59 protein-coding genes, 8 tRNA genes and 1 rRNA gene (1 of these 68 running past the window's edge) are annotated in these 57,671 nt (G+C 35.6%); 24 read left to right on the top strand and 44 right to left on the bottom strand.

Features of this window, described 5'->3' with window-relative positions; translation table 11 throughout:
• From JM172_RS18975 to JM172_RS18950, 6 genes are all read right to left on the bottom strand, one after another.
• Positions 1 to 597, bottom strand: partial view of a quinone oxidoreductase family protein gene (locus tag JM172_RS18975; RefSeq protein WP_214483939.1) — the 5' portion only. Its footprint begins 378 nt before the window's first position; only the first 597 of its 975 coding nucleotides appear in the window; the start codon lies at positions 595 to 597; its stop codon lies beyond the left edge, outside the window.
• Between the two features lie 356 nt (positions 598 to 953).
• Positions 954 to 1,919, bottom strand: coding sequence for a Gfo/Idh/MocA family protein (locus JM172_RS18970; protein WP_352223826.1), 966 nt, complete (start codon positions 1,917 to 1,919; stop codon positions 954 to 956).
• Between the two features lie 342 nt (positions 1,920 to 2,261).
• Entirely contained in the window at positions 2,262 to 2,915 is a 654-nt protein-coding gene (locus tag JM172_RS18965) for a FusB/FusC family EF-G-binding protein (protein WP_214483938.1), read from the bottom strand.
• Positions 2,916 to 3,813: 898 nt separating this feature from the next.
• The gene (locus tag JM172_RS18960) at positions 3,814 to 4,326 is read right to left on the bottom strand and encodes a GNAT family N-acetyltransferase (protein ID WP_214483937.1); all 513 of its coding nucleotides are present in this window, start codon (positions 4,324 to 4,326) and stop codon (positions 3,814 to 3,816) included.
• Positions 4,316 to 4,813, bottom strand: a complete 498-nt coding sequence (locus tag JM172_RS18955) for a GNAT family N-acetyltransferase (protein WP_214483936.1) — start codon at positions 4,811 to 4,813, stop codon at positions 4,316 to 4,318. The genes JM172_RS18960 and JM172_RS18955 overlap by 11 nt, the downstream gene beginning before the upstream one ends.
• Before the next feature lie 50 nt (positions 4,814 to 4,863).
• Entirely contained in the window at positions 4,864 to 6,624 is a 1,761-nt protein-coding gene (locus tag JM172_RS18950) for an ABC transporter substrate-binding protein (RefSeq protein ID WP_214483935.1), read from the bottom strand.
• A 166-nt stretch (positions 6,625 to 6,790) separates the two neighbouring features.
• On the opposite strand from JM172_RS18950, the gene JM172_RS18945 reads away from it, so the two are divergent.
• On the top strand, positions 6,791 to 8,020 hold the full coding sequence (locus JM172_RS18945; RefSeq protein ID WP_214483934.1) for an MFS transporter: 1,230 nt from the start codon (positions 6,791 to 6,793) through the stop codon (positions 8,018 to 8,020).
• 207 nt (positions 8,021 to 8,227) lie between these two features.
• Complete coding sequence (locus tag JM172_RS18940) at positions 8,228 to 9,031, top strand: EcsC family protein (protein WP_214483933.1); 804 nt, start codon at positions 8,228 to 8,230, stop codon at positions 9,029 to 9,031.
• Positions 9,032 to 9,174: 143 nt separating this feature from the next.
• Here the strand turns inward: JM172_RS18940 and JM172_RS18935 are convergent, their stop codons facing one another.
• From JM172_RS18935 to JM172_RS18925, 3 genes are all read right to left on the bottom strand, one after another.
• Complete coding sequence (locus tag JM172_RS18935; RefSeq protein ID WP_214483932.1) at positions 9,175 to 9,585, bottom strand: FtsW/RodA/SpoVE family cell cycle protein; 411 nt, start codon at positions 9,583 to 9,585, stop codon at positions 9,175 to 9,177.
• Positions 9,586 to 9,650: 65 nt separating this feature from the next.
• On the bottom strand, positions 9,651 to 10,121 hold the full coding sequence (locus JM172_RS18930; RefSeq protein WP_214483931.1) for a DinB family protein: 471 nt from the start codon (positions 10,119 to 10,121) through the stop codon (positions 9,651 to 9,653).
• A 55-nt stretch (positions 10,122 to 10,176) separates the two neighbouring features.
• Entirely contained in the window at positions 10,177 to 10,818 is a 642-nt protein-coding gene (locus tag JM172_RS18925) for a class I SAM-dependent methyltransferase (RefSeq protein WP_214483930.1), read from the bottom strand.
• Between the two features lie 521 nt (positions 10,819 to 11,339).
• Between JM172_RS18925 and JM172_RS18920 the strand changes: the two genes are divergently transcribed.
• A complete protein-coding gene (locus JM172_RS18920) occupies positions 11,340 to 11,912 on the top strand; it encodes a hypothetical protein (protein WP_214483929.1) in 573 nt (190 codons plus the stop codon).
• Positions 11,913 to 12,014: 102 nt separating this feature from the next.
• Positions 12,015 to 12,578, top strand: coding sequence for a hypothetical protein (locus JM172_RS18915; protein ID WP_214483928.1), 564 nt, complete (start codon positions 12,015 to 12,017; stop codon positions 12,576 to 12,578).
• 266 nt (positions 12,579 to 12,844) lie between these two features.
• Here JM172_RS18915 and JM172_RS18910 read toward each other — a convergent pair whose 3' ends face one another.
• The 7 genes from JM172_RS18910 to JM172_RS18880 all read right to left on the bottom strand — a co-directional run bounded on the left by JM172_RS18910 (position 12,845) and on the right by JM172_RS18880 (position 18,619).
• Entirely contained in the window at positions 12,845 to 13,333 is a 489-nt protein-coding gene (locus JM172_RS18910) for an SRPBCC family protein (RefSeq protein ID WP_250886768.1), read from the bottom strand.
• A 224-nt stretch (positions 13,334 to 13,557) separates the two neighbouring features.
• Positions 13,558 to 13,920 carry a VOC family protein gene (locus JM172_RS18905; RefSeq protein WP_214483927.1) on the bottom strand — a complete coding sequence of 121 codons (363 nt, stop codon included), beginning with the start codon at positions 13,918 to 13,920 and terminating at the stop codon, positions 13,558 to 13,560.
• A gap of 200 nt (positions 13,921 to 14,120) precedes the next feature.
• Entirely contained in the window at positions 14,121 to 14,918 is a 798-nt protein-coding gene (locus JM172_RS18900; protein ID WP_320259230.1) for an AraC family transcriptional regulator, read from the bottom strand.
• 61 nt (positions 14,919 to 14,979) lie between these two features.
• A complete protein-coding gene (locus tag JM172_RS18895; protein WP_214483926.1) occupies positions 14,980 to 15,738 on the bottom strand; it encodes a helix-turn-helix domain-containing protein in 759 nt (252 codons plus the stop codon).
• Positions 15,739 to 15,761: 23 nt separating this feature from the next.
• Complete coding sequence (locus tag JM172_RS18890; RefSeq protein WP_214483925.1) at positions 15,762 to 16,598, bottom strand: VOC family protein; 837 nt, start codon at positions 16,596 to 16,598, stop codon at positions 15,762 to 15,764.
• Positions 16,599 to 17,027: 429 nt separating this feature from the next.
• A complete protein-coding gene (locus JM172_RS18885; protein ID WP_214483924.1) occupies positions 17,028 to 17,456 on the bottom strand; it encodes a YhfM domain-containing protein in 429 nt (142 codons plus the stop codon).
• Between the two features lie 122 nt (positions 17,457 to 17,578).
• A complete protein-coding gene (locus tag JM172_RS18880; protein ID WP_250886766.1) occupies positions 17,579 to 18,619 on the bottom strand; it encodes a DUF1835 domain-containing protein in 1,041 nt (346 codons plus the stop codon).
• Between the two features lie 300 nt (positions 18,620 to 18,919).
• On the opposite strand from JM172_RS18880, the gene JM172_RS18875 reads away from it, so the two are divergent.
• Both JM172_RS18875 and JM172_RS18870 read left to right on the top strand, forming a co-directional pair.
• Complete coding sequence (locus tag JM172_RS18875) at positions 18,920 to 19,909, top strand: helix-turn-helix transcriptional regulator (RefSeq protein WP_214483922.1); 990 nt, start codon at positions 18,920 to 18,922, stop codon at positions 19,907 to 19,909.
• On the top strand, positions 19,909 to 20,334 hold the full coding sequence (locus JM172_RS18870) for a VOC family protein (protein WP_214483921.1): 426 nt from the start codon (positions 19,909 to 19,911) through the stop codon (positions 20,332 to 20,334). The genes JM172_RS18875 and JM172_RS18870 overlap by 1 nt, the downstream gene beginning before the upstream one ends.
• Before the next feature lie 415 nt (positions 20,335 to 20,749).
• On the opposite strand, the gene JM172_RS18865 is transcribed toward JM172_RS18870, so the two are convergent.
• On the bottom strand, positions 20,750 to 21,772 hold the full coding sequence (locus JM172_RS18865) for a serine hydrolase domain-containing protein (RefSeq protein WP_214483920.1): 1,023 nt from the start codon (positions 21,770 to 21,772) through the stop codon (positions 20,750 to 20,752).
• A gap of 347 nt (positions 21,773 to 22,119) precedes the next feature.
• Between JM172_RS18865 and putP the strand changes: the two genes are divergently transcribed.
• The gene (putP, locus tag JM172_RS18860) at positions 22,120 to 23,568 is read left to right on the top strand and encodes a sodium/proline symporter PutP (RefSeq protein ID WP_214483919.1); all 1,449 of its coding nucleotides are present in this window, start codon (positions 22,120 to 22,122) and stop codon (positions 23,566 to 23,568) included.
• Positions 23,569 to 23,653: 85 nt separating this feature from the next.
• Here putP and JM172_RS18855 read toward each other — a convergent pair whose 3' ends face one another.
• The 4 genes from JM172_RS18855 to JM172_RS18840 form a co-directional block, all read right to left on the bottom strand.
• Positions 23,654 to 24,007 carry a VOC family protein gene (locus tag JM172_RS18855; RefSeq protein ID WP_214483918.1) on the bottom strand — a complete coding sequence of 118 codons (354 nt, stop codon included), beginning with the start codon at positions 24,005 to 24,007 and terminating at the stop codon, positions 23,654 to 23,656.
• Positions 24,008 to 24,558: 551 nt separating this feature from the next.
• On the bottom strand, positions 24,559 to 24,777 hold the full coding sequence (locus JM172_RS18850) for a hypothetical protein (protein WP_214483917.1): 219 nt from the start codon (positions 24,775 to 24,777) through the stop codon (positions 24,559 to 24,561).
• A gap of 242 nt (positions 24,778 to 25,019) precedes the next feature.
• Positions 25,020 to 26,126 carry a flavin monoamine oxidase family protein gene (locus JM172_RS18845; RefSeq protein ID WP_214483916.1) on the bottom strand — a complete coding sequence of 369 codons (1,107 nt, stop codon included), beginning with the start codon at positions 26,124 to 26,126 and terminating at the stop codon, positions 25,020 to 25,022.
• Between the two features lie 476 nt (positions 26,127 to 26,602).
• A complete protein-coding gene (locus JM172_RS18840; protein ID WP_214483915.1) occupies positions 26,603 to 27,367 on the bottom strand; it encodes a polysaccharide deacetylase family protein in 765 nt (254 codons plus the stop codon).
• Between the two features lie 399 nt (positions 27,368 to 27,766).
• Between JM172_RS18840 and JM172_RS18835 the strand changes: the two genes are divergently transcribed.
• Positions 27,767 to 28,078 carry a YesK family protein gene (locus tag JM172_RS18835; RefSeq protein WP_214483914.1) on the top strand — a complete coding sequence of 104 codons (312 nt, stop codon included), beginning with the start codon at positions 27,767 to 27,769 and terminating at the stop codon, positions 28,076 to 28,078.
• Between the two features lie 339 nt (positions 28,079 to 28,417).
• Here JM172_RS18835 and JM172_RS18830 read toward each other — a convergent pair whose 3' ends face one another.
• Positions 28,418 to 28,711: a hypothetical protein gene (locus JM172_RS18830; RefSeq protein WP_214483913.1), complete on the bottom strand. Its 294-nt coding sequence runs from the start codon at positions 28,709 to 28,711 to the stop codon at positions 28,418 to 28,420.
• A 616-nt stretch (positions 28,712 to 29,327) separates the two neighbouring features.
• On the opposite strand from JM172_RS18830, the gene JM172_RS18825 reads away from it, so the two are divergent.
• From JM172_RS18825 to JM172_RS18770, 12 genes are all read left to right on the top strand, one after another.
• A complete protein-coding gene (locus tag JM172_RS18825) occupies positions 29,328 to 30,410 on the top strand; it encodes a hypothetical protein (RefSeq protein WP_214483912.1) in 1,083 nt (360 codons plus the stop codon).
• Positions 30,397 to 32,565 (top strand): molybdopterin oxidoreductase family protein, encoded by a 2,169-nt coding sequence (locus tag JM172_RS18820; protein WP_214483911.1) that lies wholly within the window; start codon positions 30,397 to 30,399, stop codon positions 32,563 to 32,565. The genes JM172_RS18825 and JM172_RS18820 overlap by 14 nt, the downstream gene beginning before the upstream one ends.
• A complete protein-coding gene (locus JM172_RS18815; RefSeq protein ID WP_214483910.1) occupies positions 32,566 to 33,126 on the top strand; it encodes a 4Fe-4S dicluster domain-containing protein in 561 nt (186 codons plus the stop codon).
• A gap of 12 nt (positions 33,127 to 33,138) precedes the next feature.
• The gene (locus tag JM172_RS18810; RefSeq protein ID WP_214483909.1) at positions 33,139 to 33,660 is read left to right on the top strand and encodes a Rieske (2Fe-2S) protein; all 522 of its coding nucleotides are present in this window, start codon (positions 33,139 to 33,141) and stop codon (positions 33,658 to 33,660) included.
• Positions 33,650 to 33,856, top strand: a complete 207-nt coding sequence (locus JM172_RS18805; RefSeq protein ID WP_214483908.1) for a hypothetical protein — start codon at positions 33,650 to 33,652, stop codon at positions 33,854 to 33,856. The genes JM172_RS18810 and JM172_RS18805 overlap by 11 nt, the downstream gene beginning before the upstream one ends.
• The gene (locus JM172_RS18800; RefSeq protein WP_214483944.1) at positions 33,846 to 34,157 is read left to right on the top strand and encodes a hypothetical protein; all 312 of its coding nucleotides are present in this window, start codon (positions 33,846 to 33,848) and stop codon (positions 34,155 to 34,157) included. Before JM172_RS18805 ends, JM172_RS18800 begins: the two co-directional genes overlap by 11 nt.
• Positions 34,144 to 34,422 carry a hypothetical protein gene (locus JM172_RS18795; protein WP_214483907.1) on the top strand — a complete coding sequence of 93 codons (279 nt, stop codon included), beginning with the start codon at positions 34,144 to 34,146 and terminating at the stop codon, positions 34,420 to 34,422. Before JM172_RS18800 ends, JM172_RS18795 begins: the two co-directional genes overlap by 14 nt.
• 1 nt (position 34,423) lies before the next feature.
• Positions 34,424 to 35,734, top strand: coding sequence for an MFS transporter (locus JM172_RS18790; protein ID WP_214483906.1), 1,311 nt, complete (start codon positions 34,424 to 34,426; stop codon positions 35,732 to 35,734).
• Positions 35,735 to 35,799: 65 nt separating this feature from the next.
• Positions 35,800 to 36,441, top strand: a complete 642-nt coding sequence (locus JM172_RS18785) for a sensor histidine kinase (protein ID WP_250886764.1) — start codon at positions 35,800 to 35,802, stop codon at positions 36,439 to 36,441.
• A gap of 100 nt (positions 36,442 to 36,541) precedes the next feature.
• Positions 36,542 to 37,195 carry a response regulator transcription factor gene (locus JM172_RS18780; RefSeq protein WP_284730479.1) on the top strand — a complete coding sequence of 218 codons (654 nt, stop codon included), beginning with the start codon at positions 36,542 to 36,544 and terminating at the stop codon, positions 37,193 to 37,195.
• Positions 37,185 to 37,646 (top strand): GAF domain-containing protein, encoded by a 462-nt coding sequence (locus JM172_RS18775; RefSeq protein ID WP_214483904.1) that lies wholly within the window; start codon positions 37,185 to 37,187, stop codon positions 37,644 to 37,646. Before JM172_RS18780 ends, JM172_RS18775 begins: the two co-directional genes overlap by 11 nt.
• A gap of 20 nt (positions 37,647 to 37,666) precedes the next feature.
• The gene (locus tag JM172_RS18770; protein WP_214483903.1) at positions 37,667 to 39,016 is read left to right on the top strand and encodes a sensor histidine kinase; all 1,350 of its coding nucleotides are present in this window, start codon (positions 37,667 to 37,669) and stop codon (positions 39,014 to 39,016) included.
• A gap of 337 nt (positions 39,017 to 39,353) precedes the next feature.
• Here the strand turns inward: JM172_RS18770 and JM172_RS18765 are convergent, their stop codons facing one another.
• The 5 genes from JM172_RS18765 to JM172_RS18745 all read right to left on the bottom strand — a co-directional run bounded on the left by JM172_RS18765 (position 39,354) and on the right by JM172_RS18745 (position 43,693).
• Positions 39,354 to 39,776 carry a DUF3995 domain-containing protein gene (locus JM172_RS18765; protein ID WP_214483902.1) on the bottom strand — a complete coding sequence of 141 codons (423 nt, stop codon included), beginning with the start codon at positions 39,774 to 39,776 and terminating at the stop codon, positions 39,354 to 39,356.
• A gap of 11 nt (positions 39,777 to 39,787) precedes the next feature.
• The gene (locus JM172_RS18760; RefSeq protein ID WP_214483901.1) at positions 39,788 to 40,390 is read right to left on the bottom strand and encodes a TetR/AcrR family transcriptional regulator; all 603 of its coding nucleotides are present in this window, start codon (positions 40,388 to 40,390) and stop codon (positions 39,788 to 39,790) included.
• A 641-nt stretch (positions 40,391 to 41,031) separates the two neighbouring features.
• Positions 41,032 to 41,538: a GNAT family N-acetyltransferase gene (locus tag JM172_RS18755; RefSeq protein ID WP_214483900.1), complete on the bottom strand. Its 507-nt coding sequence runs from the start codon at positions 41,536 to 41,538 to the stop codon at positions 41,032 to 41,034.
• A 628-nt stretch (positions 41,539 to 42,166) separates the two neighbouring features.
• Entirely contained in the window at positions 42,167 to 42,793 is a 627-nt protein-coding gene (locus JM172_RS18750) for a collagen-like protein (RefSeq protein ID WP_214483899.1), read from the bottom strand.
• 528 nt (positions 42,794 to 43,321) lie between these two features.
• Positions 43,322 to 43,693, bottom strand: a complete 372-nt coding sequence (locus JM172_RS18745) for an S-Ena type endospore appendage (RefSeq protein WP_214483898.1) — start codon at positions 43,691 to 43,693, stop codon at positions 43,322 to 43,324.
• Positions 43,694 to 43,903: 210 nt separating this feature from the next.
• On the opposite strand from JM172_RS18745, the gene JM172_RS18740 reads away from it, so the two are divergent.
• From JM172_RS18740 to JM172_RS18730, 3 genes are all read left to right on the top strand, one after another.
• Positions 43,904 to 44,848, top strand: coding sequence for a BMQ_0737 family morphogenetic spore coat protein (locus JM172_RS18740; RefSeq protein ID WP_352223829.1), 945 nt, complete (start codon positions 43,904 to 43,906; stop codon positions 44,846 to 44,848).
• A 262-nt stretch (positions 44,849 to 45,110) separates the two neighbouring features.
• Positions 45,111 to 45,836: a hypothetical protein gene (locus tag JM172_RS18735; RefSeq protein WP_214483896.1), complete on the top strand. Its 726-nt coding sequence runs from the start codon at positions 45,111 to 45,113 to the stop codon at positions 45,834 to 45,836.
• Positions 45,837 to 46,536: 700 nt separating this feature from the next.
• Positions 46,537 to 47,064, top strand: a complete 528-nt coding sequence (locus tag JM172_RS18730) for an NAD(P)H-dependent oxidoreductase (RefSeq protein WP_214483895.1) — start codon at positions 46,537 to 46,539, stop codon at positions 47,062 to 47,064.
• Positions 47,065 to 47,112: 48 nt separating this feature from the next.
• Here JM172_RS18730 and JM172_RS18725 read toward each other — a convergent pair whose 3' ends face one another.
• Together JM172_RS18725 and glmS are read right to left on the bottom strand one after the other, a co-directional pair.
• Positions 47,113 to 47,469 (bottom strand): winged helix-turn-helix transcriptional regulator, encoded by a 357-nt coding sequence (locus JM172_RS18725; RefSeq protein ID WP_214483894.1) that lies wholly within the window; start codon positions 47,467 to 47,469, stop codon positions 47,113 to 47,115.
• 614 nt (positions 47,470 to 48,083) lie between these two features.
• On the bottom strand, positions 48,084 to 49,886 hold the full coding sequence (glmS, locus tag JM172_RS18720; protein WP_214483893.1) for a glutamine--fructose-6-phosphate transaminase (isomerizing): 1,803 nt from the start codon (positions 49,884 to 49,886) through the stop codon (positions 48,084 to 48,086).
• A 39-nt stretch (positions 49,887 to 49,925) separates the two neighbouring features.
• Between glmS and JM172_RS18715 the strand changes: the two genes are divergently transcribed.
• Positions 49,926 to 50,069 carry a hypothetical protein gene (locus JM172_RS18715; protein ID WP_214483892.1) on the top strand — a complete coding sequence of 48 codons (144 nt, stop codon included), beginning with the start codon at positions 49,926 to 49,928 and terminating at the stop codon, positions 50,067 to 50,069.
• Positions 50,070 to 50,416: 347 nt separating this feature from the next.
• Here the strand turns inward: JM172_RS18715 and glmM are convergent, their stop codons facing one another.
• From glmM to rrf, 15 genes are all read right to left on the bottom strand, one after another.
• Positions 50,417 to 51,763 (bottom strand): phosphoglucosamine mutase, encoded by a 1,347-nt coding sequence (glmM, locus tag JM172_RS18710; RefSeq protein ID WP_214483891.1) that lies wholly within the window; start codon positions 51,761 to 51,763, stop codon positions 50,417 to 50,419.
• A 43-nt stretch (positions 51,764 to 51,806) separates the two neighbouring features.
• The gene (locus JM172_RS18705) at positions 51,807 to 53,072 is read right to left on the bottom strand and encodes a CdaR family protein (protein WP_214483890.1); all 1,266 of its coding nucleotides are present in this window, start codon (positions 53,070 to 53,072) and stop codon (positions 51,807 to 51,809) included.
• Positions 53,065 to 53,886 carry a diadenylate cyclase CdaA gene (cdaA, locus tag JM172_RS18700; protein WP_214483889.1) on the bottom strand — a complete coding sequence of 274 codons (822 nt, stop codon included), beginning with the start codon at positions 53,884 to 53,886 and terminating at the stop codon, positions 53,065 to 53,067. Before cdaA ends, JM172_RS18705 begins: the two co-directional genes overlap by 8 nt.
• A gap of 412 nt (positions 53,887 to 54,298) precedes the next feature.
• Entirely contained in the window at positions 54,299 to 54,925 is a 627-nt protein-coding gene (locus tag JM172_RS18695; protein ID WP_214483888.1) for an anti-sigma factor family protein, read from the bottom strand.
• Between the two features lie 17 nt (positions 54,926 to 54,942).
• A complete protein-coding gene (gene sigW / locus JM172_RS18690; protein ID WP_214483887.1) occupies positions 54,943 to 55,506 on the bottom strand; it encodes an RNA polymerase sigma factor SigW in 564 nt (187 codons plus the stop codon).
• 295 nt (positions 55,507 to 55,801) lie between these two features.
• Positions 55,802 to 56,704 carry an arginase gene (gene rocF, locus JM172_RS18685; protein ID WP_214483942.1) on the bottom strand — a complete coding sequence of 301 codons (903 nt, stop codon included), beginning with the start codon at positions 56,702 to 56,704 and terminating at the stop codon, positions 55,802 to 55,804.
• A 169-nt stretch (positions 56,705 to 56,873) separates the two neighbouring features.
• Positions 56,874 to 56,946: transfer RNA gene (locus JM172_RS18680), tRNA-Lys, on the bottom strand.
• Positions 56,947 to 56,963: 17 nt separating this feature from the next.
• Positions 56,964 to 57,038: transfer RNA gene (locus tag JM172_RS18675), tRNA-Gln, on the bottom strand.
• A 17-nt stretch (positions 57,039 to 57,055) separates the two neighbouring features.
• A tRNA-Tyr gene (locus JM172_RS18670) sits at positions 57,056 to 57,140 on the bottom strand.
• 13 nt (positions 57,141 to 57,153) lie between these two features.
• A tRNA-Thr gene (locus JM172_RS18665) sits at positions 57,154 to 57,229 on the bottom strand.
• Between the two features lie 11 nt (positions 57,230 to 57,240).
• A tRNA-Val gene (locus JM172_RS18660) sits at positions 57,241 to 57,316 on the bottom strand.
• A 1-nt stretch (position 57,317) separates the two neighbouring features.
• Positions 57,318 to 57,392 (bottom strand) — tRNA-Glu (locus tag JM172_RS18655).
• 16 nt (positions 57,393 to 57,408) lie between these two features.
• A tRNA-Thr gene (locus JM172_RS18650) sits at positions 57,409 to 57,481 on the bottom strand.
• A 1-nt stretch (position 57,482) separates the two neighbouring features.
• Positions 57,483 to 57,557, bottom strand: a tRNA-Asn gene (locus JM172_RS18645).
• A 7-nt stretch (positions 57,558 to 57,564) separates the two neighbouring features.
• Positions 57,565 to 57,671, bottom strand: a 5S ribosomal RNA gene (gene rrf, locus JM172_RS18640); the annotation flags it as partial.

Below are 57,671 nucleotides of genomic sequence, written 5' to 3'. Positions count from 1 at the left end.
TTTTACTTTGTTAGAAAACCCATCATATAACATGACCTCATCAGCCCCAGCTTCTCTCACAACTGAAAATTTAGCCTCATTGCTAACCGTACCAATCACTTTGCCTGCACCTAGTAACTTTGCCAATTGAATAGCAGTTGTCCCTACTCCTCCCGCGGCCGCATGTATAAGGACCGTCTCCTCTTTTCGAACCCTAGCAATATCATGAAGTAGCTTATACGCTAAGATTGAAACTGTTGGGCAAGCTGCAGCTGTTGAAAAATCAATATCTTCATGAAGAACAAAGGTTAATGATTCTTTAGCCACCACGTAATCAGCATAGGAGCCATTTGAAGGAAACGCGATCACCCTTTGGCCAACAAATATCCTCTCAACTTCATCCCCAACAGCTTCCACCGTTCCTGCTACATCCAAGCCGATCGATAATGGAAAGCTTCCATGACCTTTGTTCCCTTTTCTTTTTTTTATGTCTGCAAAATTAACACTCGTTTTCTCTACGCGAATTAATACTTCATGTGGACCTGCGACAGGAATTTCAACGTCTGTTAATTCAAGTACTTCAGGACCACCAAATTGATTAATAACAATACTCCTCATTTCTATCCACCTCTATAATGAACTTCCATAGAATACCACATCAATTATTTTATCTTACACTATAAAAAATCTATAATAGCAATATGTTATTACAGCGAATAAGAATTAATTATTATACGTTCTTTTATGAAAAAAAAGAGACAGGGTATATATTGTGGGAGTCTGAACCGGTTTTCAGGGTGGTTTCCTCGTTCTTTGCTATCTTCATTAGGTGTGTATTCAAGCACTAATGAATTCTTCACTAACTATTGTAGGGGATGCTCCAAAGTGGTTTGTCGATATGCACCGCGATGATGGACTTTAACCATGTAGATATGCTATATCTGGCATAAAAAAAAAGAGACACAAAAGTGCCTCTACTTCGCCAATAAAATTTCATCTAACACCTTTTGAACTGCATAACCTTCCTTAAAAGATACGAGCTTAGCTGAATCGCCTTTGATCGCCTTCACCAGTTCGTCCACTACGTTTTCTTTGTCAACACTATCAACTGGAATGATACTTCCATTGTCATTAGCTCTAGTTTGTGAAAGGATTCCCCAATTTTCAATTTCCAATGTTCCTTGGTCTCCGAAAACTTTTAGAGAAAGATGCTCCTGTTGACCAATACCTGCTAACCCGTTAAATAGAACGGGAATTCCACCTGAAAGCTTCATAGAGCTGATAAAGCTTGTTTCACACAAGTCTTCATTTTCAGGATATTCAACACTTGATCGAACAATGCTCATTTCCCCGAAAACGTCGTGTATGATTTGAATAAAATGAGGAGCAACTTCTCGAATAAATCCCCCTTGTTCCCTGCTAGAAATCCATTCGTTTTGCTGCCATTTGCGAGGCCACTCCGTAAAGTGCAAGTTAAGCTCAATTTTTTTTACTGACCCGAGCTCACCATCCATGATCTTATTTTTGAATACTTGGAATGCCTGACTATATACCATTGGAAAATTCATGGCATGCACAATATTAGCTTTTTCAGCCTCTTCTACCATTTCCAATGCTTCTTCAGTAGAATTTGCAAGCGGCTTTTCGCATAGCAGGTGTCGGCCGTTTCTTATTACATCTATTGCTATTTTATGATGGAATTTAGGAGGAACCCCCACATAAATTAACTGAATACTTTCATCCTTAAGCATATCTAAATGATCCAAGTATAGAGATACATTTGGCAATTCATCCTTAAATTTGTTTAAACTATCTGCGTTTCGATCACAAAGTGCCGCAATATCGATTTCATTATGCTGTTGAAATTGTCGTAACACTCTTTCACCGATCGCTCCCATGCCAATTAAACCTACTTTTATTTTTTCACTCAAAACCGTCACCTTCTGTCTCGTTGTTTTATTAGGGCTTTTTCGTTAACTTTGCTGCTATTTAGTAAGGCTTTCGTTTCGGAAGCTTTGTTGCTATTGTTCCTAAATTTGAAGGTAAAGATGTTGTTTAACGGAACAGTTATCGTTTTAAAAAAGAAAAGATGCCACGAAAGCTAGTTGTATTCATGTTTAATTTTTGTACGAAAAACAACAACTTATGCGAAGACAGCCTTTAGCTAAAAGATACGAAAGGGCAGAAGATTTCTGCCCCTTGATGCTCACTTACCACAGCACGGGCGGTGAGCATCCATAACACCTTCCTCACTTTTCCCGTGGTTTCAAACACATTGGAGGTTAACCTCTTACATTTCGAATAAAGCTTTCTATTTTTGATACATCTGTTATGTTCTGATTACACTCTTCACTGTTCATACACATATAGTTTCCATAAGATTTATAATAATCAGGTGAAGCATTTTTAGGTTTTGTTTTAGATATTGCTGAAACGAACACAACCTTACTGAATCCTTTACATAACGAGCATATATTCTTTTTGTTCGTTATAGTAAAGTTACCTTCTATACCCATTAGTTCATTGTCTAGTTCATAAACGATAAACAGTTTATTTTTTGATATATCAAGCCAACCTAGATAGGTCAAGAATTGAAAATCTATACTTGCTAAATCAGGTAGCTTAAGTTTTTTATTTTTTGAGAATAGTTTTGTTAATTGTTTTTTAGTCACTTGTGGAAATTCTAACAGCAATGGCTCTAATGAATTTATATACTGTTGAAACTCCTCAGCTGTTTCTAAATCAGTCATTTTCCTTAACATTTGATCTTGTGAATCCGTCGTATGAGAAATAGCATCAAGAACTTTAGATAGCGCACTATATTTTGCTACTTCCATTACATTTAGATCAGCTGTAGTCTTTAAAGCATGTTGAATAATGCTTACTTGTCTCTTAATTAGATTATATTGATGGTTCCTAATAAATAGTTTACTCATAATATCTTCCGCTCCTTATTTTATAAATAAAATGAAGGTGCAAAACCACATTTAGGAACGAGCTTATACGGGCGACGTAAAGAGGTTACTTAAACTTTGAACACTCTATTTACCTCAATGTCCACCCATGCAAAGAATCGCCCCCAGCCGCAGGCTTTGCATGGGATATCTTTAACTTTGGCAAGCATAATTCGTTTGCCATTTTTCATCCACCCCCTTAATTGTTCATTATATATAAAATTCAGTCTTCATACATCATTCTTAAAAACTTTTACTCGATCATACAAATCTCTCTGTTATTTGGTATTATATCAAAGGAATAAAGATTTGACTGCGTTAAAACTCCAGTGGGTTAAGATACTATTCCATGAACCTAAACCATGACCACCAATCTGTTATATAGTAATTAAAGTTGAATGTTAAATGCTCCACTTTTGTAGAAAACAAACTTATACCCTCGAACGGACAGATCCTCTTTCTACCATGATAATGAGTATACGATGCTCCTCCATGCATAATGCCTACACGGTCTGCAAGTGCTTCTACTTCTTCGAGATAATAACTATAAAAATATCCATCATCCTGTAAATGGAATTTCGATAATCGGTCGTTTTTGCATAATAACTGGTCATAATCGCATTATTAAATTAAACAGCCCAAATGCCTTCGGGTAAATTTGCGAAGTGACCTCAAAGAGATAGACGCTGAAGCTAGACATAGAGTTCTCATACAGTGAAAGAACAAAAAATTATTTCTATATTTTCTTACCTTTTAAAGAAGCACAGCCATCTTTGACTGTACTTTTTAGGATTGATAATATAATAAATGACTCTAAATCTCGTTCATATCAGACACAGCACGCTCAGCTGATTGAAGCGCGCCTAACTCGACATAAAATCTATGAGAGAATATAACTTATGTCACTCCAACCATAAACGACTTCATTCAGTTTCTTCCCGGCTATTACAATTTCCAACGAGTCCATTTTTTTACCACCAAGAGCTTCATAGAATTGACATGCGCTATTATCTTCCAAGACGAACACAACCATACTATGTATCTTTAATTGTTTTAGATGTTCGATAATTGGCATTATAAGTTGTTTCCCTATGCCACATCCTTGATATTCTTGTAACAGATAGATGGCATATAACTCTCCCTCGTAGCCATCATACTGTCTTGACCTTTCCCTTCCACCGTTTGCAAAGCCAACAATTTGACCTTGATTATTTTCCGCAACATATACATTTCCACTTGGGACAATCTCTTCCCATAGTTGTTCCCGACTTTTGTAGGATAACTTGTTTAAATACTCGTCTGGTACAATATGCTTGTATGTAGTCTTCCAACTGTCTACATGTACTTTTGCAATAGACTTTACATCTTTTAAAACTGCTTTTCTAATTTTCACCTTTTCTCTCCCCCTCACTATTCAGTATTAGCTCCCAACGTTCCTCAACCATAGTAATGTTAGATAAAACAACTTCTTGTGTTTCTACTATTTCAAACCCAAACTTTTTATATAGATTTCTTGCAGCTATTAAGTCACTATTTGTCCACAAAATTATTTTCTTATACTTTTTCTCTGTAGAGAATGTGATGGCTGTCTTTATTAGTTGACTACCTATACCTAAACCTCTTGAAAGGGGTTCTATAAGAAATAAACCTAGCTGAGCAATTTCGCTATCAAACTGATTAATACAAACTGAACCTTTCAGATCTCCCTCTTTTTCTACCACCCATATATTTTCTCTAACATGGGATCTATTGACGATATCCCAAACTTTTTCCTGAATAAATTCTTTAAATGATTCATCATAATGGTATTCCTTATGATAAATCTCGTAATGAGTACTAATAATATAATTGATATCTTCAAGCTTATAACTTCGAATCAATGTTATCCCCCTTTGAATAAAATATAACTTAAATTATGTAGTACCATGACCTATGTTGGATTCCCAAGTTGACCAGTTCTCTTCCATACTTTCCGATAATCGACTCTTCCGTTACTATCGAGTTCTAAATTTACATATCGGCTGTTTTTAGACTTGTACACAGTATGATAACGATGATATAAAAAATAGATAGCGTAGTTTCCTTTCAAATACTCTTCTGTTTGAAAGTACGTTTTCCATCGGGCAGTTTCATCTGTTAATTGTTTTATGTAGGAAACCTGTCGGTCAACGTATTGTCTCATTGGTTCATTTAGAAAGTGATAAATATTTATGACTTGTGATTGAAGTGCAGTAATTACTGATAATAGCTGGTCATCTGCAAGTGCAATCCCTCCGACAAATAGATCAAAATCTTGAAACTCTTCATATCCGCTAAAACGATGAAAATCTACTAGTTCAATATGTGAAGTGATATTTACTTTAAGTAATTGCTTTTGTAGGATTTTGGCTTCCTCCTCAAAGTTTACTCCATCTCGAATTTGCTGCACTCCAATCTTCAGTATTATTTCTGTATCACTTATCATGCTACAATTCTTAACACCAGTAACACTGTTTTCAATAGACCGATCAGTTACAAAACTACACGCAGCTCGTCTACTTTCTTTTTCAACTAAATAATCCTGCTGATTTAACGAGCTACTGATTACCTCACGAAAATCTTGATCTCTCAATGGCCCATTTTTCTTACAGTTAAATGCAATAAAGGTTGCTCCTTTCTCTAGCATTTTTACTTGCTCCCATGATTCGTCTAAAGAATGTAATAGTAACGGAAGTCCCTCTTCCTCTTTAAATGGAGTTGGTGTTTTAATAATCTCTATTCTATCTAACCACGGCCTAACTCCAAAATATTTAGCAAATAACTCTAACCGAATGTTATTTTCATTGTGTTGCGTAATTTTATAAGGTCCACTTCCGATCGGAAATCGACGGAAATTCTCATGATCATTTTTAACCACTTCTAGAGGTACAATGGAGAATCTCATTCCCGATAACTGACGCGGAAATAAATAATCAACATTCTTTAATTGAAACTGGATAACATCCTTGTCAATTATTTCTATCCATTCCATGTTAGTCATAAGGATATCCTCTTTCGGGTACCTACTAAAAGTTAATTTTACATCCTCACTTGTTAACGCTCTACCATGATGAAACTTTATCCCTTTGTGTAAATAAAAGGTCCATAGCTTTCCATCAACACTTTCCCACCTATGGGCAATACTTGGCATTAGTTGACATGTATTTGGATCATATTCTACCAGCCTATCAAAAATTTGTTGTACCATATGGGAATCGTGACGGGATTGAATATGTAGTGGATCCATCGATAAATCCGTTTCATAAAAAGGGTATGTCAGAATATCTAGATTTTCACCAGCTTTATTTCTTTGTTGTAGTCGTGAAAAGCCTACATGCTTTATAAACCACTCTTGGATATCAGTTCGTGAAGAATCACCTAAACTTTCCACAATACGAAAGGCTTGTTGATATTGACCTTGTTGAATTTTTTGTTTTGCGTAATTAAGACAAAGCTGCTCCTTAGAATAAATAATCGTAATTGTTGGCTTCTTTCCTCTACCTCTCTGGACTTTCCATTTAATGTAACCTTCATCATTTAAATACTGAACAATCGTTTTCACATGACGCTCTGAACAAGTTAAAAGCTCAGATATGTCAAAGATGGTTGTTTCATTCCCAACTCCAGGTTTAAAGTGTTCAGTAAGTTTTATTAAATAATCAAAGTATTTCATCTTTTCCCCCAATAAAAGGTGAACAGTTTAATTTAAACATCTCACTTTTTATTCACCTTTTTATATTTTACACTACTAATGCGTGTTTAAAAAAGAGGACAACAACACTGCGTAAGAAAGGGGTCGAACCCCTCAACTACTACATTAAACGATAAGGGGGATATGAATGGCTGTTCAAACCGCACAACAGCGGAGCGCACCATTAACATTATGGAGAAATAAAAATTTTCTACTTATTTGGTTTGGTTCAATGATTTCAAATTTCGGCATGCAAATGTATATTATTACAATCCCATTGCTCATTTATGATATAAGTCAATCAGCACTAGCGATGAGTACTATGCGTGCGATAGAGTTTTTCCCAAATATTTTTATTGGGATGATTGTGGGCGTGTTTGTAGATCGATTTAATCGCAAAAAAATGATGGCCTGGACGAGTTTTATACAAGTTGCATCAATCACTGGAATTATCTTACTACTCATGACCGATCAGTTGGCCATCTGGCATTTATACATACTAGGATTTATTCTTTCTTCGGCAGGATATACATTTGGAAATGCTAACCATTCAGTTTTACCACAAATTGTTACAAAGGAACAATTAACTTCTGCAAATGCACAAATGACTTTCGTTAATACTTTTATCCAAATGATCGGTCCTGGATTAGCAGGTGCTGCTCTACTAATATTTTCTTACACCTCAACTTTGATGGTATACATGGTATGTTTATTCATACTATACATTTGTGTACAGCTCATCCGTTTGCCTGCAAATAACCACACGACAAAACAGCATAATTCAATGTTACGTGATATAAAAGAAGGTATTGATGAACTGTTCTTTAATAAGACGTTATTAACACCAACGATCACCATACTATTTGTAAATTTCGCAGCGAGTCTTATAACAGGGGTACTTATTTTTTATGTAAAAGATCAACTAGGAGCTACATCTGCTCAAGTCGGGTTAATGTTTAGCATTTCTGCTATTGGAGGGTTACTAGGTGCTGCGATTATTAACCACATTCGTAAACAATTTGGAAGAGGAAACATTTTTACATTTTGTTTACTCATTGATGCATGTGCAATGGGGGTACTTATAGTTGCTCCAACATGGTGGGCAATTGGAATTTCACTAGCCATCCGTACGTTTGCAATTACAATGAGTAATATTGTATATTTTACAATCCGACAAGAATTTACACCTAATCACCTATTAGGTCGTGTTTCAGGAACGTCATCAATGCTTATGAAACTTACACTACCTCTTGGTTTATTCATTGCAGGTTTGTGGGCAGAGTGGTTTTCAGTAAGAATTTTATTTGTTTTCTCAACACTAATTATCCTAATTATGTTTATAAGGCTTTATTTTCATTCTTTTCGAAAGCTAGTCTAAACAGCAGTGTATTTCACATAGACTTTGTATTTACAACTAGTTCTATCAGGTGGAATTTATATCTTCCACCTATTCCTCATATAGTCGCTCCAAAAGTGGAAATGTTTATGTTATCACTATATTCACAAAGATATTATTAATATTTGTGAAACCTTTATTATTTTAATACGTATTTCTACTACCACATTCTATGAAAGGGCGCTAATAATGAACGAAACGATAGAGCATTTAAAAAATGAGTTAAAGAATTGTGAGGATTGGGAAAAAGACCAGAGCGACTTATGGTTTTGGGAAAAGCTCGGACGGCTTCCTTTCAAACTGATTGACAGATTCACTCCAAAGTTCATACAAAACAAAGTTGGCGTAATCCTTGATGAACTAGGCACATACATCCAGTCAGGAGGCAGATATTTGAGCTCCATTTCTGCCGTGAAAAATTACTATCCAAATCAACAAATCAACACTTTAAAAGATGTAGATAATCTGCCAATTGCTAGCATGGATGAAGCTGCTGCCAAGCTATCTTTAAATCGCAAAAAAGTGGCCACCTTCCAAGGGGCAAGCACTGGAGTTGGAGGTATTTTCACTCTTACTATTGATATACCCATTTTACTCGGCATCCAACTGAAAACTCTTCAAGACATAGCTATTTGTTATGGATTTGACCCAACAGATAAAAATGAAAGAATTTTCATCGTGAAAGTATTACAATTCATTTCCTCTGATATTGTTGGTAAAAAGGCAATATTACAGCAGCTTTCCATGTTCGAGTCCGATCAAAATGAGTCAAAAAGAGAGGTTGCAGCAGAGATTCAAGGGTGGAGAGAGGTCGTATTTTCCTATCGGGATCAAATTGGCTGGAAAAAACTTTTTCAAATAATACCAATTGCTGGACTGTTAATTGGTGCATTTATTAACCGCTCTGCAGTAAATGATATAGCTGAGGCAGGAGTAATGATGTATAGAAAAAGGGCGATCCTTAAACGTTTACAATTAATTGAATCAGAATAACAGCCGGAGAGCGTAAAGTAGCTCACCGGCTTCCTTCTATTTAAATAGTAGTTTCGTATCATAATCACTGTTGCCTTAAACTTTTGAACAAATATTTTTTTACGGTTAAAAATAAAAATCCCTTATTGATTGGTTTACTAAATTTACTTCAATGTCGCTGTTACAAAGATTAAATCTTTCTTTGATACACACTCAGTACAATACCTACAACCGTTGTATTTAGTACAGTGGGCATTAAACCATAGCTTAAATGGCAATGGGATACTAGTTAAAGATAAAAAACCTAGCACCATAGAAATATTATAGACAGCTTGAACAGTAAAGATAGAAATGTCACCCATGACTAGCATTCTTCCAAATTTGTCCGATATTTTATGGTAAACAACGACCATTCTTGAAATCCAGAACGATAGTATAATAGCAATTATCCACCCTAACTCATATGCTACACCTAAAAAGGCAAAATCAGTGTGTGCAAACGGTACAAACTCTTTACCACTTTCATTTATCTGACCAAGCCAACCAGCATTTGACCAATACTCTCTAATGAACAAATAAAGTTTTCAAATAGTTTTTTGGACCGATAATAAAAAAAGCACACAAGGTGCCTAAAAACAATTTATTCAAACAAATTAATATTTGGATCTTGTTTGTAATAATGAACTAATATCGCATGTAGCTGTCCTCTATGGTGATATAGGTGAGCGACAATTTCTAATAACCAATCAAAACGGGTATATGTAACTCCCCAGTATGAAGTAGTCATCTGCATTAATTCTTTCTCACTATAAAATGCGTACCTTTCTTGCAATAACTGAACGTTATTCATTAACTCCTGTTTAATTTCCTCTTTGCTACTAATTACTTTTGATGAATAATAACTTTCCATTTCTTCTATCTTCTTTTCATCTGAAATATGTAAATCAGCCTCACAAATCATTGCGATATGTTTCAGTAGTTCACCGATTGAATGTTTATTTTCAGTAGGTCTTCTTGCTAAATCATTACCCTCTAGCTTGTCAATTATGTCACATATTGATTGAGCAAGAACATTTATTTGCCTAAAGGCACTTTCACAAAATAGATTCATAACCTCACCTCAACTGACTCCCTTAATTGAGTGTCTATATATTAGTAACTACGTGTTATTTTACTAGATAAGATATCCACCAAAAACATTGACCAATCGTTATGTCTAAATTTCTAGCATAAGGTGTAAAAATTTCACGCAATTCAGCTTCGTTATAATAATTCTTAATTACTTCATATTGTGAACCGTTTTCTAATGTTCTTAATTTATATGTATCTTTACTACCTGCTTTTTCAATTAAGGATCCACCAATCGATTCAATATATACATTATCTGCCATAAAAATTTGTGCCCCTGTACCAACTCGTGCATGAAGTTGCTTTAAGAATTTTTCAATTTCATTTTTAGGAATATGAGAGAACCAATAGTTAGCAAAACTCGCATTAAAATTTCCTTGAACTTTATTCAACTCGTACGCATTTGCCTGCTGAAACAGAACTTTATTAGATGGTAGATTTTTTTCTACTGCTATCTTTATTACTTCATCTGAAACGTCAATAGCAGTAATATGGGATACATCTTGAGCAACAAACTGCGTCCAATAACCCGTTCCACACGCAACTTCTAGCACGTGTTTGTTTACAAATAGTGTAATCATCGATTCACGAATCGCCGCTTGCTCCTTCTGCCGTACTTCATCATTTCTGTAATATACCCTTTCATACTCTTGAGCACGATTACTATAATATAAGTTCAATTGAATTCCCCCTTTGCACAAATTGGTTTATTTTAACATAACAAAAAGGTTATTTCAATACAGCTATCTCTTTAATTTTGATTTTATTTAGGTTCTTAACTTGCTGCTTTTTTCTCAAATTAGAACAGCTGCACATTGTTTTGTTTTGGTTATTTTTATCTAAAAAATTTACAATAAAATGTTTTTGTATGAATGATCATTAATTATAAAAGTAGAAAAAATGCCATAAACGCTATGTTTATATGTGTTTATATATTAGATCGAAAGCAACAATCAATGTTTGTTTAAACGAAAAGATGCCATGGAATCTTATTGTATACGGATAATGTCACTCAGCACCGACTATTGGTGAATATACTATTGCTCTTTTATTTTGTTAAAAATATTGTAATTTTTTTAAATATTATGTAACTTTTTCTATTTAGTTCCGTAAAAATAATGAGCAATACATAATATTTATAATCATCTGGTTGTTTAATAACCTATATTTCAACGTAATTACTACAAATTGGAGGGATAGTATGTTTTCGGAAAGGCACAATTTAATGTTTGCATTAGGGTTGATGTTCACTTTATCTAGTATAATCGCTCCTGTTTATCTTTATTTTTTCCAAAGGTTATTTGGTGTTGCTGACAATTTAAACTATTCTTGGTATTTTACTCCTCTTACTTCAGGGTACATCATGCTAGTCATAGGATTTGTACTGATTGGAGTGGGGCTACTCATTTATGTCTTTTTAGTAAGTAAATTAGTCAATAAGATAGTTGCAAGAACAGTACTAGTTATCTTTACTACTGCCTCAATCATTTTAATGTATTTTAGTTTGCATAGTTACTTATATATGACGACTGATGGGGTATTATTAAATGATAAATTTTCATTAAAAGAAGAGTTATATAGATGGGAGGATATTGAAGCTGCTTCTTTTATTGGCATTGGTAATGGTCATAAGGTTATTAAGCTTACATACACGAACGGAGTAGAGCTTGAGCTTCAGGATACAGTTTACAAAAATAATATGAAGATTATTAATGAAATTTTAAAGAAACATGAAGTAGCAATCGGAGTCAGTAATGAAAATGATAGTAAATAGTTCGTCCTTGCTTTCTACTTTTCTCAATTTGAATTTCACTACTATATTGCAAAAATAGTAGAAAAATGGTAAATTTTTTATAACTTTGAAAAGGGGGATAATATGTATTCATCTAAACACACTATACTATTTTCAATAGGAGTCATTTTATTATTATCTTGCTGGCTAGCTCCTTTTTTCATTATTCGGATTTTTCAATCATTGTTTGTTGAAGGTTTGGAATATTCATGGTATTTTGCGCCGAACCTATCAGCATACTTTTTAATCGGAATAGCTTTAGGTCTTATAGGGCTAGCCTTAATGCTTTATGTTTTTTTATCAAGTAAAAAGGTGAAGAAGCTTATTACAAACAGTATGATGCTGATTGTAACTGTTATATCTGCAATCTTGATCTTCTTTGGTATGAATGATTATCTTTATATGACAAATGATGGTATCGTAGTCAATCAAACCATCTCTACAAAAGAGAAACTATACAAATGGGATGATGTTGAAACTGCTAATTTAATTGCAAAAGAAAATGGAAAAAGAGTGATAGAGTTTAAATATAGCAATGGTGATGTAAATGAATTCCGTGATAGGATTTATATCCAAAACGGTCAAATGATCAACCATATATTAAGAGGTAACGGTGTTGTAGTAGAGTTCATTAACAATAGCAAATAATGTTGGGATATTTAAGGTGCTGTCTCATAAGCCAAATAGCTTATGAGGCAACGCTCTTACAGGTACATTATGAATTACTACATCACCTAATCTTAATTTCGTTCGTAAATCTCTAACGTAGTAAAGAAAATTAATGCCGAAGTTAAATCCCCTTCTATCTAATCATTCGCTATAATATTCCAAATTGCATCTTTTCTTATATTATGTAACATTCAAATGATTATAAAAGAAGACTAGCAAGATCATACTTTACTATTTATATAAGCTTATTCTGGCTGACAACAAAGTTCGCCTTCACCCTTCTCTAATGCAGATTTCAGACTTCCGAGCGCCCCATGCCATGCCATCTCATGCCATTTAAATGCTTCTTCCCAAGCTGCTCCGAATCCCCATCCAAAATGCTCAAGTGTAACCTTAGTTTTTTCTTCCTCTTCTTCAAAAAGAACATTTACAAGTGTAAGATCATCTTGGTTGTTCATAATGGAAGCAAACTGATCAGGACCTTTCCAAGTGAATTCTAATTGCTTTGTTGGAACAAACCTTTTTATTCTGCAACCTTTCGTATTCATACCTTCAACATTTTCAGGGTCAAAATATAACTCAAATGCCCCACCTTCCTTAGGTTCAACAACGGTTATTGGTGCAAACCATTTAGAAACTCTATCGGAATTCGTCCATGCATGCCACACAAGATTTAATGGAGCATTAATAAGAACATCCTTTTTCAAGATACTTTTTCCTGTAGATGTTTTCAACAAAACCCTCTCCTTATAAATAAATATGGAATTTATTTTATTGATTGCGAGAATTTCATGTAATACTATACCCTCAAGCACCATTGAATTTAGTTTAGCCTGTCTTCGCATAGATTGTTGTTTTTCTAATCATAACGTACACTTGCTTCAGGAAAATAAAAAGGTTGAATTGTGAAGCTCATGGAAAACAAAATTCCTTGACCTTTCTCAATGCACAAATATAATCAATTAAAGTTTGAAAACTCAACAAGTTCAATTTGATTTCCTGCTGGATCCTCTATGACAAGGTAACGACCCGGCGGGCATGGTTTAGGTTCACTGAATAGGAGCCTTACCCCTTTGGATTTTAACTCCGTCAAATCCTTATCAAGATCCTCTGATATAATACCAAATAGCACATTTTGGTTTGATGCGGTATTTTTCGTCCCTGTTTCCTCTAGAACAATCGGTACTTCATCTTGTACTAAACTAACTATCTTGTCACCATAATGCTCAGACACTTTAAAGTCCAACATCTTTGTATAAAAGTGAATTGCTTCTTGCATATTGTCTACTTTAACCGTAATGACACATACTTTATTTAACATAACATGACCTCCTTATTGTTCACATCCTTATTTTAACAATAATACATAAATAAAATTTCTCCTAGTTTGCTTTTTATTGTAACTACAAGGTATTCTTTATCTTGTGCAATAGAGGGTGATGGAGTATGCCCCCTCATCATAAGCAGATAAAGTCTATGAATAAACGTGTTGATATGCACATCCTTTTCAAGTGATTACAGTCATTTTTTCCGCACTTTTTGTACCTGTTCTAATAATAATTGTGGTAAGTTGATTAAGATCGGTGGATCGAACGGCAAAGGGCTCCTTAACTTAATGTGTATCTCCTTATCTGTAGTACCTGTAACGTGAATCGGATCATCGTACATCCCACGGAAAGCATGTTCTAGCAAGAAATAATCTTTAGGATTCATACTTAGCGGTATACCTGCAGCAAGAGCATAATAGGTCCCAGTAGGGATTTGAGAAAATATACAACTCGATTGTTTTTGGGTAAATGCAGTTCCAATAGCTGGTCTTTCATCAGGGATCGGTCGAGGAAATAAGCCAACAAATATGAATCCTTTAAATTGCGCTGGTGCTTCTATATGACACGTTAGAACTGGTGGATGAAAGTATTGAATAACTGAATTTTCTCCTTCTGTGTATTGATTAACAAAATGATATAAGTCGTTTGTAGTTACCTGAAACTGCTTCGGTGGTAAACCTACAAATTGTTTGAATTTTGCACTAAAGCTTCCTAGGCTGCTAAAACCTATGGACATCATCGTCTTGATAATAGATGGAGAGGAATGTCTGACAAGCATTTGCTTACCCGCCTCAATGCGTAGCGCAGACAAATAATGACGAGGTGATATTCCTGTCACTTCTTTAAAAAACCTTGAAAAATGGAAAGAGCTATAGCCTACAAGTGACGCTAATTCTTCAGTCGTAATCTCTTTATCTAAGTTTTTTTTCATATATTCTACCGCTTGGACAACAGCTTTGACATGATCACCATTTCTTGTCAAGTTGTTCACCTGCTTTAAAAAATCTATTTTTCTTTTTTTAGTATGAGTTTTCTACATCACATCATTTCTTCTAGTTGACAGAATGCATTACAGGTATCATTAACTGAAAATATGTTGCATCCTCACTTTCGTAACGCTCCATTTTTTGACCCTTAGGAATAAACCCATACTGCTGGATAACTTTCATATAATGAAAACAAATATACTCATTATGAATAGGATACTTGATCGTAGTGAAAAGCGTAGGTGGATAAGATTCGAAATTAATTCCTTCTTCGCTTACTTCATTATAATAACTCTTAATTTGGAAGCCAATTTCTCCTGTCATTTGAGTGTTATTTGTTTCATGTGTTCTTATGTAAATTTCAGGAATAATCGTCAAGCCAAGTTGTAGAGCTTTATGTCGGTCAGACTCAATAAATGCGTGAAATGGGTTCATTTTTCGTTCAACAGTATGTGTAAACCATATAAAATCTCTAGGTTCATTCCATTTAACTAAGTAAATGCCTTCATTTTCGGGATGAAAGCCTCCTAAATACTTTTGTGCAATATGTAATGCAGAAAGCTTTGATTCGATATTTTCTCTCCAACCCCTAACAAGCTTTGATTTCGTTTCATGATCAGCTGTTAAGTATAGTTGGATATCAGTGATAGAAACATCTGCCTGTCGAAGTGAATGTATAAACTGAGCTTGCTTAATTTGATTTTCCGTATACATACGGTATCCGTTAGCTAATCTTTCTTCAGGGACAAGAACTTGTTTCCGATCATAAAAACGTAAAGTACTAGATGGTATACCTGTTTTTTGTGCAAAATCGTTTATCTTCATCTATATTCACATCCCAATTAAAGTTAGCTCATCTGATACGTCCACAGATTTATGCGGTTACCATCTGGATCATACACATGAAAACCAGCCCACATATTTGGATCCCCAGCAATTTGGGACGTTATTACTCCTCTTTCTTTAAACAATTCATACGTGTTGAAGAACATGTTCTTTTGTTTTAAATCAAAATAAACTCTTACAGATGGGTTAGAATGTTCAAAATCACTGTCTATCATTTCTTCTAATAATATTGGTATTCGTTCTCTCTTCTCATTCCATGATGAAGTAAAAGCGTGCATAAGGACCCCTCGAGTATCTGGAAAGCTAGTTATTATTTCCATTCCAAAATTATCTATATACCAGTTTGCTGATAACTCAAGATTAGAAACTCCTATAATAGTAGATATTGCAGTTCCAAATTTAATTAACCTAGCATGAGGATACTCTCCTTCAAGCTCGGGGTTATGTATAGCTGTTAATCTCGCGCCATTAAAAGCGCTTATATCAAATGTTTTTATCCCATTAGCGAGTTTCATTACATCAGAAACAACAATGTTGTTTGTTTGAAAATAATTCAGCGTCTTATTAATATCTCCAACATCGAATGTTAGCCGAGCATGACCTTCATTTTGAGCATCCTTTTGAAAATGCTCTGTATTTGATTCAAACGATTTCAATGTAATTTGTTCAAAATGATCACGAATAGGAAGACGAAAGAATGCTTTTTTTCCTACATGAGTTTGGAATTGGTCAATACATTCCCACCCCATATACTGCGTATACCATTCAACCCCCTCTTCAAATTTATCAGAATCCACCATAATGAAACCACCGTCCCAACCAATAGATGAACATAACATATTGAGCACCTCTTTCAAAAAAGATATATTCATAAGAGAAAGAATGGGTAGATTATAGGTTTTTCGTACATAGCTATTAGCAATACATCTAGTGCTCGTGGCAAACTTTTAAAATTATTGAGTTCAAAAAATAACTATTCATATTGTCCATTTTTAGTAAAAGTAGCAACCATAGTTTACGAAATAAGCCTATTCCACATATAATATTAGAAAATTTATCTCTTATTGAAATATATCATAAAGGTTGAAGTTGGTTTAAGGTCAATGTACTTTATAAACGATCTTGTAGAAGAGATACTATCTCTCTAACAGGTTGGCAAATCATCTCTCAATTTTGTGCGAGTACAAGTAATGAAGTCTCCATCATAAATTTTCTACTTTTTTTTAATAAGTCCTTCTTTTATAGATAAAGGTAAGATATCAAAAATTCTACTTAATATATTCGTTTAGCTCTTCTATAGCATGGAGAGGTAATGTATACAATGTATGTGTGTCTGCTCGATTCATAATAGATCCACTATCTGAATCTAGCCATAAAAAATATTGCTCAGTCGATTCATCTTCAAAATTTAATGAAACCACATAGTCAGAATGACTAACATTAACTATACCAGGCATTCTATTTGCACCTTTAATTGCTGCCACAAATGTTTGAATAGCTATGATATTTTCTGATGTGTAATAAATTTGTGGTTTGTTCACATTGTTCGTAATGGTGACTAATACACTTGAAATCGTTTTGCCATCTAATGTTACAATCGAAGCGTTGGGTTGTTCGTTTCTTTGTGATTCGCTACAACCTATTAAAACAAAGGTGAATATCAAAACAGAAAACAACGTATATCTATGAAAGGTCATTTCATTGCCTCCTATCTTTTATTTTTTATAGACGATATTCATCATCAAACGTTACAAATTAAAGTTAACTAGAAAAAATCCAATTCCGCTCGAAGGAATTGGATTTTTTATTAACAGTCCGTTTAAGAAATTTCACGTAATTTCACACTATAAAACCTCATTGCTTTAGGTACACCTTGAACCTCAAACACACCATTCATGATTAAATGTCTCACTCGATATTCAAAGAACAAATCACCGTGGTATTGCTCTAAATAACCAATGGCATGACCTATCACTGTAGCACACTTCAAAAAGTCAGTATGTTGTTGTTTTTGATGTAATTCTTTTGCGGTATTAATAATATATTCATCATAATAATCTTCATTAACACTAAGTATTTTGCCTTGTTCCCATATTCTCAGTACTTCTTGAGTCGTTGATAAACCTACCCATTCTTCTACGAGCTGTATTCGTTCTTCTTTAGAAATAGGCTGAAGCTCATTATTCTTCTCATAAATATCTAACAATTTATCAGCATCAAGTTCTCCTGTATGCAATGGCTTATAATTAATTTCATGATTTTTATATAAGTCTATATAAGATAAGGAAGAATTTATACAAAATATAGGGTTACGTTTATCTTTTAACAAGTGCAAAACAAATCTTAATCCAGTTTGTTCATGAGCATTTTCTCCAGCCCAAATAACGATAGGAATATGTAAAGGAATTGCATTCAACTCGCGTATTGTATCTTTAAAGCGTATAATATCTTTCTCTATTTCCCCATCTTCTAATATTAAATGATTTTCTAACCAGTGATATCTATTGCCTACACCGCTAGAATCCCCTAAATCCGTTAGTGGACCTACAGAGAAAGTGTCTCGGAAAGAGATAATCTTCTCAGTATGATGCTTGTCTAAATTTTTTAACCCATTTTTAAGACTACCTCCAGCTGAGTCACCAAAGACGATATGTACTTTTTCAAACTCTTTATAATCAATAGATTGTTCTCTTTTTATACGAATAAAGTCATCAATAGTCTGTTGAAGATATTTTATGAGATGCTGTGCCTCTTCATTGCTTGGTTCTTTTTCCAATTCAATTCTACGCAACATTAAATACAAAAATGATTTTGCTTCGTTTTCTGGTAGGTTTTCTATCATGTTTTTTAGCTCTAACATCATTTCATCGCCCCTTAAGTAAAGCTATTCTATGTAAGAAGAATATTTCCTTTCAAAGTTACAAACAGATTTAAAGAATTTTGTCGTTTGACCGATATCTTTTAGAATTTGACCTAATAATATACGAATTTGACCCGTATATATTCAAAACTGACCCAATTAATGCGAAAGTTGACCTATAAAACCTTATATTTGACCCATAAAAAATCTCTTTCAAGTTTTTTATAATTGGTGACAAACATAGTGTCACTAATTCATTGTTATAATGTCTTTAGATACATGTTAAGGAGGTGACACCATGTGAAAAGGGCTGACAGGCTGATGGCAATACTCATTGCATTACAGCATAAATCAGAAACTGCACAATCTTTAGCAGATAAATTTGAAGTATCAAAAAGAACCATCTTACGAGACATGCAAGCATTATCCGAAATCGGCATCCCTCTATATTCTATGACTGGTCCTAGTGGAGGTTTTCATTTAATGGATGGCTATCAGCTACCACCACTACAATTTGATGTAAAAGAAGGGTTAGCTATACTATTCGCTCTTCGTGCAATGACCAAAATACAAGACACTCCTTTTAATCAAGAACGATGGACAGCACTAGATAAAATTAAAGCAATCATACCTGATGAAACATTGGAACAAATAGACCCGATTCTTAATCATGTCGAATTAGAAGTTCCTAATAGAAATTATAAAACCCCTTTGTTAATGTCATTGCTAGAATATACGGTAAACTCACAGTGGTTGAACATAAAATATAGATCCAAAAATCATCACCGCTGGGTCGAAATCCTCCCTAAAAGAGTATACACTGCTCACGGATTTTGGTATTGCGAAGCCTACTCTCATTTGCATCAAGAAGATCGCATTTTTAGAGTTGATCGCATGGACAACATTGAAGTCATTGAATCAACAGATAACATGACACCTAGTCAAAATCCTAGTGGAAAGGACACAACAAGACCTGCCCCTCCTATACGAGTTATTGCAAAGTTAACTTATCAAGGTGCATTACAATTGGAGCAAGACCCTCATATCGGACATCTAGTAAAAAACATCACAGACAACGAATGGGAAATTGATTACATGTGCCCAGCAACAGAGTGGAATTATACTGTGAACTACTTTTTCTCTCTCGGATTAAATGCTCATGTGATAGAACCTGAAGCTATGCGAAATGAAATTTTCCAGCTTGGACAGAACATGTGTCATCGTTATTCAGCTAAAAAGAATCCAATTGAGAAAGATACATCAGAAATTAATTTAAAGGAGCGAATCTAATGAAACTAAAAAAATTTACAACAAACTTTATTGTAAAAAATATTAACCAATCCATAATATTCTATCGAGATGTTTTAGGTTTTCAGATCGAGATGATCGTAGATCGTAATCAAAATACCGACAATCAAATAAATGAAGATAAAGACTATGTTTTTTCCATTATGAGCAAGGATCAAATACAGCTTATGTTTCAAACACCAGAAAGTATGGCAGAAGATGTGCCTGCATTTAAAGACATAACATTTGGGACATCTGCCTGCTTTTATTTAGAAATAGAGGGAGTGAAAGAATTCTACGAAGAAATCAAAACAAAAGTTGAAGTTGTAAAAGACTTATACACACCTTGGTACGGTATGGAAGAATTCCATATCAAAGACTGTAACGGGAATTTAATAGGGTTTGGAGAAAGAAGTGAAAACGCATAGTTAAAGGATTACCATGTGGAGAGCCTACCCACATGGTTTTTTATAAGACTCTTTTCGTTAACTATGTTGTTTTTTCACTTATATTTGTGACTGATAAAGAGATGCAGAACGTGTTTAGCACTTATGTCGAAAAGCTTATAAACCTTTAAAAAGCTTTTCGAGCTACATTTGTTGCACTTTCATTCAATAAGTTCTGTCAGAGAAAATTAGTACAAAAACAACACCAACTGAATAAACAGTCTTACAAAATATAAGTTATTGATCGAATTTCCCTCTTAAGCTATCATGCTTTCAAACATTCAACTAAACCGTTTCTCTCTTTTAATCTTTCATTGTTTCCACCATATCGATACCTCACCCTCTTTCATCATGCCCAAGTACTCCTTGCCATTATTGCTTCACAACAATAGCTTTACTAGCCTTCACCTAAGCACTTCATTACTGTATCACCGAAAGACCTAATATCCGCTAAGTAATCGTTCCCAGGGGGTGAACCAAAACTATTAAACATACGGACTGCTACAGTATCATATTTAGGAATAACCAACACGGCAACATTTGTGTATCCTAAAATCTGATATGACCCTTGTGGAACAAGTGCTCCAATCTCTGTCTTTTTTGCGGGCAAATCTTTAACGAACCATAAAAAGCCGTTCTGCGGAAGGTCATCATGTATTAATTTTGGACTTTGAAGGGATGTAGCTAACCTCAAAAGCTCTTTATCAATTAGCTGTTTCCCTTTAATTTCACCTTGCTTTAAATGAATATACCCCCAGTAAGCAAGATCTCTCGTAGATACATACATATTCATTTTGTCTCCGTCTTCACTTTTGTGAGATGACCAATGTCTGTCACTATCTCTAATTACTTCTACTAACTTGTCATTATATTCTCCATGCCACCCTGTTTCATTTAGCTCTAAAGGATGAAACACTTGTTCATTAAGAATTTGAGCGACTGTTTTTCCTGTAGTATTTTTGACAATTTGTGTTAATAAATTTACCCCTATATTACGATAAGCCCAATTTTCACCTGATAGAAATTCTCTAACGATCGTTCCGTTAGCAGTTTCCATTAAACCATGTGTATGTGTAAGCAAATGTCTTATCGAAGTGTACTGTAATGACTCTGAAGTTTTCATTGGAAGATACTTTGTCACTTCATCATCTATTGATTTAACGAATCCATGATGGACAGCATACGCGACAGCAAAACCAATATAGCTTTTTCGCACAGATGCGACATGAAATTGAGAATCTTCTTGAATTAGTCTTGCTGTCGGAGCTTTTGAATGCTTACCCCAATATTTTTCTATAACCATTTTATTCTTGTGAATAACCATCACACTTGAACCTGTACAATTTACATTATTGGAGGAATTTCTCACATGAGTGAGCAAAGAGTTGAACTGGTTAGTGATTTTTTTATCAATGTTCATACTTGTTTCCTGCTTTCAATAAAATATCCCTTTATTACACCAGTATTATACGATGGTGTAAATATCCAAAAATTACGATAAACGCTATTATATGTCGATAAGAGGCTATTTAGTTGATATATATACATTTTTTATACCAAATACTTACTATTTCGTTAATATACTCCTTATATTGTTCAAGCTTATTGAAAGCGCATTCAATACCGTGGTAGCATAATTTTACATAGCACATAAGGAGGGTAATCAATGGCAAGCTTATCAATTACATCTTATCTATTACTATTTAGTATGCCTTTGTTAATCGCATTATCTGTATTGACTTATCTACTTGAAAGGAGAAATTCATAATGCATGAAGCAACTCTTATTACTTTCATTGTATATCTCATTTTAATGCTCGTTATCGGTTTTATCTCCTATCGTTTAACAAAAAACTTATCAGATTATGTATTAGGTGGGAGAAATTTAGGTCCAGGAGTAACGGCACTTAGCGCTGGGGCTTCTGATATGAGTAGCTGGTTGTTATTAGGTTTACCTGGATCAGCCTACCTCTCAGGTATGAATGCGCTATGGATTACAGTAGGATTAGCCATCGGTGCTTATTTAAATTGGCAATTCGTGGCACGGCGACTTAGAGCCTATACTGAAATATCCAACAACTCAATTACGATTCCAGATTTCTTAGAAAACCGCTTCAAAGATCGATCAAAGATTTTACGCATCACGTCTGCTGTTGTCATCCTCATATTTTTCACCTTATACATATCTTCAGGAATGGTTGGCGGAGCCATTTTGTTTGAAAACTCATTCGGTTTATCTTATAGCTCTGCTTTATGGATTGGTGCACTCGTCATTGTTTCATATACATTTTTAGGTGGTTTTCTTGCTGTTAGTTGGACAGATTTTGTGCAAGGTATTTTAATGTTTCTTGCTTTGGTTATTGTCCCTATAGTGGCCCTCACCGAAATGGGGGGGATCGGTGAAACGATAGACAGAGTAGCATCGATTGATCCAACATATTTAGATGCTGCTGCCAATACAACCTTTATTGGAGTTGTTTCCTTATTAGCTTGGGGACTAGGGTATTTCGGACAGCCACATATTTTAGCAAGATTTATGGCTATAAAGTCAGTAAAAGATATTCCCACAGCTAGGTTAATAGGGATGACTTGGATGATACTAGCAGCGTTAGGTGCAGTTTTTACCGGCTTTGTCGGAATTGCCTATTTTGCAGATGTATCTTTAGCAAATCCCGAAATTGTATTTATCGAATTTACGCAAGTATTATTTGATCCTTGGGTTTCTGGGTTTTTATTAGCTGCAATATTAGCTGCAATTATGAGTACAATTGACTCTCAGTTACTCGTATCATCAAGCGCAGTCGTTGAAGACTTTTATAAATCGTTGTATAAAAAGCAAGCTGGCGATCGTGAGTTAGTGTGGATTAGTCGATTATCTGTTGTAATCATCGCTATTATTGCCATCCTTCTAGCCTCAAATCCTGAGAGCTCAGTACTAGAGCTAGTAAGCTACGCTTGGGCAGGCTTTGGTGCTGCATTCGGTCCAGTAATCCTCTTTTCGCTATTTTGGAAGCGGATGAATGGAAGTGGAGCAGTTGCTGGGTTGTTTGTAGGGGCACTGACTGTTATGCTTTGGAAAAATGCTGAAGGTGGCCTGTTTGATCTTTACGAAATTGTACCAGGATTTATTTTTGCGTCATTAGCCATTGTGATCGTAAGTTTAGTAGGAGAAAAGCCCTCTAAAGAAATTGAAAACGAATTTGAACAAGTAAAATGAATTATCGTATAAAATATTAAAAACTACTCTCATATCCTAAGGGAGTAGTTTTTCATTTAAACTCTAGAGAAATATTTTCATAAAATTAACACTTACAAATCATTAAGTGATTTCCGTCAGGATCTTTGAAATTAAAATAATGATTATGTTCAATTTCAGAAGTTAACTGAACCCCTTTTTGTTTCATATATGTATAAGCTGCCTCAATATCTTCAGTATTAAAATGGAATAAAGGCGTTGTAAAAATATTATCCTCTGAAAATATTTTACTGTCTAATACAATACCTGAACCTTTCATAGGTATTACATATATATGGCCAAATTGTACTTCTCCGTCTACAGTTAAACCTAAAATGTCACAATACCAATCACGTGCATTTTCTATATTACTTACTGGTATAAAAACGGTCCCAATTTCATTTAAAACAGGAATACTCATAACCATACCTCCTACATTTTTAAAAGACTCATTTTTTAAACGTAGTTGCTATTGTTCCTAAATCAAAAGAAATAAGATAGACTTTATAGCTTTGATTTTCAGTACCACGAAAAATATCAATTAATGCGAAAATAACGCTTAATCACCCTCTAGGTTAAGATATCATAAATACAATTATTTCAAATAATGATAATTTTTACAATATTTTTTTGGTATTAAACAGATACTACCAACAATGACTACGAATAATATTATATTAATTTATACTTACTTTAACTACTTGTTCCTTCTACGTAATTTTTATTGTTGCGAAGCCCTCTACCAGTTGAAAAAGAACAACGATTATGCGAGAACAGCCTGTTTTACAAGAGAAAATGGCTCTTATAATCAAATTACAGTAATAAAGAAAAGTGGGTGATGAAAGGCTAGATTTTTAGAAGAGAAGCCGTCAAACGTAATGGTAAGCTTGGAATGAAAGAGAGATTGTTGTTTCTTATGTCAATATTTTTATTAAATTATAAGAATGATACGTGAATAATTGTAACATGAGATTAAGTTCTTAAAACCAGCGTATGAAAACGAAACCTGATCATTTTAAAGAAATGAACAAGCCGGAATACTTTTTTCGATTCTTCAAGATCAGCTAATGTCTCAACAATCAAGTCTTCAATCTCATCTACTGTTTTATTTGTATAATCAATCCCTAAATCCTGTGCATATCTACGAAATGGCTCTGATGGCGATACCATATATTGTTTGGCAGTTTCCATGACTTATTCCTCCTTGTAAATTTGGGATTAGCTTGATTTGCTACATATTATTATTGCTCTATGATTCTAATCAATTGCTTTACTTACTACGTATTGTACAAGCTAAATCTTAAATCTAAAGTATAATAAAAATGAAGAATTTCTTAAGAACCATCATCATTATTTTAAAATCTTAAATACAAAAAGCACAGATCATGGCTTACTGTGCTATGTTGAAATGAGAAAGTATAGATTATAGAGGGTTATAAGGGAGCTTTGTATATTTCATTAATTTCAGACACCACACGCTCAGCTGATCGTAGGGCGCCTTCAAGATGTCCCCCAAACTCTGAATCAGTTTCTGTACCAGCAAAAAATAACTTCTTTTCCCACGCACGAATTCCTGTCGGAGGACCATACCTTGGAAAATCGCTAAGTGAAGTGATGTCCTCTGCTACCGCGGTCTCATTATCAGTTGACCAATCCTTATATAGCAAATCTACTGGCTTATTCGCTGATGCTCCAAATAGCCGAGTCAACTGCTCCACGACTAGTTTGAATATCTTTTCCTCGCCTAGTCCTTGGCGCATTTTCGCAGGTATCCTAAAAAAACCAAAGAGTGCACCTGAACCCGATTGAGGTGACGCATCATGTATTTCCTGCAAGGGACCAATCCAGCTCGTAACTTGACCAGAAAGTCCATGTTCTCTCCAAAAAGGTCGGTCATAAACCGCAATCACCTTTGCCTGTCCTCCCATCCACGTAGGCTTATTAAGGAGGCTTCCCATAAGTTCAGGTGAAAGAGAAGGTGAAAAATCAATATGATTTGCTACAAGTCTTGGAGGCAATGCAAGAATGACAGCTCTTGGGCGAAAATATATTTTTTTGTTTCCTACGAGCGCTTCAACAGTAATTTTTTCTTCATCTTCCCGTCGAATTGTCGTTACACGTGTGTTCATCTCGATTGTCCCTGGAGGTAGTGTAGCTGCCACGGCATCAATGAGAGATTGTACTCCACCTTTGAAGCGGGTCGACCTCTCAACAGCCCCTTCAGGTAACAAATATCTCTGTGCTGGTTCATTCTTAAACCTTTCCAAAAGATTATCTCCTTTGATGTGCTGATCAAATGTATGTAATCCAAGCTCTTTAACAAGCCTAGTTATAACCTGCTCATAGTGCGGCCAGAACCATGTCGGCCCCAAATCAAACTTATCAAGACCCCGACTACCTAAACCCAAACTACTTAAAACTCTACCTCCAATTCTCCCTCTACTTTCCAAAACCCTACAATTGATACCTTGCTCAATTAATAAAGACGCAGCACGTAGACCGCTTAAGCCAGCACCCACAATTATGATAGGATCGTTCATCTTCTTTTACCTCCATTCCTAAACTTTTCACTGGAAATAATATTAAAAGCCCTAGAATTATATGTTGAACCATCGTGCCCAAAAAATCTTAATTACCAACAAGATCAGGCTAACCGTCTCATACGTTTCTTGGTTTTCGTACTATGAAATAAATATACCTCAGTACTCGTTGTACCTTTCTTCTGTAACACTATGAAAACCGTAAAAGCTCTTTTTAAGCTAATTTTAGTAAACACAGTAACTATGTGTACTAGAAAAGAGTTATTTGTATAATTTCATTCACAAACATGTAATCTATAGCTTTCATTCAAATGAAGCTTTATTTACTAATAATATATTTTATCTACTAATAGGTAAATTTTCAATAGAAATGATTCCAGCCATCAACCAACCCTAAGCTAAACGTTTAGAATTCATTTGAATATTTAGTTTAGCGTACGCTCAGCAAAAAGCATAACAACATGGCTGATTCCATATCACCAAGTGAATGGTGGTATGGAATCATCAATGGAGCGTATATCATATCCTTGATCAAGCAGATAAACAATTACTGCTTCTATATGTTCACTTGTAGCTTTTGTATCATGAAATAAAATAACGGGTTGTTCATTCTTTAGCTCAAGTTTCTTGACATCATTAATGACGTTTTCAACCATTCTTTCATCTTGGGTAACCCAATCTTCGCTATCTATATTCCAATCCCATATTTGATAGCCGATATCTTGAATCGCTTCCTTCCACCCTTCCTCAAAAAAAGGTTTACTTCCATATGGCGTACGAATTAATGTAGTATCAATACCGGTTATTGTTTGGAGGGTTATTCGTTCTTTCTCCATTTCATTAATAACATTTTCCAATGATGCATATACATGACGAGCATCATGGGTCACACCATGAAGGCCGATACTGTGACCTTTCTTTATTACTTCTTTAACAATGTTTGGATATTGTCTCATATAGCCATCGAGCATAAAGAAGGTTACTTTTACATTATATTTATCAAAAAGATCTAAAAACTGCTCAGTATATTCCGAAGGGCCATCATCTATAGTTATATACGCCACCTTACTTTTCGATGTAGTTTCCTCTGTATCATCATGCTCAGCTTTTACAGGATTAACCGCATAGAATAAACAAGAAAGTAGAATGAAAAGAATCATGAAAACCCTGAAAAATATAACGACGATGTTTAACGTAAAAAATGGTTTAATACAAAGCTTCTTTATATAATGTTGATTCACTATCCTTCTCCTCCCTTGTTATTATCTATATTCTTCCACAATTAACAGACCGATTATCCTCGTACAAAAAATATATTTTCAACTATATAAACAATCTTTTTGTAACTATTTTTACTAAGACCACTTTGTTGCTATTTTTTAAATAATGGACAGTATGAAGAGTATTTATGAAACTTCAATTATTGTATATTAGTAGAAAAGATGCGATGAACGCTAGGGTGATATGTTCTTAAATCTTAGAATGAAAAGTAACAATTAATTCGAAAACAGCTACAGTAATTTAAAGACACTTATCGGTATTCTTTCTGTTAATAAAATTAGCAACGATCTGCATAAGAATAGCAATAGATGCTCACTTCATCATTCATTTTCTGGTGATGTAGCGAAAATGCAAGACTGATGGCTAAGGAAGCTAAACACGTTCCTATAAAAAGGAAAGCAGGTGAATTTGTGCAAATCTTTGTTTATTCTTTTGTTGCAGTTATGATTATCGTTGGGTTTTCTTCAACCATGCTTAGCAAGCGGAAGCCAACATTGTACTGGTTACCAGGAACAGTTTTATCCGTTATTACTTTGGCATTCGCGATAATTAGTTTTTTTACTCTTAATGGCTGGGAGGCTATGGGCTCTTTCTTTTTGTTTATTAGTGTGTTTTTCGGCTCCGTAATAGGAACATTCATTGCAAAGTATAAGAAAGCGACGATACATTAACAAATAGTAGCTAACTATACTCATTTTAATTTCTCATCATAGCTGTTTTTGTAAGGTTGCTGTCTATCATACAAGAAATATTCCTTCTATATATACAAACAATCTAGCACTGAAATCTAGTCTAGCTGTTCTAATGAAGCATAAGTTGCAACTAAAGATATTAAAGAAGAACCTTCAATAGAAGGTTCTCAATTTTAGCAGGGTTAAACCGTCCCTCATTACTAGCAAAATTAACCGTCCCATACTTACATTTAAGATATTTTCACACTATAAATTCATAAACATCAAAAAAACAGCAGCTTCCTAAGCTACTGCATCTAATCGTTTATACATCTCATTTCATTTAAATATTTTTAATATCCCGAACATGAAAGTAATAGCTAATCCAATAATGGAGATGAATCTGAGGAAATAGAGCTCAAACATAAAACTAATTATTACAATCGGTAGTCCAATCATAATCATAAGAGATACAAATTTCCTATAACGAATCACTTCTTCTGAAAGCTCTGGTTCTTCCTTGTACATCCATCTATTCCCAAATAACATACTTTCCTCGGGAGAAATATAAGTCCAAATTAGCAAAGCATATATAGGAATCATAAAAATTACTGTTAAAATCGCTGTAATCATACAGTCTCCTCCATGAGTATTACATTTTAGTTTGTATTAAATACTGTAGACCTCCCACCTGAAGGACCTCATATAATTGCACCATACTTAAGTAAATAAGTGTTTTTGCATTGATTGTTCCTTGTCGTTCTAAGATATAAGTACTTATACTTCTAGATTTCGTGCTTTTTTACTTTTATAATCATTGAGATCTCTTAAAACTCATCACACTATCCATTCTTAATAAAAAATCCTTTAAAATGTAATACGTTTTCTTGCTACAAAGGTTTCACCGATTTTGCTATTTTACTGAGAGGTATTATTTATATGAAGAAATATAACAAAACAATTAGAACAATGGCATGATTAATAGTCCGAAAAATAACAATTCAAATGCAAACCGCAAAAGTAAATCACCATAGGGTGATGGCATTTTTACAATGTCATTACTTGTACACTCCCCTAACCTTCTTCTCTTTACTATCCTTTTGGCAATCGATTCATTTTGCTTAACAATTACTTATAAAAAAATAGGGGAATTTCCCCCTTCGAATAGAGAAGTTCCCCGATATGTAATCTCCTTTCCCTCATTTACAATTGAATTATGGTAATTGTTCGTGAATAAGGAGGAGTTTACATGCAAGCAAAAGCTGCAGTCAATGAAAAAACAGGAAGCCATCTAAACAATGCGTTTGCATCGAACTTTGCTAAGTCAATGTTCTTATCAGTAACAGCACTTGCAATTTTATCTTTCATAGGGACTAGGATGTTTACACATATAGACTTGAACCTCTATGGATATATGGTTGGAACAATCGTCTTTCTAGGAGGCTTCTTCTATCGATTTATTGCTTGGGGAGAACGTCCACCAACAAAGATCATTTTGAAAAAAGGGATGAAATTGTTATTTAGAAAGTCTACACCAAAAACTTCCGTTGATCATCTTGCAACATACAATTTCATCTGGAATAGGGGAATTTACCGATGGACTCAACACGTGTTAATTGGATGGGGATGTATTCTATCTTGCCTCGTCACCTTTCCTCTCGTTTTTGGATGGATGTATTTTACGATGGATGACAATGGCTTCTATAACATTATTGCGTTCGGCATAAAAGTAATGACTGTCCCTGCGGAGGGCATCATCGCAAACCTTTCTTATAATGCACTAAACATCACTGCGGTTATGGTTATTACGGGCGTATGTATGGCATTGTACCGTCGCCTAAAAAATATGCAAGCAAGAGCAGAGCAGAAATTCCTTTATGACTTCATGCCTTTATACATGCTACTTCTTGTGAGCATAACAGGCTTATCTCTAACGTTTATGAACATCTTTTTAGACGGTGCTGGACAGCCAGCAATGTCATTAATTCATCAGTGGTCAGTCATTATTACGTTAATCTATCTACCATTCGGTAAGCTAGCACACATTCCTTTCCGTCCAATGAGTGTTCTCGCAAGAAACTATAGAGAGCATTATGCTGAGCAATCGATGAAAGAATGTAAAGTTTGTGGAGATCAATTTGTGTCATCAGAACAATCGCAAGATGTCGTCGATGTGCTTAACGTGAATGATATTCAATTCACAACGAAGGAAGGTCATCATCTAGCGGAATTGTGTCTTCCATGCAGAAGAAAGTATCGGATTTCACAATTTTCAGGGTTCCCTACCCATGAAGTGAAGGTCAAGGAGGCAAACCAGAATGCAAAGGGATAAGTTTTATAAGGAAGTTGAGAATGTATACCATCCAAATGAAACATTAGTCAAAACACATTGCAGTTATTGTGGTATGCAATGCGGGATGAATCTACGTGTTAATACCCAAACAAATAAAATAATTGGGGTTGAACCTCGTTATGATTGGCCAGTTACAGTCGGAAAAATGTGCCCAAAAGGTGTAACAGCTTATCAGCAAACAAATCATAAAGACCGCTTGTTAAAGCCGTTGATCCGTGATAATGCTGCACTCAAAGGTACTACGGAAGGTTTTCGCGAAGCAAGCTGGGATGAAGCGTATGAGCTGATTTCAAAGAAATTCATAGAGCTTCAAAAAGAGTATGGTAAAGATACTTTATCGGTATTCAGTGGCGTGTCCATGACAAATGAAAAGTGTTATTTAACAGGGAAATTCGCTCGGGTTGCTCTCGGAACGCGCTATATCGATTATAACGGTCGCTTTTGTATGTCAAGTGCAGCTGGAGGGTTCCTCCGTACATTTGGTGTTGATAGAGGCTCTACGCTTCCATGGACAGATATCCATGAAACAGACTGCTTATTTATCGCTGGAAGCAATACTGCTGAATGTCACCCAACATCCATGTTTAGGATTTGGAACGTGCAAGAAAGGGGCGGCTATATCATTGTAGTTGACCCGCGTGAAACACCGATTGCAAGAAGAGCTGACCTTCACCTAGATCTACAGCCTGGTACTGACCTGGCACTTGCTAATGGCATTGTAAATCAGCTAATCCAATTGGGCTATATAGATGAAGATTTTATCAATAACCATACAAACGGCTTTGAAGAAACGAAGGAACTTGTGAAAGATTACACACCAGAATACACGAGCACGCTGACAGGTGTAGCACCTGAAAAAATCATTCGTGCAGCAGAGCTGTACGGTAAGGCACCAAATGCAGTTGTTATGTTTGCCCGTGGAGTGGAACAGCAACACAAAGGGGTAGATAATGTTTCTGGTTATACAAATATGGCGCTTGTTACAGGGAAAATTGGCCGTCCGAAGTCAGGTGTCGCAACTTTTACAGGGCAAGGGAACGGTCAAGGTGGCAGGGAGCATGGACAGAAATCAGATTTGCTTCCAGGATACCGTAAGATTACTAACCCTGAACATGTGAAAGAAATATGCAAGGTTTGGAATATTACACCTGATGAAATGCCACAGGCTGGTGTATCAGCTTATGAAATGTTCGAGCTGATGGAGGAGAAAACGATTCGAGGTTTATACCTCCTCTGCTCTAATCCGGCAGTTTCTGCACCAAATCTAAATTATGTTCGCAAAACATTAAAGAATTTAGACTTTATGGTTTGTGCGGATTTCTATCTATCAGAATCAGCACAATTTGCCGATGTCGTTCTTCCTGCAGTCACTTGGTCAGAGGATGAAGGAACAGTTACTAATATTGAAGGGCGTATTATCAAGATTAATAAAGCTCAGGAGCCTGTAGGAGAATCGAAGCCTGATTGGCAAATACAAGTTGAACTTGCTGAACGCCTAGGACGTGGTAAATATTTCTCTCATTTGACAACAGCTAAAGCTATTGCAGATGAGTTCAGATTGGCAACAAAAGGTGGTAATGCAGACTACTATGGTGCAACATGGGACAAAATCGATAAGCAGGATGGAGTGTTTTGGCCTTGTAAGGATGAGCATGATGAGGGTACTCCACATATGTTTTTAGATAAGAAATTCTATCATCCAGATGGAAAAGCAAAGATATGTGCACTTCCTTATCGTCCTCCTGCAGAGGAGCCATGTGATAAATATCCTCTTCGTTTAACAACTGGACGAGTTGTCTATCACTATCTATCAGGAAACCAAACAAGGAGAATATCGTTCCTGCATGACATGTGCCCAGAGCCATTTGTAGAGATTCATCCGGAAACAGCAGCTAAATACAATATGGACCATGAGGAACAAGTCCGCTTGTTTACTAGAAGAGGCGAAGCAATTTATAAAGTTAAAATAACAGAAGCGATTCGAAAGGATACCGTTTTTGTTCCGTATCACTTTGGTAACGAGGATTCTATTAACCTATTAACAATTGCAGCACTAGATCCTATGTCCCGTATGCCAGAATTTAAGGCGTGTGCTGCACAATTGGAAAAAGTCGAAATAAAGAAGGTGCAATAAATGAAAAAGAGGCTGTACTTAGAACTTGAAAACTGTATAGGGTGCCGTTCATGCCTCGCTGCATGTACGCAATGTGGTGGGCATGAAGAACGTAACAGGAACTACGTTTATGATGTTAACCCTCTTGTTAACCGGCAGACGATGCCTCTTATGTGTCTACACTGCGAAAATCCAGCATGTGCAAGAAGCTGTCCAGCCCAGGCTATCCAAATACATGAAACAGGGGCAGTATTATCAGCACTTGTTGAGAAATGCATCGGCTGTCAAAACTGTACAATCGCATGTCCTTATGGCATACCGAAATTTGATACAGAACAGAACTTAATGTATAAATGCGATTTATGTATAGATCGGACAAAAGACGGCATTCCACCTATGTGTGCTAGCGTATGCCCTTCCAACACACTTCAATGGCTGACAGAAGAAGAAATTGAAAACAAAAAGAAGCAGTTTAACCTAGATAACGACAAATGGGTTACAAGCATGCCGTACCTAGAAGGTGAAACAAACGTGAAAGTAAATCTTCCTGGGATCTTGCAAGGCATTACAAAGTTATATTAGGAGGGATGAGGGATGTCTGATAACAACAAAATTCCCTTTAATGAAGATAATTATACTCATAATATAGAGCGGAATAATGAAAGAAGACTGGACAGACGCGGGTTTATGAAAACATTGGTTGGAGCTGCAGGTGTATTCGCAGTGTCTTCCCTTCCATGGGGAGCAGTAGCAGCTAAAGAATTAATGGGTCTAGGAGACAAAGAATATCCACTTAAGAAAATAACTGACGTAAGCAACTTACCAATTGGTGATGCAGTAGAATTCAAGTTCCCTAGTGAGCATGATGACGCCATTTTGATTCGCTTGGCAGAAAACAAATATGTTGCATATCAGAATGCATGCACACATTTACGCTGCCCAGTTTTCTGGGTGAAGGAGGAAGGTGAAATGATTTGTCCTTGCCATCATGGCAAATTTGATGTTGAAACAGGTGCTCCTACTGCAGGACCTCCAAGAAGACCTCTGCCTGAAATAAAGGTCAAAGTTGAAAACGGTGCAATTTATGCAGAAAGGGTGAAGCGTTATGAAACGTAGCTATATAGGTGTAATCATCTTAAGCGCTATTTTATTATTAAATATTGTCTTTACCCAGTATATGGTTCATCAATACTATTATGAAAACTACGTAAATGTGTTGATTTTTGCCGGTTTAAATTTTGTATCATTCCCCTTAGCAATACTAGCTTATAAAAAGACGATTAACGTGAGGCGTGAGTGTGATGAACAGTGAAACTTATATTGATTTTTGTTTCGTAAGGAAGTCAACTGGCAACTTTATAGCTGTTGTTGAGCCTATGCTAACCGAGCTATTCAATGAGGTTAACTTAAACTGGTATCTTGAAGAAAAGAACGAGCAAGGCATCGATATCGTCGTAGCAGAGGTTAAGGGTATGAGCAGATGGAAATCTGAAGAAGAAACAATCCATTATATCGAAGACCACGCTCGCGACCAATTTTGGGAATATTTACAAGGATACAAAATGTATATATATCCTCCTAAGAAAGGGTGCAGCACTTGTGGAACTCGTTAACAAAAACGACTTGAATTCTTTTGTCCTACAAAATGTGGAGGTAGCTATTTTCGGTGATCAAGATGATGACAAAGCTCCCTTTGTACCTAGAATCATTCAAAAAACAGCTTTGTGTCCAGATGAGACTCATTTGCGCATTTATTTTGATCATATGAACTTCTTTGCAGTCCCGTTAAGTTCACATGTAAACAAACACGATAATGAATGGAAAGCTTTTGATTCAGAACAAGAATTATATTACGTAATTAGAAAGGTGAGTGCCTAACATGAGTAAGAACAAACGAATTACCCAGTGGAACCCAGAAGATGACAAGTTTTGGCAACAAGAAGGAAAAAAACATGCGACAAGAAATTTGTGGATATCAGTTCCAACATTAATGATGGCTTTTATTGTATGGCAAATTTGGTCAGTAGTAGCTGTACGCTTAAATGATATAGGTTTTAACTTTACGGCTGAGCAGCTATTTACACTAGCTGCAGTTCCTGGACTTGTAGGCGCAACATTACGATTCTTTTATACTTTTGCGGTAGGAACATTCGGTGGACGTAACTGGACAGTATTCTCAACAGCAATCCTTACAATTCCTGCAATCGGAATTGGGTTCGCGGTTCAAAATCCCGAAACTCCATATTCAGTTATGCTATTGCTAGCAGCACTTTGTGGACTTGGTGGCGGGAATTTTTCATCAAGCTCTGCTAATATGAGCTTCTTCTTCCCTAAGAAAGAAAAGGGAACAGCTTTAGGCATTAATGGTGGATTAGGTAATATGGGTGTATCTGTAGTACAATTTGTAACACCACTTATTATTGCAACTGGATCTTTAGCGTTTTTAGGAAAAGGGCAACAACTCACAAACGGTGAAGTAATATGGCTACACAATGCTGCATTTATCTGGGTTGTACCTATCGTCATATTGACCATTGTTGCATATTTCGGAATGGATAATATTCCTACTGCAAAACAATCTGTGTCAGATCAATTTGTTGTTCTTAAACGCAAGCATACATGGGTTATGACCGTTCTTTACGTAGCAACATTCGGTTCATTTATCGGTTATGCAGCAGCTTTTCCTTTACTATTAAAAGCTCAATTCCCAGAATATCTATCTGTCGCTTTCCTAGGTGCATTCCTTGCTGCAGCAGCAAGACCAGTTGGCGGATGGATGTCTGATAAATTCGGAGGAGCAATTGTTACCGCTTGGGTATTTATATCAATGATCTCTGGATCTATAGGTGTAATCTATTTTACAAATATGGAAGTTTTCTCTGGTTTCCTTGCATCATTCCTACTGTTATTTATTGCATCTGGAATCGGTTCTGGATCAACGTTCCAAATGATACCTGGTATCTTCCCTGTTAAAGAAGCAGCTCCTGTTTTAGGAATTACGGCTGCATTTGCAGCATATGGTTCATTCTTTATTCCAAAACTATTTGGGTGGTCTGTTGAATCAACAGGAACACCAGTCAATGCTTTTTATATCTTTATTGGATTGTATGTCATTTCATTAGTATTAAACTGGTATTACTATCAGCGAAAGGTACACTCAAAAGATAAAGAAGTTGCAAAAGCATCATAAATAAGACCTGGTGTGCTGCAATCATACTTTACATGTTAAAGAAATAAGGGGGGTGCATGAAAGACATGCCTAAAAAGCAAAAGAATATTTCATCATATATTATTCAGTCTCAAGAGGATGAAATTAAACGAATTGCTCTAGAATTGCATGAAGGAGTGAGTCAAAACCTCTATAGCTTATATACGAGTATGGAATTTTTAAGAACGGCAATAGATCAACAAGGAATGAAAGAATATATTGATGATATGACGCAAATGCTAGAAAAAACAATAAATGAAATGCGTATTCTTGCTGTCGAATTGCATCCACCTACCCTTCCTACTCTTGGCTTACTGCCTGCTTTGAAAAGCTACTTAAAGCTTTATACTTCAACATATGGAGTTATTGTTGAGGTAGTAAGCGAAGGCGATGAAATGAGAATGGATGAACGAACAAACATTACGCTATTTCGAGTGTGTCAGGAAGCCTTAGCTAATATAGCAAGGTACGCAGATGTAATGAAAGCTCATATTACTTTCATGTGGAAACCTAAGGTGTTAAAAATAAACATTCACGATTCTGGCAAAGGCTTTGATGTGAACACCGGCATGAAAAAATCCACAGGTCTTGCAGCTATGATCGAACGATTAGTGTTAATCGGAGGCACGTGCACCATTACTTCTAATATAGGAGAAGGGACTTCAATAGACATCACCCTTCCGTTATAGAGAAACATATAGGCAAGGGGTGTGCATAGCATATTCCCTTGTTTCTTTTTTAACATAATGACTATAATATAAGTGCAAACATTAGTAAGGGGGAGCGGGATTGATTACAATTTTGCTATGCGATGACCATGCTGTCGTACGAATGGGATTAAAAATGCTATTAAACAACCAAGGGGATATGCAGGTTGTTGGTGAGGCTTCTGAAGGGAATGAGGGCATTCAACAGGCGCTTGAGCTTAATCCAGATGTTGTCGTTATGGACTTAAGTATGCCCCATGGTAAAGATGGTTTATCCGCGACATCAGAATTAAAAAAGCTTATGCCTAATATAGCCATTCTCATTTTGACAATGCATGATGACGAAGAATATTTATTCAGAGCTATCCAAGCAGGTGCATCAGGCTGTATTTTAAAAAGTGCGCCACATGATGAGTTGGTTGCTGCTATTCGCTCTGTTGCGATTGGCGACGCCTATTTGCACCCTAATGCTACGAAACGATTGATGGAAGAATATCTCGGAAATGTGAAAGATGGAAATGCCGACACTTTTAACTTATTATCAAATAGAGAAAAAGAGGTCCTTACATTGATTGCTAAAGGCTTTTCTAATAAGGATATTGGTGAAAAATTGGTCATCAGTGTTAAAACTGTGGAAACGCATAAAGGAAATCTGATGGAAAAACTTAAAATGAAAACTCGTCCAGAGCTTGTAGCTTATGCATTAAAAAAGGGGTTATTAGGCTATGGAATATAAAGTAAGTAGGTTGGCAGCCTGCGATGAGCAGATTAATCAAGTATGTGAAAAATTATTATTACAATTAAAATGCGATTTTATTGGCTTAGCCCTGCAAAATACTGAAGGGCCCAACATAAAATGGCATTATGCTGCTGGAAACAGCAACGATAAATATAAACGCATAACACTTAGGTTTGGCAAAGGGATAGCTGGGAGAGTGATCTCTACAGGTAGGCCCATGTATATAGAAAATTTCCCAGAAAAAATATTGGGAAAGGCGCTTGAGTATCCTATTATGCTTGCTGAAAATATTCTTTTTGCGTATGCTGTCCCGATTTTTTTAAATAACATCCCTAAAGGAGTCATATTGGCAGGTAACAGGGAAAAAAGAGCTATAAATGAACCCGAACAAGCAACAGTTAGAGAAACAGCGAAAATATTGGAAGAGAAATTAAACAGACTAATTTAATGCAACTGGAGGCCAATAATATGGACAGGAATCATCTTTCACTTGATCCTACTAAGATTGATCCTGGTTCAAGAGATGCTACCATTCTCCTTAATGGTTCTGGCATCATCTCATATATAAACCAGCACGGATGTAACAATTTTGGTTATAAGGCAAAAGAATTAATCGGAAAGACGCTGTCATACATACTTCCTGACTTAGTTATAAATGAAAATCGTGAAGGTAAGATCATACACCAATACGGGAGACACCGTGATGGTCACACATTTTCACTTTTTATTAAAATAAGCTCTTTTAAACTACATAACGAGTTATTCTTCCTCATGAACTTATACACTGTAAAAGATAGGTCGAGATTAAACGAGCAACAAAGCTACCAATTGAATGAACTTGTTGACCTTAAATTTGCACTCGATGCCTCCTCCATTGTCGCGATCACTGACCAAAGAGGTATCATTAACTATGTTAATGATCAATTTTGTAAAATCTCAAAATACTCAAGGGACGAGCTTCTTGGGAAAGATCATAAAATTATTAATTCTGGCCATCATTCCAAAGAGTTTTTTAAAGAGCTTTGGACAACAATTTCCTCAGGTCATGTTTGGAAAGGCGAATTAAAAAACAAAGCGAAGGATGGTACATATTATTGGGTGGATACTACTATTGTACCGTTCTTAAATGAGGATGGGATACCTTATCAGCATTTAGCCATTCGCCATGAGGTGACTCAAAGAAAAAATGCTGAAGAAGAGCTTAAAAAAATGATGACAAAAATCATTGATATACAGGAAGATGAAAGGAAGCGCCTATCACGAGAGCTTCATGATGGCATAGGACAAAATTTATATAGCCACCTCATAACGATAAATAGGCTGAAGGAAGAAATAAACCACACACTTCTTGACCAACTTCAAGATGAAGCGACTGAAATTATTGAAGAGCTTCGTGATATTTCTTGGGAATTGCGTCCATCTGTTCTGGATGATTTAGGTCTCATCCCTGCCATTAGATCGTATTTAGTCCGTTATACAGAATACTATCAAATTAGCGTCCATTTTGATTGTTTTTTAAATTATCGACTAAACTCAAACAAAGAAATCACTATTTATAGAATTATTCAGGAAGCACTTACGAACATTAGAAAATATGCTCATACCGAAGACGCAACTGTTACCATTAGAGAAATGGATGAAGAAATCCGTGTAGTCATTGAAGACAAAGGTAAAGGTTTTAATATTGATAATATTTCGCGTGGAGTAGGACTGTTCAGTATGAAGGAAAGAGCAAAAGCCGCTGGAGGTTCTATTCGAATACATTCCACCGAAGGCAAAGGAACAACAGTTGTCTTAGAAATTCCGCTGGGGGTCTGACCCCCAACACTTTAATGTAATAACGTCATAAAACCCCTTTGTTTATTTAATGTATATGTTGATTGAAACAAAGTTAAACAGCCAAAAGAAAAATTGCTTTGAAAAAAATGATCTAAATGCACTGCTAATGTATTTATTAAACCTCTACTAAAACAGTTTTTGTAAACTTTGTTGCTTGTTGTCATTACCATAAAGAAGAAGTGATGCCACGATCGTGTTTATGATTAGTGTGAAAACAACCTTATAAAATGATACGCTTCTTCCTGAAATGCCCATATCAATTTATTGCTTCTTAATAAACATACACATCCCCTTACTTCACTTAGTATCTCAAACATTATAGTAGCCATGAAATCATGAAAGAAATTCCTAAATACAAGCAAAGAGGGGAGTATAATATTGTATCGTACTTTGAAAAGGTTGTATTTTTCACTCTCTTAAAGAACCCCAAATATTTAAAATCACCTATTGCTCTAATCAAAAAAATGAATGTAAGAATGATACTCGCCCATTTCACCCCAGAATTTAATTCCCAAAATGGAATGAGTTCATTTTGACCTAATAATATAACCCCCACACAAATTAACCCGACTGCAACAATGAGGGTTTCAAACCATCTAGGGGTAAACAATGTGCCTCCCTCTGTTTTTTCTGGTAATGAAGCTTGAAATCCCCATGTACCACCAAAAAGCCAATAAAAATGCAACAAACTAACTAAACCTAAAATCGTTACCGGTAAGTAAATAAACAATAGCTGCACCATATTACCTCCTAATGTAGGTTTTCGTACTTCGAGCCTCCATCAATTCCTTGCCAAACCACTTCAAACTGATCTTGGAAAATAGTAAAGATATCGTTACTTTGGCCTTCATTAACAGACCAACTAATTAAAGTATTAAAATAGATTCCTATTAGTACTGAGGCAATCGTCTTTGAGGAAAAATGTGTAGGTAACATGTCGTTTGTTATAGCGTCTTCAAGCAATTCAGCTAAGCTTTCTTTAAAAAAACCAATATTCCTTGTTTCATCCTTTAATGCTGATCTAATGGTTTCAGATAGCGTAAGCTTTAGGAGATCAGTATTTTCCAAATAGACGGATAATAGTTCCTTAAAAATAAGTAGAAGCTTTTTTTTAATTTTTAAATCCTGATGTTTTTTTATGATCTCTTGAAGTAAATCATTCTGAGAATGACCCAAATACAATAAAACGTGTTCCTTCTTCGGAAAGTAATTAAAAAATGTTCCTTTAGCGATTCCACATGAAGAAGCAATATTTTCAACTGTCACATTGTCATACCCATATTCCTTAAACAATTCAATTGATTTAAGAAATATCTGTTTTTTTAATTCTTTTTTTCGTTCTTCACGTAACATAGATTTTCCTCCTCTCTATTAAAATGACTATAGTCAATTTATGACTATGGTCATTTTAACACATACTCCTTTAAATTACAAATAAATACATTTAATAATCTCACATTCAACTCAAAACACTTCTTATTACTCATCCGTTCACGTATTAGACCCTTACACGTGAGTTATTTCAACCGCTGCTTCATGATGTCATTGTTAATTACCTATAACACTTAATGTAGTTTTTTTGGTTCACCTAGATCAATGGTCACTTCCATCACAATGAATAACATTGCTTAATATGTGTAGTTTTATTCTTCACCAATTATGAATACTGTTCAGTCAATAATGAACTAAAATGAATGATCAGCTCTTGAATGACTTAATCATTAACTTAACAACCAACACTGAGACTGCTAGTATGGTTACTCAACAATCTCGGACAAATCATAAAGAAAGACGCTTTTTATAGTAAAAAGCGCCACTTTTTGCTTATCATTCCCAGTAATCATATATATTTTTTCTGACCATTCCTCTACTGTGTTTAAAGGCTTTCATAGAGTAATGCATCATTCATACTTAGTAAGGAGGATATTTTCTAACACCTACCAAAGGCCAAAACAACCACATTAAATAACATTTTCTAATGAGTCATGGTAGTGTTATATATTCAAAGCAAATAATTTAAGCTCTTCCGTATCATTTGGAAGTGTCATATACCCTTCAAGCTCCATACCAAGCTTCTCTAATAATTTGGCAGACGAATAGTTATCTTTTGAGGTGATTGCTACAAGACGGTTTAAGTTCAGTCCTTTAGCAAATTCCACTGTCCCTCTAGCTGCCTCATACGCATATCCTTTAGATTGATAGTCAGCCAAAAATGCGAAACCAATATCCACATCCTCAAGACCGGCCCTCTTAATCAGCCCACACAAACCAATCGGAGTGTGATCTTCCTTAGTCTCTGTCAAGAAAAGGCCAAAACCCTCTCGTTCATACATCGCTCGAGGTCCAGATGCAATATAATCTTTCGCATCATCCAATGTCTTAATTCCCTTATCTCCTATGTATTGAAGCCATCCAGGCTCATTCAATAATGTTAGGATAAATGCATCATCACTGTATTCTACCCACCGAAGAATTAATCTATCAGTTTCGATAACTTTCACTCGAATCACCTCGTTTATGATCTCGATTTCTATTAAATAGTATAACATTTCGACCTAACTTATGACGTCATGCAACTTGGGAGTCACTTCTTTTTCGGGTTATTTATTTTTTCCTACAAGATTCTTTGTTTATGAGATACACATTATATTGATTAAGGACACACACAGAGGCTATTCCGGCGTTTATTTATTGCTTTTCGTAATAAGAGCTAAACATGAATATAACTAGTATTCGGGGCATCTCATCTTTTATAAAAAATGATTTAATGCACATCATGTCCTATAATGTAAGCGAAAAAGCAACAAAGGTTACGCACAGATTTTATAAAGAACATTTGGATTAATTATCCTCTAATATTCCCCTGCCCACAATTTCTAGGACAGGGTACAAAGTCTATTACTGGATGGGATTGTAGCTCCACCTAGTCAATCGCTTGCTCTAGCACGGAGTTTTATATTTATAATATCTATACGCAGCATAGTACATAAAAAAAAGATAATTTCATTTAAAAGCATTTAGTCAATAATCGTCACATACACACCCCATAGTTACATAGGAAAGCTCAAGATAACTAGGATAAAATAGTGCTCATTTTTAATGATAATTTTGTGTGCAATTATAGAATGTTTATGACCAAAATTTCCACCATTTTTTTTTCTTGGCTACGGCTTGTTTCTTTGCTTCCATACTTTGATTCAGCAACACCATTAGCTTTTCATCAATCATCTTTAATGTTTCGTCTAATAATTTCTGCTGTTCTTCAAACTTCATAACGTTGTATAAATCACTTATTTTGGAGACTTCCTTTTCCACAACCGCTTCGATATTGCTCTTTGTTGCCAATAATGATTGCAAAAGGACGACCTGACTGCCCGTATTATTCCCCTGTGGCCCTTGTTCTCCTTGCGGTCCCTGCTCTCCTTGTGGCCCTTGTTCCCCTTGTAGTCCTTGTTCTCCTTGCAGTCCTTGTTCTCCTTGCGGTCCTTGTTCTCCTTGCAGTCCTTGTTCTCCTTGCAGTCCTTGTTCCCCTTGTAGTCCTTGTTCTCCTTGCAGCCCTTGTTCTCCTTGCAGTCCTTGTTCTCCTTGCAGTCCTTGTTCTCCTTGCAGTCCTTGTTCTCCTTGCGGTCCTTGTTCTCCTTTCGGTCCTTGTGATCCCTGTTGCCCACGTGGTCCTTCTGGCCCCTGTTTTCCTTGTGGTGGTGGCGGTATGATCTTATAGCTGTTACAAACGTTATCTTTTTCATCGTTATACATCATTTTCACCTCATTTTTTTCTTTATATTATGAGGATTGAAATTAGCATGTATAGACGTGTGTGTAGTCTCAATTAACTGTATATGTGTGTATGTATCATTCATTTCCTGATTTTATAAATTCATTTTTCAAGAGTTTTAGTGTTGTATTTAACAAAGGCTGTTTTCGCATTGATTGTTGCTTTTCGTTCAAAGATATAAGCACGTAAACATATAGCATTCGTGGCATCTTTTCTATTTAAACAATTATTGAGCACTCCTAAAACTCGTCAAACTGTCCATTTTTAATCAAAATAGCAACAAAGTTTACGAAAAGAGCCTTAACAAAACAAATGGAAAATTAATTTAAATTATAAAAGCACCCATATTTGAGTGCTTTCACTAAAATAAGGGGGTAAAACACAAATATTGAAAAAACCTTAAATTGTATCGGGATAAACTTAAACATTTTTACGTACTATTGGAAAGATATATAAAACTATATGGTAGAGCCCTCTAGCATTATCAATGGTCAAATTCATATTTTCTATTAACGAAGTTTATATCTAGGAGTGATACAAATTTCACCAGAAGCAGGATTATCAAGTGCTGGTGCAGTAACTTGAATATTATCAAAATCAGTTACGGTGAACGCGACACAGCTGTCAGCGAATACGTTTACTGAGTCAACGACAGTTGCACCTCTTCTGAACATTACTATAAATGTTGCAACTTGACCTGCAGTGATTGAGATGGTTCCAGTAGCTGTAACCAATACATTCGTTACATAAACTTCTTGAACTGCATTAGCTGTTAATGTGAAGTTACAACAGGATTGATCTTGAAAAAATTCACTTGTAGAACAGCATGAAAAACAACAATCTTTGTGAACACCTTTTTTATCTTTACATGAACATGACACAAATTTCACCCCCTCAACCATTATTTATAATAGTTAATGCAGTTATACAGCTTTTGGTATAGGTATATTTCTAACTGATGAGGCCCTTATTTTGTTAGCAAAGTGATATGGGTTATATATTCAGCACGTAGAGTGAAAAATTTACATAACATAAATTATTGTTAAACTCTAAGAAAAATTTGAAAAGAGAGGTGAGAACACATTGTGTCTATGTCTTTTAATAATCAACTAAAACACTGTATAGAAGCCAACAAAGTATTCGATTGGATTACTCCCTTGCTTAAAATAACGATTAAAGAAGCGATTGATATTAAAGACAACCTCTTTGAAGATTGTGTATGCTGTGATTTCAGTGTTCCATGTAATAGTGGCAGCCCCTTTACAGTCTGGAAGAGCATCGGAGTGGAAAATGTGACGGGTAATTTCTCTATCTTTTTCCAAAGTGGTTGTGACGGTGAATTAGTAGTGTTCGTAAATGGAGAAGAAATTAATATTATTAATGAGGGACAAGAATTTTGTGCAACATTTGCTGATATGAAGTCAATTGAAGTTCTTTGTCGCAATGAAACAGGGGAACAAGGAGTTTGTAAAGGTGAGCTGAAATTAAATATTAAGCACAAACCTACTGGTGATGAAATCGACATTAAGAACGTAAAATGTTTTATTTCAGACAGTTATGGAAAACGACTAGAGCCACACAGTTTCTGTTTTATTAAGTGTAAAGAACTTTCCAACCCTAAAAACAGAAAAGAAGTAATCGTCAAACTTCCTAATGGGAAAACAACTACATTACAAAAAGTAGTTGTTTTAAAACAAGGCTTTGTAACAGTTGTAATTTTTAATAAAAAGGGAGAGGAAAGTACTTGTAGAGTATTTCCATTTTGTGAAATTGAAACCTTTTTATTATGTGCACCTGTTGGCACAACCGTTGACTGTAAAATTGATGATGTTATATGTGAAGCTTTCCTTGTTCCATCTTTAAAAGTACCTAACTGTTTTGAGTTATTTATAAGACTTGATATTTGCCAAAACATAAAAGTAACAGGAGCGGTCAAACTAAAAATACTAGCTGAGCAATGTAATCCACGAGATAATGTGATACCGGAAGAAATTTGTCAAGTTGAATCCGAGCCCCCAGCTTGCCCGTTTTTTTAGTGGGGGCAAATAGTTCTTTATTCTATTGACTGTCTGAATTGATTCAGAAACCACTTTATAGATTAATAGTAAATATAAAGATATTATATTATTCTTCTCCACCTTTTCCTCTTCAAGATCTTTAAACATACATGTATGAAGTTCTGTAATTCTTTGAAATGTACCAATATCATGAATCAAATTAGGACAAACATACACACTTTTCTTATAAATAATTCCATAAAATAATGTATTAAAATATATTTTTAAGGTAGATGATAAAATGAAACCAATAGTCTCAGGCTACACAGGATTTTCATGCTGTACAAGAAAAGAAGCAAAATGTTGTAAACAGTTATGTTCTCAAGGAGATATAAATTCTCCAAATATTACTGGTATTATACCAATAAATACAACGCGAGTTATTTATGAAGCAATCCCAGATAATATTGGTAAAACAGGGATGCTTACATTCCATAATATCCCTAACGGAGGAAATGGACCTATAAATTTAACCTTAGTACCTCATGTCGGACCCTCACCTCCAGATATCACCATAAACCCAGAAGAAATTCAAACAATATCTTTTGAAGATATGATAAGAATTGAAGCAAGTACAACAGAAGAATTTTCTGGAGAATACTCATTCGAAATTTGTACATTATTAGATGCAAAAGACAATTGTTGTGAAATATTATGTTCACAAACTAATCCAGTTCTGAGTACTCAAATAGAACCTAATCAAATACAACCGGACATCATTTACCAAAACTCACCGAATAATATAGGAAAAACAGGAATGATTTCGTTAAGAGATGTTTCAGAACTTATCACTTTAAATTTTGAACTTCAAACAGGAGTTACAATACCTATTATGGTAAATAGTGACCAAGGAATAACTATCCCCTTTGAGGATGTAGTGGAGATTAATGTAAATAACGCTTCTGATGAGGTTGTTAATTTGGTATACACAATATGTACATTACTAGGTTCAAACAAAGCTAAATAAACTTTGTTTCTATATATACACACCTCATGTTCTCCATTAGTTAATTTAGCGGTGGATTGTCTCCATTTAATTAATTTAACTTACAAGAAGTACATTATCTTTTCTTTAGCCTACACAACGGATTTATGCTTTCGAAAGGATGTTCATTCTTTATAATTGAAAACAAATTTTTCTATCGGATTAATAATTAAATGAAACTATAATGAGTTTTTGAAATTTAGTATGATCTATCTAATAGAAAATAGATATGTTTAATAACATTCTCAAATACTGCAAAAAAACTGGTTAGCACTATAACTAACCAGTTTTTTATTACAAAATTATTGTTCGACTTCAATCATTCAATATTATACAAATAAAGTTTATCTTTTAATGATTTAATCCAACACTAGGTTAAGACTGAGTTTTAGAATGGCCTGGAATTGGGTATCATTTTGTGATACTAAAAGATGGAACAATCATATGGTGTCACAGTCTAGGAGTGATGTCTCATCATGTAGGAGATTCAAACAAACATAATTTGTATTTACCTTGAGGGTGACTTCCGTTTTGAAAAACCACCTCTCTCACAAAGAAGGTAAGATCAATAATACTTACCTTTAGGTAAGTACCTGTACTAATTGTGCGTACTTACATAATATGTGCTGTTGAGTTTATAATAAATTCCGAGGTTAAAATAAATAAAATTTAGGAGGATGACATGAAGACTCTTGTTGTCATAGCACACCCAAATATAGAAACATCCGTTGTTAATAATAGATGGGTTGAAGAATTAAAAAAACACCCTGAACAATATACTATCCATGAGATATATAAAGTTTATCCTGATGGGAAAATAGATGTAGAAAAAGAACAAAAATTGGTTGAATCTCATGGAAATCTTATTTTTCAGTTTCCTATCTTTTGGTTTAATTGCCCACCTCTTCTTAAACAATGGATGGACGATGTTTTAGCTCACGGATGGGCCTTTGGTCCAGAAGGAGATAATTTACAAGGTCGTAAGCTTGCTCTTGCTGTATCTGCCGGAATAAGAAATGAAGATTACAGTGATAATGGAAGATATCAATTCACACTTGAACAGATTTTAGTTCCATTTAAAACAACTGCTTTATATTGCAAAGCAGATTATCGTTCGTTCTTTGCGTTTTATGGCGCAGAATATGAACCATCGAAGAGTGAAATTGAACAAAGTGCGCATGATTTTCTAGAATTTCTTAAGGCAATATAACAAAAAAAGTATTCTCTAATTCAGAGAATACTTTTTTTGTTATAACTCCTACTTGCCAACTTCGGAGACTGACAAACGATTTTTCTCTCCCCACTCGCACATCATATCTAATAACGGAATGAGGGAAAGTCCTCGTTCAGATAATGAATATTCAACTTTTGGAGGTATTTGGGGAAACTCTTTTCGTATAATAAGATCATCTCTTTCAAGCTCTTTCAACATGACACTTAACGTTTTAAATGGAATTGTAGCAATACACCTTTTCAACTCATTATGACGCATAACCTTATTTTCAAAAAGCCAATACATAATAATCATTTTATATTTACCGCCTATCAATGACAGTGTATAACCAAAATCAGTACTTTTTAACTCAACACCAGTTGGAACGCATGTTTCACTCACAACTTATATCCTCCTTCTGATCAAATAGTACATCCTCTAAGTAGCTATATTTAATAATATATCATAGTCATTATTCATTATTCATCAAATAGGGGTTCAGTCCCGAACATGTGGATTTACAATGCTAAGCTATTTAAGTGCTTATAACCCCTCTTCCGCAACAACAACCGATTGATCAAGCTTAGCTTGGCTCTTTATTTGTTTACTTTTTTCACGTAGATATATGATACTAAAGTCCAGTCTCTGGAGCTTGAATGGCAATTTAAGTATTGATATGGCCTTTTCACCTTCTGTTTTTAACAATGATTAAAAGAGTCGGAAAAAATTCAGTTGTAGTAACAATAATCAAGATCTAAATAGTAAAAAGTCTAAAAATAAGGATAATACATTCTACACATGTCCATTACTGTACCATCCCTTTTACTTTTTGTTTCACAAACGCGCTAAAACATAGACTTGTTTGATTACATTTTCAAATATATGCAAAAAAACTGGTTAGCACTATAACTAACCAGTTTTTTATTATAAAATCATTGTTCGAATTCGACCATCCAATATTATACTAATAAAGCTAAGCTGTAATTTGAAAACTCTTTTCTAAAATTTAATCAATCCTACTCAACAGTTACTGATTTGGCAAGGTTTCTAGGTTTGTCAACGTCGCAGTCGCGGTGTAGGGCTGCGTAATAAGAAATAAGTTGTAAAGGAATGACTGATACGAGTGGTGTGAGTAGCTCGTGAACAGTAGGGATGACAAAACGATCATCATCACTCTCCAAACCTTTCATAGTGATAATACAAGGGTTAGCACCACGTGCAACGACTTCTTTTACGTTTCCTCTAATACTTAAGTTGACAAGGTCTTGCGTGGCAAGTGCAATGACAGGAGTACCGTCTTCAATAAGGGCAATTGTTCCATGCTTTAACTCTCCGCCAGCAAAGCCTTCTGCTTGGATGTATGAGATTTCTTTTAACTTAAGTGCACCTTCAAGTCCTACATAATAGTCTATTGAACGACCTATAAAGAAGCAGTTTCTCGTTGTTGACAAGTACTCGCGTGCAATTTGTTCAAATTCTTCTTTTTCATTACATAGCACTTCCATTGCATTTGCAGCCATTCCAAGCTCTGTCACAAGGTCAAAATCTAAGCGTTCACCTTTTCGTTCAGCTGTTACTGCAGCTAATATCGCCAGTACAGCGATTTGGGCAGTATATGCTTTTGTTGATGCAACTGCTATTTCAGGTCCAGCATGTAGCAATAATGTGTAATCCGCTTCACGTGATAGTGTAGATCCCGGTACATTTGTAATCGTTAAGGCTTTATGACCAAGTTCCTTCACTTGGACAAGGACAGCTCGACTATCGGCTGTTTCACCACTTTGAGATATAAAAATAAACAGTGGTTTTTTCGATAACAGTGGCATATTGTAAGAAAATTCACTTGCTACGTGTACCTCAACTGGTACTTTAGCCATTCTTTCAATAAATTGTTTTCCGACTAAACCGGCATGATAACTCGTGCCACAAGCTACAATATAAATGCGATCTGCTTCGTCTAATGCCTCACTAATATGATGATCAATAGCCAATTTTCCACGGTCATCTTGATATTGTTGAATAATTTTGCGCACAACAAGTGGCTGTTCATCGATTTCTTTTAACATATAGTGTGGGTATGTTCCCTTTTCTATATCACTCGCATCAAGCTCTGCAGTAAATGGCTCACGTTCTTTGACGACACCTTGTAAGTTTTTAATAACCATTTGCTGCGCCGTAACGATAACAATTTCCTTATCCATTAATTCGATGAACTGATCTGTTACTTGTAACATCGCCATTGCATCACTTGCAACAACATTAAAGTTGTCACCGACTCCAACTAATAATGGACTTTTATTTTTGGCTACATAAATCGTCTCATCATTTTCTGCATCTATCATTGTAATCGCATATGAACCTTTCAGTGCACTCATTGTTTTACGAAAGGCTTCTTCTACAGATAAACCTTCAACGACAAATTGCTCAATCATTTGGACAATAACTTCTGTATCTGTTTCACTTTGCAAAGTAATATTCTGTAAATATGCATTCTTTAACAATAAGTAGTTCTCTATTACACCATTATGCACTAACGTGAATCGACCAGATGCACTTTGATGAGGATGCGCATTAGTTTTACTAGGTACACCATGTGTAGCCCATCTTGTATGGCCAATCCCCATCGATGAGTCTACTTGACTATCTACATTTTCTCGTAATGTAGCAATTCGTCCCTTTTCTTTAAATACGTGTACACCAGATTCATTTACTACTGCTATTCCAGCTGAATCATAACCACGATACTCGAGTTTCTCAAGCCCTTTTAATAAAATTTCCTTTACATCCTGTTGACCAATATATCCTACAATTCCGCACATGTTTCTTCGTCCTCCCTAATAATAAGGGGGCAAGGAAGTATGGGGACTTACTCGCCCCCTTGCCAAGTTGTTTTTTTTGCTGATTATACACATACGCTTGTGCAAAAAGTCACCTCTTTGTTTTCGTATATGCTTGCGGTCGTAATCAGTGCAACCGGGAGGTATCCGCCGATAAATCGATAAACCTCCTCCTCGTCAACTAAGTTGTTCGTCCTTTACTTAGTTCAGGCGCTTAAATATGTCGTTTTCCTACCCTACCTTTCTGTCCTTGAATAAAGCTATACCTAATATCTTACATGATTTCCATTCGTATCGTCAAATTTAACTGTATATTTTCACCACTGACCTCTAATCTTAAGCTATTGCTCTATTTATAAAATATGCATGATAAACACATTACGTGTTAGTTAAGCTGCCCATGAGCAAGATAGCATACTAAAAACACCCACACATATCTATTTCTTGTGAGGGTGTTTTCAGCTATTATTAAGAGCGAACTTGTACACATATTCTTCAAACGTTTAGCAAGTTTATACCTCTGATGTCTCTTCCTTCACGACAGCAACAATGCGTTCAACATATTCTTGGCACAATTCCTCTGTCGATGCTTCTGCCATCACACGAATGAGTGGTTCAGTACCAGATGGACGGACCAGAACTCGACCATTTCCATTCATTTCACGCTCAACAGATTCGATCACTTGTTTGATTTTATCATTTTCTAGCACTTTATTTTTATCAGTAACTCTCACATTCACTAGTAGCTGAGGAAACTTTTTCATTTCATTCGCTAGTTGAGACAATGGCTTTTGTGTTGCTCTCATAATGTTAACGAGCTGAATCCCTGTTAATAAACCATCGCCAGTCGTGTTATAGTCTAAAAAGATTATATGACCTGATTGTTCTCCACCTAGGCTATAACCATTTTTCTTCATTTCTTCGACAACATAACGGTCACCTACCGCTGTTTGTATACTTTGTACTTCAATTTCTTCTAATCCTTTATAGAAACCAATATTACTCATTACAGTAGAAACGACTGTTTGATGCTTTAGGCGTCCCTGCTCTTTCAAATATTTACTACAAATAAACATAATTTGGTCACCATCAACAATATCACCGTTCTCATCAATAGCAATTAAACGATCTCCATCACCATCAAATGCAAGACCAAGGTCAGCCCCTTTTTCTTTAACGAGATCTGACAAACTTCCTGGATGTGTTGAGCCCACGTTATCATTAATATTCACACCATTTGGTGAAGTTCCCATCGTTGATATATCTGCTTCTAAATCAGCAAAAAGATGTGGTGCTAATGATGAAGTAGCACCATGCGCACAATCAAGTGCGACGTGTATGCCAGAAAAGTCTTCATCAACAGATTGTTTTAAAAACTGTAAATATTTTTGTCCACCTTCAAAGTAGTCATTCACTTGCCCTAAGTCGCCTCCGATTGGACGTGGCAACTCATCTTCAGGTCGATCCAGCAATTCTTCTATCTCTGCTTCTTGTTCATCTGACAATTTAAATCCATCAGGACCAAAGAATTTAATCCCATTATCTTGAACAGGGTTATGAGAGGCAGAAATCATTACACCTGCTTGAGAACCTAGCGCTTTCGTTAAGTAAGCAATACCTGGTGTAGAGATAACTCCTAATCTCATCACTTCGGCTCCAATTGATAGTAGACCTGCGACAAGAGCCCCTTCAAGCATATGACCAGAAATACGGGTGTCTCTCCCGATAAGAACTTTAGGACGTTCTTCATCCTTTGTTAGGACATACCCTCCAAAACGACCAATTTTGAATGCTAATTCAGGCGTCAACTCACTATTAGCAACCCCGCGCACTCCATCTGTACCAAAATATTTACTCATTTCCTTTATTCGCTCCTTTTTAGGACAATTACCGTTTATATATTTACTCAATACCAGATATATTAACTTTCACATTTTCTATAGGTATTTCCAAAGAAATATCAACTGGCTCAATGCCTTCTTCATTTAAAATAGACACCTCAACAGGTACTTCAAAATCTCCTACAGGTAAATTTGCTACATCAATCGTTACTTTAATATTACTGTTGCTTATATTTTCAATAGAGCTCTTTCTACCTGTTACCGTTATATCTAGTGCTCCGTTTTCTAGGTCAGAAAAGCTTAGGGCTAAGCCTTCTCCTAACCCTTCAGAAACGATCGGTATATCGATAAAAGTTTCTGTAACCTCTTCTTCTACATCAATCGCAACCTTCACTTCTACAGGGTCTATTTTCGTAGCTCCTTCAGGAAGCTTAATAGGGATGATGATTTCTTCATCTTTAGTTATACTATTAAGATCGATAGGAATGTCGATGACATCATCTTTCGTAATACTATCAATGACGTTTTTCGGTCCATAGACTGTTACTTTATCCGGAACCATTTCAATGTTCTTGATGTATATACCTTGTAATGTTCCTTCTTCTATAAAATTAAGGGGTACTACTTTATTTGGACTTATAATAGAGACCCCAACACTAATGTTTGCTGGTTCAACCTCCACATTTAATGGTTGCCCGTCTTTATCATGTACTGTCACTGATGATTCAAGCGTTACATCATCAATAACATCCTGTAAATCAATATAAGCTCTTACGATTGCAGTTCTTTCAACCTCTTCTTTTGCCCCTGTTATGGAGACTATAGTAGGTTCAGGTACCAAGTTTTCTACAGTATACCCTTCTGTTACTAAAGATTCGTTATAATCCACTTTGATAGCGAATTCTTGCGTTACTTTTTCATGCAATGCTACCTCATATCGGGATGTGGGTTCAAATGTAACGTTTACCTTATCATCCACATTCTCATATTCAAGCGTTACTAAGTAATTACCCTCTGATTTGTTTTCTAGGTTAGCGTAAACTTTTATATTTCTTAGCGCTATTATCGTTTTAACTTTGCTTGTTGGCCCTTCTAATCTCACATCAACTGATTGAGGAACACCTGTTACAACAAATCGCTCTTGATCATATAAAACCTCAACAGGTATATCTTCTAATATTTCAGTTGAATCATCAAAAAGAGGGAGTGTGAGGCTTCCATCACTCTGCTCTTTCTGTTCCTGAATATAGACAGACATATATAACATCAACGCCAATAACAGGGCGATAATCCTCATAAACCACCGATTGTTCATGAACCTATCCATTTTTTTGCCACCTCCATTGCCAACGAGTAGAAGTAGCTTGGTTTTGAGTTGGTTTTAGTTCATTTGTAAGAAGTTCTCGAAAAGAATCTTGTGTTAAATCTCTATGTAATTCACCATTCTTAGTTAGAGAAACACTACCAGTTTCTTCTGAAACAACGATCGTAAGGCTATCCGTTACTTCACTCACACCTAGCGCTGCTCGATGCCTCGTTCCAAGCTCTTTAGATATAAATGGACTTTCTGACAATGGTAAATAACACGCAGCTGCAGATACTTGATTATTTTGTAACACGACTGCGCCATCATGAAGTGGTGTATTTGGGATAAAAATATTGATAAGCAATTCCGAAGAAACCTTAGCATGAAGTGGTATTCCTGTTTCAATATAATCGCTCATCCCTGTTTCACGCTCAATCGTAATCAAAGCGCCAATACGACGTTTTGCCATATAATCTGTAGCTTTTACAATGGCTTCAATCGAGTTTGCTTGTTCTTCTTCCTCATTAATCGTAATTCTTGAAAAGAATCTACCTCGTCCTAATTGTTCTAGTGCACGACGGAGCTCAGGCTGAAAAATAATAATGATAGCTAAAAATCCCCATGTTATCACTTGATTCATTAACCATCCTAACGTTTTTAAGCCTAAATACTGACTTAATATGTGAATGGTTATAATAACAGTGATTCCTTTGAGAAGCTGTACAGCTCTCGTTCCTCGTACGACCATTATTAGCTTATAGATAACATACCAAACAACGAGAATATCGACGATAATACCTAGATAATTAAAGATTGAGAGACCCTCTGAAGACATTCTCACACTTCCTCCATTATTCAAGTACTTGACTTACTCTTCTATATAAATATGACTATTATAGCATATATCATACCAAACCTAATTAAACCTAAAATAATGTATTATATATTATTATTAGTATTAAGTTTTTTCGCAAACGTTGTAGCCAACGTGAAATTTACAAAAAAGCTATATGGGGCCTTCATTTCATAAAAAAATAGACGCTCTTTTCGTAAACCTTGTTCCTTTTTCTACTTTAATTTGAGTAAATGGTGAATATTATATGGTTTACATAGTTTTAGAGGAGAAAAGATGCCCCTCGCTTAGAGGTATTCGCGTTTAGCTCTTATTGCACAAACCAACAATTACTGCGAAAACAACCTTAGAAAAAAAGGGCATCTTTATTAAGATGACCCTCATTATTCTGTATCTACTTTGACTGATCTTGGTCAAATAGATTTACTGTATCCTTTGCAATATCCTTTAGATGATACCATAACCATTCAAATAATTCATTAATTTCCTTAATTTCGCCCGTAACATTACCAGCAGAAGCAAGATACTGATCTCCATTAATCACTGTTGCATCACCGTTAATTTCCCCTTCTATTTTGAGCGTACCATTTTTTACAATGACTGGCCCTTCAACTATTTCACCTTCTGGAACGGTCACAGTAGTGTTTTGGATAATTAGATTCGGTTGCTTAGATACAGAAAACTGGTCATCCTCTGTCCAGTTTGAAAAAATACTACCTGCCATTAAGACGATAAAAAGCGATGCCGCTGTTAGAAAAGGATGATTTCTCAACCAACGCCTTGCGCCAGCTGATCGTTTTTCTTTAGGCAAACTTTGCATGACGTTATTTGTGAAATTGCTAGGTGCCTCTACATGTGAAATACTTTGGACGAGCGCAATTGATTTTTTAAGTTCATGGAAGTGCGCCTCACAGTCTTCACAACTTTTCACATGATCAATTAACAAGTTTTTATCTTCTAGTGAAATATCTTCATCTAAATATTCATGCATTAAATAAACAATGTTCTCAGGACATTTCATTTTTAATCACCCCTTCATTATACATTTCGAAGTTGGTTTCTTAATGCTTCTCTACCACGATGAATCCGTGTCTTTACGGTACCTATAGGTAAATCCAATATTTTACTAATTTCCTTCAAAGGTAATTCATCAATATATTTCAATACGATGACTGTACGATATTTTTCTGGAAGCTTCAATATTTCACCTTGGATGGTTTCATGTAATTCTAGTCTCTCAAGCTCTTCTTCAGGCAAAGCTTCATCGGCAGCTACATTAGAATACATAGTCAGCCCGTCTGTTCCAGAAACTTCTGCATCTAAATAATAGTCTGGTTTCTTTTTCCTAATTCTATCAATTGAAAGATTTGTAGCAATTCGGTATAACCAAGTCGAGAATTTGAGATCTTGATTAAAGCTTTGAATATTTGTATATGCACGAATAAAAGCTTCTTGGGCAATATCCTCAGCCTCATGACGATTTCCGAGCATTCTATAGCATAATTGAAATACTTTATCTTTATAAATTTCTACAATTTCTGCAAATGCGTTTTGATCTCCTTTAATAACTTGTTTTATTCTTTTTTTAACAATTGTTTCCATATCATTCATACCCCCGCTCCATGCGGCTAGCTTATTTACGTCTCTAACTTATAAAAGGTTTCAAAATATGCATATAAATATTTTAACAAAATTAAGGAAGGGTGTGTTTAAAATAGTATAATTTCCATGAGGATTACAAAATTCGATGATATAGGAAGGGAAAGTTCGTAATAAAGAGAGAGTTTATAGTAAGCAATCATTTCTAATATATTATATTATCTATAGTCAACGTGTTTCCTAATAAAATTAGGTGGAGATTTCACTCCACCTAAAAACACAGTCCATACATCTTTCATTAAAGTAGTTTTTCTCCAAATAGCGAGCCAATTAATGCTACTGCAACAGTAGCTGTAGTATTTCTTTCATCAAGTATAGGGTTTACTTCAACAAATTCAGCAGATGTAATAATATTTGCTTCTGCTAACATTTCCATTGCTAAATGGCTCTCACGATAGCTTATCCCACCAATTACTGGTGTGCCTACACCTGGAGCATCATGAGGATCCAAGCCATCTAAATCTAATGACAAGTGTACACCATCAGTACGATCTTTAAGGTAATTAATAGCTTGCTCCATAACATTAGCCATACCTAAACGATCAATCTCATGCATTGTATAAACAGTTATACCTTTTTCTTTAATAAGTTCTTTTTCTCCGTCATCAAGTGATCTTGCACCAATAATAACGATATTTTCAGGTTTAACCTTTGGAGTATATCCTGCTATCTCTGTTAAGGTCTTATGACCAATACCCATACTTGTTGCTAACGGCATTCCATGGATATTTCCTGTCGGAGAGGTTTCCTCTGTGTTTAGATCTCCATGAGCATCGTACCATATCACACCTAAATTATTATAACTCTTCGCAACTCCAGCTAATGTTCCAATGGCAATACTGTGATCTCCACCAAGAACTAATGGAAAACGTTTTTCTTTAATTACCCCCTGGACTTTATCTGCTAAACGTTCACTCGCTTCAGCAACCGCTTTCAAGTTTCGGAGTTTATGATTTTCAACGATAGCATTTGCTCTCTCAGGTTTACCAATTTCAATATCCCCTAAATCTTCTATTTCATAAGATAAATTCTCAAGTCTTTCTGTAACACCTGCGTAACGAATCGCGCTAGGTCCCATATCTACCCCTCTACGCATTTGTCCTAAATCCATAGGTACCCCAATTATTGATACTTGTTTCATCACAACATTTTCCCCCTTCTAGACTATACTTATATTTTATCTGTAATAGCATCAATGATTCAACTTAACAACATTTTGTATATATATACAAAGAAACATCTAAATCACATGATTTAGATGTTTCTGGTAGTATGTATTTTTACCTATCAAAAAGATATCGTCTTAAGAGTGAGCCATGGAGGACTCGAACCTCCGACCCTCTGATTAAAAGTCAGATGCTCTACCAACTGAGCTAATGGCTCAAAACAAAAAACTAAAGTGGCTGGGCTAGCTGGATTCGAACCAGCGCATGACGGAGTCAAAGTCCGTTGCCTTACCGCTTGGCTATAGCCCATTATTATTCAAAAAACATGGTGGAGGGGGACGGATTCGAACCGCCGAACCCTCAGGGAGCGGATTTACAGTCCGCCGCGTTTAGCCACTTCGCTACCCCTCCATATGTTTATAGATGGTGCCGGCGAGAGGACTTGAACCCCCAACCTACTGATTACAAGTCAGTTGCTCTACCAGTTGAGCTACACCGGCTTAATATTTAATGGTGGAGGATGACGGGATCGAACCGCCGACCCCTTGCTTGTAAGGCAAGTGCTCTCCCAGCTGAGCTAATCCTCCGTGGTGACCCGTACGGGATTCGAACCCGTGTTACCGCCGTGAAAGGGCGGTGTCTTAACCACTTGACCAACGGGCCAATACTTCTCATTGTAAGCTCCCAACCGGGCTTGAACCGGTGACCTCTTCCTTACCATGGAAGTGCTCTACCTGCTGAGCTATGGAAGCATGGCTCCACAGGCAGGATTCGAACCTGCGACCGATCGGTTAACAGCCGATAGCTCTACCACTGAGCTACTGTGGAACAATGAGCCTGGCAACGTCCTACTCTCACAGGGGGAAACCCCCAACTACCATCGGCGCTGAAGAGCTTAACTTCCGTGTTCGGTATGGGAACGGGTGTGACCTCTTCGCCATC

The organism is Bacillus sp. SM2101, from assembly GCF_018588585.1.
GTDB classification, from domain to species: Bacteria; Bacillota; Bacilli; order Bacillales; family SM2101; genus Nanhaiella; species Nanhaiella sioensis.
This window is presented reverse-complemented; position numbering and strand designations above follow the sequence as displayed.

Coding starts and splice junctions, on each gene's coding strand:
- JM172_RS18705 (WP_214483890.1), bottom strand. CDS start 53,072: ATGGATAGGTTCATGAACAATCGGTGGTTTATGAGGATTATCGCCCTG.
- JM172_RS18940 (WP_214483933.1), top strand. CDS start 8,228: ATGAACGAAACGATAGAGCATTTAAAAAATGAGTTAAAGAATTGTGAG.
- JM172_RS18885 (WP_214483924.1), bottom strand. CDS start 17,456: ATGACCTTTCATAGATATACGTTGTTTTCTGTTTTGATATTCACCTTT.
- JM172_RS18850 (WP_214483917.1), bottom strand. CDS start 24,777: ATGGAAACTGCCAAACAATATATGGTATCGCCATCAGAGCCATTTCGT.
- JM172_RS18880 (WP_250886766.1), bottom strand. CDS start 18,619: ATGTTAGAGCTAAAAAACATGATAGAAAACCTACCAGAAAACGAAGCA.
- JM172_RS18965 (WP_214483938.1), bottom strand. CDS start 2,915: ATGAGTAAACTATTTATTAGGAACCATCAATATAATCTAATTAAGAGA.
- sigW (WP_214483887.1), bottom strand. CDS start 55,506: ATGGAAACAATTGTTAAAAAAAGAATAAAACAAGTTATTAAAGGAGAT.
- JM172_RS18920 (WP_214483929.1), top strand. CDS start 11,340: ATGTTTTCGGAAAGGCACAATTTAATGTTTGCATTAGGGTTGATGTTC.
- JM172_RS18825 (WP_214483912.1), top strand. CDS start 29,328: ATGCAAGCAAAAGCTGCAGTCAATGAAAAAACAGGAAGCCATCTAAAC.
- glmS (WP_214483893.1), bottom strand. CDS start 49,886: ATGTGCGGAATTGTAGGATATATTGGTCAACAGGATGTAAAGGAAATT.
- JM172_RS18855 (WP_214483918.1), bottom strand. CDS start 24,007: ATGAGTATTCCTGTTTTAAATGAAATTGGGACCGTTTTTATACCAGTA.
- JM172_RS18805 (WP_214483908.1), top strand. CDS start 33,650: ATGAAACGTAGCTATATAGGTGTAATCATCTTAAGCGCTATTTTATTA.
- JM172_RS18950 (WP_214483935.1), bottom strand. CDS start 6,624: ATGAAATACTTTGATTATTTAATAAAACTTACTGAACACTTTAAACCT.
- JM172_RS18835 (WP_214483914.1), top strand. CDS start 27,767: ATGGCTAAGGAAGCTAAACACGTTCCTATAAAAAGGAAAGCAGGTGAA.
- JM172_RS18785 (WP_250886764.1), top strand. CDS start 35,800: ATGCCTAAAAAGCAAAAGAATATTTCATCATATATTATTCAGTCTCAA.
- JM172_RS18845 (WP_214483916.1), bottom strand. CDS start 26,126: ATGAACGATCCTATCATAATTGTGGGTGCTGGCTTAAGCGGTCTACGT.
- JM172_RS18750 (WP_214483899.1), bottom strand. CDS start 42,793: ATGTATAACGATGAAAAAGATAACGTTTGTAACAGCTATAAGATCATA.
- JM172_RS18890 (WP_214483925.1), bottom strand. CDS start 16,598: ATGTTATGTTCATCTATTGGTTGGGACGGTGGTTTCATTATGGTGGAT.
- JM172_RS18790 (WP_214483906.1), top strand. CDS start 34,424: ATGAGTAAGAACAAACGAATTACCCAGTGGAACCCAGAAGATGACAAG.
- JM172_RS18730 (WP_214483895.1), top strand. CDS start 46,537: ATGAAGACTCTTGTTGTCATAGCACACCCAAATATAGAAACATCCGTT.
- JM172_RS18945 (WP_214483934.1), top strand. CDS start 6,791: ATGGCTGTTCAAACCGCACAACAGCGGAGCGCACCATTAACATTATGG.
- JM172_RS18735 (WP_214483896.1), top strand. CDS start 45,111: ATGAAACCAATAGTCTCAGGCTACACAGGATTTTCATGCTGTACAAGA.
- JM172_RS18760 (WP_214483901.1), bottom strand. CDS start 40,390: ATGTTACGTGAAGAACGAAAAAAAGAATTAAAAAAACAGATATTTCTT.
- JM172_RS18715 (WP_214483892.1), top strand. CDS start 49,926: ATGGGGACTTACTCGCCCCCTTGCCAAGTTGTTTTTTTTGCTGATTAT.
- JM172_RS18775 (WP_214483904.1), top strand. CDS start 37,185: ATGGAATATAAAGTAAGTAGGTTGGCAGCCTGCGATGAGCAGATTAAT.
- JM172_RS18905 (WP_214483927.1), bottom strand. CDS start 13,920: ATGTTAAATAAAGTATGTGTCATTACGGTTAAAGTAGACAATATGCAA.
- JM172_RS18770 (WP_214483903.1), top strand. CDS start 37,667: ATGGACAGGAATCATCTTTCACTTGATCCTACTAAGATTGATCCTGGT.
- JM172_RS18865 (WP_214483920.1), bottom strand. CDS start 21,772: ATGAACATTGATAAAAAAATCACTAACCAGTTCAACTCTTTGCTCACT.
- cdaA (WP_214483889.1), bottom strand. CDS start 53,886: ATGTCTTCAGAGGGTCTCTCAATCTTTAATTATCTAGGTATTATCGTC.
- JM172_RS18915 (WP_214483928.1), top strand. CDS start 12,015: ATGTATTCATCTAAACACACTATACTATTTTCAATAGGAGTCATTTTA.
- JM172_RS18695 (WP_214483888.1), bottom strand. CDS start 54,925: ATGAAATGTCCTGAGAACATTGTTTATTTAATGCATGAATATTTAGAT.
- JM172_RS18930 (WP_214483931.1), bottom strand. CDS start 10,121: ATGAATCTATTTTGTGAAAGTGCCTTTAGGCAAATAAATGTTCTTGCT.
- JM172_RS18830 (WP_214483913.1), bottom strand. CDS start 28,711: ATGATTACAGCGATTTTAACAGTAATTTTTATGATTCCTATATATGCT.
- JM172_RS18815 (WP_214483910.1), top strand. CDS start 32,566: ATGAAAAAGAGGCTGTACTTAGAACTTGAAAACTGTATAGGGTGCCGT.
- putP (WP_214483919.1), top strand. CDS start 22,120: ATGCATGAAGCAACTCTTATTACTTTCATTGTATATCTCATTTTAATG.
- glmM (WP_214483891.1), bottom strand. CDS start 51,763: ATGAGTAAATATTTTGGTACAGATGGAGTGCGCGGGGTTGCTAATAGT.
- JM172_RS18740 (WP_352223829.1), top strand. CDS start 43,904: ATGTCTTTTAATAATCAACTAAAACACTGTATAGAAGCCAACAAAGTA.
- JM172_RS18810 (WP_214483909.1), top strand. CDS start 33,139: ATGTCTGATAACAACAAAATTCCCTTTAATGAAGATAATTATACTCAT.
- JM172_RS18820 (WP_214483911.1), top strand. CDS start 30,397: ATGCAAAGGGATAAGTTTTATAAGGAAGTTGAGAATGTATACCATCCA.
- JM172_RS18895 (WP_214483926.1), bottom strand. CDS start 15,738: ATGAAGATAAACGATTTTGCACAAAAAACAGGTATACCATCTAGTACT.
- rocF (WP_214483942.1), bottom strand. CDS start 56,704: ATGAAACAAGTATCAATAATTGGGGTACCTATGGATTTAGGACAAATG.
- JM172_RS18800 (WP_214483944.1), top strand. CDS start 33,846: ATGAACAGTGAAACTTATATTGATTTTTGTTTCGTAAGGAAGTCAACT.
- JM172_RS18870 (WP_214483921.1), top strand. CDS start 19,909: ATGAAACTAAAAAAATTTACAACAAACTTTATTGTAAAAAATATTAAC.